Source organism: Kitasatospora sp. NPDC058478, assembly GCF_042720345.1.
Lineage (GTDB): Bacteria > Actinomycetota > Actinomycetes > Streptomycetales > Streptomycetaceae > Kitasatospora.
Genome location: NZ_JBHXML010000004.1, coordinates 115,344 through 170,312, shown reverse-complemented (window position 1 = coordinate 170,312; position 54,969 = coordinate 115,344). Strand labels below are relative to the sequence as shown.

The following is a 54,969-nucleotide window of genomic DNA, read 5'->3' as shown; positions in this document are numbered from 1 at the left end:
GAAGAAGCGTTTGATCTCGCCCACCACGGTGGGCATCGCGAAGGTGGGGAACTCCACCCCGCGCTCGGGGTCGAACCGGTCGATCGCCTTGATCAGGCCGATGGTGCCGACCTGGACGATGTCCTCCATCGGCTCGTTGCGGCTGCGGAAGCGCGCCGAGGCGTACCGGACCAGCGGCAGGTTGAGCTCGATCAGGGTGTCGCGGACGTACGTGTGCTCCGCGCTGCCCGGTTCCAGGGCGGCCAGCCGCAGGAACAGCGAGCGCGACAGCGTCCGGGTGTCCAGCCCGGAGCCGGGCGGCGCCTCGGGCCCGGGCGGCGCGGCGGCCGGGACCCGCTGGAGCGGGATCCGGTCCTCGGCGACAGCCGTACCGTTGGCCTGACCAGCGTGGATCTCCGCAGTGCCCAGCTCTCCGGACATGCGCCCACCCCCTTGTGACTGACAGTTGAACGGGGGCCGTCGCACGGAGGTTCCCGGCGGGGGCCCTCCCCCTCCATACCGGAACACGGTGCACGGCAAACCCGAACGTCGCAAGATGTCACGCGAGGGTAACGCGCTGCAATCTCAGTCTTCCCAGGAGTTGCCGGTCCGAAGCCTCGTCAGGATGCGGGAGAGCAGCCGCGAGACGTGCATCTGGGACATCCCCAGCTCGGTGCTGATCTGTGACTGGGTCAGGTTGGCGAAGAACCGCAGCATCACGATCCGCCGCTCCCGCTCGGGCAGCTGGACCAGCAGGTGGCGGACCATGTCCCGGTGCTCGACCTCGGCCAGCGCGGAGTCCTCGTAGCCGAGCCGGTCCAGCAGGGCGAGTCCGCCCTCGTGCTCCTGCGCCGCCTCCAGCGAGGCCGCGTTGTAGGCCCGCCCGGCGTCCAGGCAGGCCCGGACGTCCTCCTCGGGGATCCGCAGGCTGGCGGCGATCTCCGGCACCTTGGGGGCCCGGCCGTGCAGCACCGTCAGCTCCTCCATCGCGCCGCTGACCTGGACCCACAGCTCCTGGAGCCGGCGCGGGACGTGCATGGTGCGGACGTTGTCCCGGAAGTAGCGCTTGATCTCGCCGAGGATGGTGGGCAGTGCGTAGGTGGGGAACTGGACGCCGCGGGTGGGGTCGAACCGGTCGATCGCGTTGATCAGGCCGATGGTGCCGACCTGGACGACGTCCTCCATCGGCTCGCTGCGGCTGCGGAAGCGGGTGGCCGCGTAGCGGACCAGGGGGATGTTCACCTCGATCAGGGCGGCCCGGACCCGCTCCCGCTCGGGGGTGCCCGGGGGCAGCTCCGCGAGCCGTTCGAACAGCACCCGGGTCAGCGTCCGGACGTCCACCGCGGGGCGGCCGCCGGGGCCGCGCAGACCGTCCGGGCGGAGCTCGCCGGCCGGGCTGATGATCGACGCCAGTACCTCGTCGGACACGTCACCCCTCCCTCAGTCGATAACGAAGGGCCCTGCGGATCGGGTGTCGCGGCTGCTTCACCACCTCGCCATGTCCGGCAAAACCGGTCATAGCATCACAAGGCGGGCGCAGGTCGGGCAAGCACCCGGCGGAGGTGTGTTGGTGCGGCATCGGGGCTTCACCGGGCTTCCCGCCCAGGCGCCGCACGGATCGTTCCGGGGCGGAGCAAGGCGCCCCGTCCGGTGGCCGGACGGGGCGCGGCGGGCCGTCCGAGGGACGGACCCGGGTGCCTCGGGTGTCAGACCTCGATGTCGGCGATCACCCAGGTGGCGAATTCGCGCCACTGACCGGCCGCGGCCTGATGGGCCGGGTGGGTCAGGTACGCGTGCAGGGCGTCGCGGTCCTCGACCAGGCTGTTGATCGCGTAGTCGTGGGCGATGTCCCGCTCGGTGGTGTTCCAGCCGCACTCCCACTCGCGCAGCTCGGGGATCAGCGAACCCAGCTCGGCGAACGCCTTGGCGCCGGCGAGCGCGCGCTCGTCGTCCTTGCGGACGCCTTCGTTGAGCTTGAACAGGACCAGATGCCGGATCACGATTGCCGCTCCTCGCGGACGGGGACAGAGGGTCCCGCACACCGTAGCCGGTGCGCCGGGGCGGGACGACGGGCCCTACGCGAGCGGAGCGCTCACTTGATCAGTCCGGTCATGAAGGTGCCGACCGCCTTGGCCGCGTTCGAGATGCCCTCGAAGCCCAGTTGGACGAGCTGGGCGGAGCGGGCCGGCGAGCTGATGATCGAGTAGAGGACGAAGATGAGCAGGAGGGCCATGCCGATCTTCTTCGCCTGCGCCATCGGGTGTCGTCCTCTCCTGCTGTGGGCCGCCGCCATCCGGGTCCCCGAGCGGCCCTGCGGAAGCAGCTTATCCATCGGACGGGCTATCAAGTGTGCGACGCGTTCGCCCGGCGGGACGAAGGTCCCCGTGAGTGGGGCCTTTCTCCGGATGCCCGGAAGCGGCCCGGGCGGCAGGATGGGAGACGTGCCGAGGATCTGGCAGGAATCCCCGGTGCGTGGATCCGGAGCTCCCCGCTGTGGGACCGGGCGCCGCGGCTTCCCCCCGACGCGGCGCCGGTTGTGGGACTCCGCCGGGGGAGCGGTCGTCCCCCCGAGCCGCTCCCCCTTTCCAGGCTCCGTACTCTCCGGGCGTTGGTGGTCATCAGCCCGGAGTACGGAGCCCTTTTCGCGTTCGAGGGTGCGCGGAAACGCCGAAGGCCCGTCCGGATCGGACGGGCCTTCGGGCTTTCCAGCGGTAGCGGTGGGATTCGAACCCACGGTGAAGTTGCCCCCACACACGCTTTCGAGGCGTGCTCCTTTGGCCGCTCGGACACGCTACCGAGGGGAACTCTACCGGACGGGTGCGCGGTCACGAAATCCATAGGGACGGGCGGCCGGCGGGGGACCCGGCGGCGGAAGTCGACGCCGGACGTCAGCGGTGGGACTCGAAGAACTCGCGCAGCTGCTCGCCGCACTCGTCGGCGAGGACGCCCCAGACCACCTCGGGGCGGTGGTTGAGACGGCGGTCGCGCATCACGTCGAAGAGCGAGCCGGCCGCGCCGGCCTTCTCGTCGAGGGCGCCGTAGACCACCCGGTCGATCCGGGACAGCACGATGGCGCCGGCGCACATCGTGCAGGGCTCCAGGGTGACGACCAGGGTGCAGCCGCTGAGCCGCCACTCCCCGATCCGTTCGGCCGCCTGCCGGATCGCGACCACCTCGGCGTGCGCGGTCGGGTCGCCGACCGCCTCGCGCTCGTTGTGGCCGCGCCCGATCACCTCGCCGTCCGGGCCCAGGACGAGCGCCCCGACCGGGACGTCGCCGGTGGCCGGCGCCAGGGCGGCCTCGGCGATGGCGAGGCGCATCGGCGCCGCCCAGCGGTCGCGGACCGGGTCGGGGCGGACGGGGGCGGGCAGCGGGGCGATGCGGGGGACGGCCTGCGGGGCGGATGCGGACTGCATGGCATCCAGTGTCGGGTATCCGGCGGTGGGCACTGGCCTGGTCACCGGCCTGGTCACCGCCCGCTACCGGACCGCCTCCAGGACCTCGCCGCAGCCGAGGGCCTCGGCGATCTCCTCCAGGGCGTCGCCCGGGACGGCGCCCTCGCCGCTGAGGGCGAGCAGCTCCTCGGCGGCCAGGCCGAACTCGGTGAGCAGGTGGGCGTCGCCGAGCGGGCCGACCGGGACGCCGCTGCGGGCGTCCTCGTCCTGCTCCTGCGCCTCCTCGTCCTCCTCCAGCTCGACGACCAGGTGGTCCAGGTCGCCGAACTCGCTCTCACCGGCCTGGTCGACCAGCTCGTCGGTAAGGACGGAACCGTAGGAGCTGCGGGCGGCGGCGGCGCCGTCGGACACGAAGATCCGCGGGTCCTCCTCGCCGTCCACCCGGACGATGGCGAACCAGGCGTCCTCCTGTTCGATGAAGATCAGGACGCTGTCGTCGTCCTGCGTGGAGTCGCGGGCCAGTTCGGTCAGGTCGGCGAGGGTTTCGACGTCGTCGAGCTCCGTCTCGCTCACATCCCACCCGTCCTCGGTGCGAGCAAGCACTGCAGCGAAGTACGCCACCAGGGACACTCCCAAGATCTCGGTCTCGGCTGTCGGCGCGCTCGGGCAACGCGAAAATCTGGCCGCCCCCGCGCCAGAGGCGGTCCGCTCGTTCGGACCGTCCCATCGGAATCGTGACAGAAAGCCCGCCCTTGCGGGGGGTGTTCGGCAGCGCGTCTTTGCAGGTCGTGTCGGAAGGGCCGGCCGGCGGCCGGTGTGGCGCCGGCACCACCGCCCGGGGCCCGCCGGATCCGGACCGGCCGGTCGGCGGAGCCGCAGGGGGAGCTGCGGGGGGAGCCGCGCCGGAACCGCTTCGGATCCTCGTCAGATCCGGAAGGTTCGCATCCGCATGGCTTCGCGCATCCGCCGTTCCTTGGTCCGCCGGGGCTGGACCCGCTCCCGGAGTTCGCGGGCCTCGGTGAGCTCGCGCAGGAAGACGGCCCGCCGCCTGCGGCGGTCCGCCTCGGTCTCCGGGGGGTCCTGTGGCGGGCCGGGGCGATTGCCCGACCGGCCTGCGGGCTCGTCCGCCGAGCCGTCCCCGGCGTTCGGGTTGCTCGTCATAAGACGTGACATTCCCAGATCAGCCCGGTTGATACCACAGGAGGCGCTTCCGTCCGGACATTCGCGGGGCGTCACGGCGCGATACGGCCGGGTGCACCCCGGCGACGGGGCGGTCGGCACGCGGCGAGTCGTACAGGCGTGCAGACCCGGGCTAACCTCGATACATGCGTCTCCACGTCGTCGACCACCCCCTGGTGGCCCACAAGCTCTCCACCCTGCGCGACGAGCGCACCGACTCGCCGACTTTCCGTCGCCTGACCGACGAGCTGGTGACCCTCCTCGCCTACGAGGCCACCCGGGACGTCCGCACCGACGAGGTGGAGATCACCACCCCCGTGGCGGTCACGCTCGGCACCCGCCTCAGCTACCCCCGCCCGCTGGTCGTGCCGATCCTGCGCGCCGGTCTCGGCATGCTGGACGGGATGACCCGACTGCTGCCGACCGCCGAGGTCGGCTTCCTCGGCATGGTGCGCAACGAGGAGACCCTGGAGGCCTCCACCTACGCCACCCGGATGCCGGACGACCTCTCCGGCCGCCAGGTCTACGTGCTCGACCCGATGCTGGCCACCGGCGGCACCCTCGTCGTGGCGATCAAGATGCTGATCGAGCGCGGCGCCACCGACGTCACCGCCGTGGTGCTGCTGGCCGCGCCCGAGGGCGTCGAGGTGATGAAGCGCGAGCTGGCCGGCCTGCCGGTCACCGTGGTCACCGCCGCCCTGGACGAGCGGCTCAACGAGAACGGCTACATCGTGCCCGGCCTCGGCGATGCGGGCGACCGCCTGTACGGCACCGCCGGCTGAGCGGATCCCCCGAACGGACGAGAGCCCCCCGGCGCGTTGCCGGGGGGCTCTCCTGTTGCGCGGGACGACCGGCCTCAGCAGCTGCCGGTGGCGGTCGGGGTGGGGGACGGCTTGGTCGCGAGGGCGAGGGCGGCGGCCGCCTGGGTCTCGTCCAGCAGGGCGTTGTAGCTGTCGCCGACCACGAAGTCCACGGTGCCGTCGGTGCGGGCGTCGGCGGTGGTGGTGGCCCCGGCGATCTGCGAGCCGAGCAGGGTGGCGGCGCCGGCGCCGGCCGGGCCGGCGATCACCTGGGCGGTGCCGGGCACCTTCTTGTCCAGTTCGGCCGGGGCGTTGCCGACCTTGCCGATGGTGAAGCCGCGCTTCTTGAGCTCCTCGGCGGTCCGGCCGGCCAGGCCGCCCTTGGCGGTGGCGTTGTAGACGTTCACCGTGACGCCGGCCGGCTGCGGGATCGCGTGCGGGTCGCCCGGGGCGGCGGGCGCGCCGGAGGCGGTGGGCGCACCGGGCGTGGCGCCCGGGGAGGGGGCGGCCAGCGGCTTGCCCGACGGGGTCACGCAGGCCTGGGCGGAGGAGTTCTTGTTCTTCCCGCTGAAGATGTCGTAGAGCTGGACGCCACCGAGGCCGATCAGGGCCAGGGCGAGCAGGCTCGCGAGCCCGGAGATCACCTTGCGGCTCTTCCTCGGGGGCCGGCCGAGTCGTGGATAGGCGTTGCCGGTGACGCGGTACTGCTTCCCCTTGAGGCCTTGGGGAGTCAACATGCTCACGGTTTGTCTCCCCCTCGTGCCAGGGCGGGGTCGGGATGACGGATCGGCTGGTGCGAGTGGATCCCGTGGTGCGGGCGGATCCCCTGGTCGCGGCCGTAGTCAGCAGCGTAGTGCCGTCCGGCTGCGAAGGTACTAAATGATCATCATCTGGAGTACGCCGGTACCCGAAAGGGGGTACCCGGGTACGCGCGGACCGCCCTCCGCCGGGTGGCGAGGGGGCGGTCCAGGAGCCCGTGCAGAGGGTCCGTCATTCCATTTCGAGGACCCGGGCGTGCAGCACCTGGCGCTGCTGCAGTGCGGCCCGCACCGCCCGGTGCAGTCCGTCCTCCAGGTACAGGTCGCCGCGCCACTTCACCACGTGCGCGAAGAGGTCCCCGTAGAAGGTCGAGTCCTCGGCGAGCAGGGTTTCGAGGTCGAGTTGCCCCTTGGTGGTCACCAGCTGGTCGAGCCGCACCGGGCGTGGGGCGACGTCAGCCCACTGTCGGGTGCTCGTCCGGCCGTGATCCGGGTACGGCCGCCCATTGCCGATGCGCTTGAAGATCACACGGAAAGCCTACCGTTTGGGCGGCGGATGGCGCAGCCGCCGCGACGCCGCCACGCGCTCGGGTGTGAGCTGCGGGAGGGCGATTGCGGCTGTTTGATGGGAAATGTCGCGAACATCGCCGGGTTCCGATCGGGACACGGCCCGCCCGGGACCGGGTTCCGGGCCCGCCCCGCCTCCCCGCACCGCCCAGGAGAGTGCCCCGATGTCCTCCGCCCTCACCCCGCCGGCCGTCCGGGAGATCGCCGACGGGTACGCCTTCACCGGGCCCGCCCTCGACCTCGGCGCGGTGCTGCTGGACGGCACCGCCTACCCGGACGCCCAGGTGCGCATCCCGCTCGGGGTGCTCAACCGGCACGGGCTGGTCGCCGGCGCCACCGGCACCGGCAAGACCAAGACCCTCCAGCTGATCGCCGAACAGCTCTCCGCCCAGGGCGTGCCGGTGTTCCTCGCCGACGTCAAGGGGGACGTCTCCGGCGTCGCCGCGCCCGGCGCGCCGAGCGAGCGCACCGCCGCCCGCGCGGCCGAGGTCGGACAGCAGTGGACCCCACAGGGCTGCCCGGTCGAGTTCTACTCGCTCGGCGGCCAGGGCGCCGGGATCCCGATCCGCGCCACCGTCACCAGCTTCGGGCCGCTGCTGCTCGCCAAGGTGCTCGACCTGAACGAGACCCAGGAGTCCTCGCTCAGCCTGGTGTTCCACTACGCCGACACCAAGGGCCTGGAGCTGTACGACCTCAAGGACCTCACCGCCGTCATCGCCTTCCTCGCCTCGCCCGAGGGCAAGGAGGAGCTGAGGACCATCGGCGGCCTCTCGTCGGCCACCGCCGGGGTGATCCTGCGCGCGCTCACCCTGCTGGAGAACGAGGGCGCCGGGGCGTTCTTCGGCGAGCCCGAGTTCGACACCGCCGAACTGCTGCGGACCGCCCCGGACGGCCGGGGCGTCGTCTCGGTGCTGGAACTGCCCGCCGTCCAGGACCGGCCGCGGCTGTTCTCCACCTTCCTGATGTGGCTGCTCGCCGACCTCTACCAGGAACTGCCCGAGGTCGGCGACCTGGACAAGCCCAAGCTGGTGTTCTTCTTCGACGAGGCGCACCTGCTGTTCAAGGGCGCCTCCAAGGCCTTCCTGGAGGCCATCACCCAGACCGTCCGGCTGATCCGCTCGAAGGCCGTGGGCATCTTCTTCGTCACCCAATCCCCGCGTGACGTCCCCTCCGACGTGCTCGCGCAGCTGGGCAACCGGGTGCAGCACGCGCTGCGCGCCTTCACCCCGGACGACGCCAAGGCGCTCAAGGCCACCGTCTCGACCTTCCCGCGTTCCTCCTACGACCTCGGCGCGGTGCTCATCTCGCTCGGCACCGGCGAGGCCGTGGTGACGGTGCTCTCCGAGAAGGGCGCGCCGACGCCGGTCGCGGCCACCCGGCTGCGGGCGCCGCAGTCCCTGATGGGGCCGATCGAGGCGGGCGCGCTGCGGGCCGTCGTCGACGCCTCGCCGCTGACGGCGCGCTACCGGGACGCGATCGACCGGGAGTCGGCGTACGAGAAGCTGGCCGCGCGGGCAGCGCGGGCGCCCAGGCCGGAGGCCGCCGCACCGGCCAGGGTGCCGAAGGAGCGGGAGCCCGCCCCGCGGCGGGAGGAGCCGAAGGGGGCGGGCGGGCTGCTCGATTCGCTGCTCAGCAACCCGACGGTGAAGTCCCTGGCACGTTCGGCCGGGAAGCAGCTCGGGCAGGAGATCTCGCGCAGCCTGTTCGGGACGTCCAAGCGGCGGCGGTAGCGGCCGGGCCCCGCAGGACTGGAGCCTTACCCGGCCAGGGCGGCGCCGATCCGGTCGAGCGAGGACAGCCGCATCAGGCCGTAGTTGTAGAACTCGACCTCGGGGACGCCCAGTTCGCGCAGGGTCGCGATCTTGGCGGCGAGGTTCGCCGGGCCGTCGCAGTCCGAGGCCATCGGCCGCAGGATCACCGCCATGTCCTGCGGGCGGACGCCGTGCAGGGCGAACGCGGCGATCTTCTCCCGGACGGCCTCCGGGGTCTTCGCGTAGCCGAGCGTCTCGATCTGGTCGGCCGCCTTGGCGAGCGCGGGCAGGTCGATGCCGGACAGCCAGCCCTTGCCCGGGCCGGCGCCGTCCATGAAGCTCAGCCGCATGCCGTGGCGCCGGGCCTCCTCGGTCAGTTCGGCGGCCAGCGTGGTGACGGTGGTGGTGGCGGCGTCCAGGTAGGCGGCCAGGGCGCCGTCCGCGAGCGCGCTCAGGTCGGCGGGCTCGGCGGCGGCCGCCTCGTCGGCCAGCCGGCGGCGCAGCTCGGTGCGGACGGCCTCCGCGACCTCCTCCGCCGGGACGCCCGCGCGGGTGGCGGCGGCGCGGCAGTGCGGGCAGAAGCAGATGCCGAGCAGCGCCTCGGCGCCCGCGCCCAGTTCCTCGAAGTAGCGCTCGTGGTGGTAGCCGTGGCGCAGCCCGTGGAAGTGTAGGGACTCGGCCCGGATCGCGTCCACGCCGTACCGGGCCAGCTCGGTGACCAGGGTCCGCGCGTACTCCCGGACCTCCGGGTGGGCCGGGCAGAGCTCGGTGAGGTGGCGGTCGCCGAAGGCGTTGGCCGGGGCGCAGTCCGGGTGGGCGAAGCCGAGCCGGTCGTTGTGGCAGAACACCGTCCAGGCGTGCAGCTTCAGCCCCCGGCGGCGGGTCTCGGCGGCGGCTTCGGCGAAGGGGTCGCGGTCGCCGATCGCGGTGGACGGGGCGGGCGCGAGCCGGCGGCCCCGCCAGCGGGCCGGATCGGGGCGGAAGTACGCCGCGCCCGGCTCCAGGTAGCGGATCACCCGGCGGGGGTTGTGCGGGAAGACGTCCCGGGCCTCGTGGTAGACCGAGGCGAGGGTGACGCCGCCGACCCCGGCGCGGTCGGTGAGGTTGCCGAAGAAGGTGTCGGCGCCCTCGTCGAGCAGGTCGGTGGCGAAGGCGAGGACGGACGACTCCACGGTGCGGCTCCGGAGCTGGGGGCGGGTGCGCTGTCCACGCTAGCCGCAGGGGCCGGATTGGTCTATACCTGGCGATTTGAGCGGACCGGGCCCGAACGAGGGGCGACCGGATCGGGGCGGCCGGACCGGACGGGCACCCCACTACAGTGAGCCGTGTCCGACAGACCGTGTCCGACAGGCCGTGCCCGTCGGACCGTGTTCTTCAGCGTCCTTCAGCCCGAGGCCGTCCACGGCCCGTTGAGAGGTGACCACCCCATGAGCGTTCGCCCGCCGCTGCCGTACGACTTCCTGCCGCAGGTGCCGTCCTTCCCGCTGACCAGCCAGGACATCGCCGACGGCGGCACACTGGACGGGGAGTTCAGCCACGCCGGCGGCAACCGGTCGCCGCAACTGGCCTGGTCGGGGCTGCCCGAGGGCACCCGGAGCGTCGCCGTCACCTGCTACGACCCGGACGCGCCCACCGGCTCCGGCTGGTGGCACTGGCTCGCCCTCAACCTGCCCGCCGACACGCTCGAACTGCCGCGCGGCGCCGGCTCCTCGGACGACGACCTGCCCGGCGCGGCCTCCTTCCACGGCCGCAACGACTTCCCCGGCCACCAGTACGACGGCGCCGCCCCGCCGCCCGGCGCCCCGCACCGGTACGTCTTCGCGGTGCACGCCCTGGACGTCGAGAAGCTGGACGTCTCCGCCGACACTCCGGCGGCCCAGATCGGCTTCCACCTGACCTTCCACACGCTGGGGCGGGCGCTGCTCACCGCCGAGTACGGGGTCTGAGCGCGGTGGGCCACGATCCGGTCGAGGTCTGGCGGCTGCCCGAGGAGGACCGGTCGGCCGGTCGCAGGGCCGTGGCCTGGACGGTCGGGCCGGCCGGGGAACTGGCCCTCCTGGTGGTGCCGGAGCAGCACCTGGCGCCGGCCGGATCCTGGCCGCCGGTCCGGCTGCCGTTCGACGGCGAGGTGGTCGTGGCCGCGCCGCAGGGGGAGTGGCGGGTGCCGCTGTCCGGCGTCTCCTGCTCGCCCGACCACCTCGGGCTGCTGCCGGGCGGCCGGGTGCTGCTGGCCGGGTACCGGGCCGAGCAGGACGGGGAGGAATGGCTGCCCAACGCGGCCGTGTACGGCGCGGACGGGGCGCTCGAACGGGAGCTCGCGCTCGGTGACGACGTCCAGGTGCTGGTGACCGACCTGGACGGCCGGATCTGGATGGCCTACGGGGACGAGGGCATCTACGGCGACCACCCGATGGCGGCCGCCGGGTTGCGGGCCGCCGACACCCGGGGCCGGGTGGTGTGGAGCCCGGACAAGCTGCCGTCCTACCCGCTGGAGGGCCTGGCCGGCGCGACCGACGGCCGGAGCGCCTGGCTGGCCTGGTACCCGAGCTCGTCGGTCAGCCACCTCACCCGGATCGACGCGGTCGACCGGCCGTCGACCACCGTGCCGTGCCCGGTCCGGCTGCCGGTCGGCTTCGCGATCCGCGGCGGGCAGGGCGTCTTCCTTTCCAGCGGTGGAGAGTTGACCTGGTACCAGCTGATCGGCAAGGAGTGGAAGCAGACCCGGCGCCGGCAGCTGAGCGTGCCCGGCGCGCTCGACCGGGTGCGGGCGCACGGCCGGGACGGCGCGCTGTGGTTCCGCGCGGGGGACTGCTGGTACCGGATCGAGGCTTAGGGCCTGCCGGGCGGGCCCTAGCCGCCCGCGCGGGTGGCCCGGTCGGCGCGGGCGGCCAGGGTGCGCAGGTGGGTGATCAGCTCCGGCGGCTCGTGCACCTCGAACTCGCAGTCCAGCGTCAGCAGCCGCACCGCCGTCCACTCCAGGGAGTCCGTGCGGGAGCGCAGCCGGCAGCGGTGCTCGTCGATCGGCTCGATCTCGGAGTCCCCCCGGGCGAAGTGCCGTCGGACGTTCGCGGCCGGGGCGTGCACGGTGGCGACCACGGAGCGGGCCGGTGACTGGCGGCGCAGCTTGCCCGCCACGTACGCGGCGGCGTCCTCGGCCGGGAGCGGGCGCGGGGTGAAGTGGGCGCCGGTGGCGCGGGGTTCGCTGAGCCGGTCGACGCGGAAGAGCCGCCAGTCGTCCCGGTCCAGGTCGTAGCCGACCAGGTACCAGCGGCGGCCGGCCGAGACCAGCCGCTCGGGTTCGACGTTGCGCCTGGTCTCGGCGCCGTCGCCGGCCCGGTAGGCGAAGCGCAGCCGTTCCCGGTTGGTGACGGCGCCGGCGAGCACGGTGAGGTCGTCCGGGTCGACGGTCGGGCCGTCGCCGGTGAGCAGTGGCATGGTGGCGGTGTTGAGCGCGCCCACCCGGTGCCGCAGGCGGCCCGGCAGCACCTGGAGGAGCTTGGCGAGGGCGCGGACCGAGGCCTCCTCTATGCCGACCACCGCGTGCCCGGCGGCCGCCCGCAGTCCGACCGCGATGGCGACGGCCTCCTCGTCGTCCAGCAGCAGCGGCGGCATCGCCGTCCCCGCGACCAGCCGGTAGCCGCCGACCGCGCCCATGGTGGCCTGCACCGGGTAGCCGAGGTCGCGCAGCCGGTCGATGTCGCGCCGGATCGTCCGGGGGCTGACGCCGAGCCGTTCGGCGAGTTCGCTGCCGGGCCACTCGCGCGGGGTCTGCAGCAGGGACAGCAGGTTCAGCAGCCGTGCGGGGGTGTCCGTCATGCCGTCCAGGATGCCGGACAACTGGGACAGGATCTGACCTATATGCCCCGTACCCTCGTGGACGTGCCGACGAGCAGTGCGAGCAGCGCGAGCAGGACGAGCAGGACGAGCAGGACGAATGAGGAGTACCGAATGAAGACCGCGGACGCGGACCGACGGAGGTGGATCGCGCTGGCGATCGTGATGGTCGCCTCCTTCATGGACCTGGTGGACGTCACCATCGTCAACATCGCCATCCCCAGCATCCAGGAGGACACCGGCGCCTCCTTCAGCGCCATCCAGTGGGTCACCGGCGGCTACGCGCTGGCCTTCGCGATCGGGCTGATCACCGGTGGTCGGCTGGGCGACATCTACGGCCGCAAGCGGCTGTTCCTGATCGGCATCGGCGGGTTCACCGTGGCGTCCGCGCTGTGCGGCCTGGCCTCCGGCCCCGAGATGCTGGTCGGGATGCGGGTGCTCCAGGGCGGCACGGCGGCCATGATGGTGCCGCAGGTGCTGTCGATCATCCACGCGACCTTCCCGGCGGAGGAGCGCGGCAAGGTGTTCGGCATGTTCGGCGCGGTGGTCGGGCTGGGCGCCGTCTCCGGGCCGCTGATCGGCGCGCTGCTCACCGAGTGGGACCTGTTCGGCCTGGCCTGGCGCCCGATCTTCCTGATCAACCTGCCGGTCGGCATCGCCGGGCTGCTGCTCGGGCGCCGCTTCATCGACGAGTCGAAGGCCGAGCGGGCGCTCAAGCTGGACCTGGTCGGGGTGGCGCTGGCGAGCGTCGGCCTGCTGATGCTGATCTACCCGCTGACGCACGGGCGGGAGGCCGGCTGGCCGCTCTGGGGCTACCTGTCGATGGCCGGCAGCCTGGTGGTGTTCGCGCTGTTCGTGGCGTACGAGAAGGCCAAGACGCGGCGGGACGGCTCGCCGCTGGTCGAGCTGTCGCTGTTCCGGGTGAAGAGCTTCGCGGCCGGCATCGGCGTGCAGCTGGCCTTCGGCGTGGTCTGCGGGATCTTCTTCCTGGTCTGGACGCTGTACATGCAGCTGGGCCTCGGCTGGAGCCCGCTCAAGGCCGGCTCCACCGGCATCCCGTTCTCGCTCGCCGTCTCGGCCGCGGCCGGGCTGTCCGTGCAGAAGCTGGTGCCCCGGTTCGGACGCCGGGTGCTCCAGACCGGCGCGCTGGTGATGGCGGCGGGCGTGCTGACGTACATCTGGGAGGCGGACCGGTACGGGACGGCGATCGCGCCCTGGCAGATGGCGCTGCCGCTGGTGGTGATGGGCCTGGGGATGGGCCTGATCGTCGCGCCGATCACCGACGCGATCCTGGCGGAGGTGCCGCGCGCGCACGCCGGTTCGGCGTCGGGGCTGATCAACACCGTCCAGCAGATGGGGAACGCGCTGGGGCTCGCGCTGGTGTCGGTGGCCTTCTTCGGGGCGATGGACGACGTGGTCGCGCCGGAGGCGATGGGCACCGCGTTCGGCGGGGCGTTCGTCCACGCGATGTGGTGGGTCGCGGGGGCGCTGCTGGTGGTGTTCCTGCTGATGTTCGCGCTGCCGCGGCGCAAGGCGGTCGCGCCGGCCGGCGCGGATGCGGCGGGTGCGGTGGACGCGCCGGCGACGGCGGGTGCGGTGGATCCGACGGACGAGCGGGAGTCCGTCCTGGCCTGACAGGCACTGCTGAGGGCCCCGGTCGCGCGGCGCGACCGGGGCCCTCAGCGCATCCTGGGAGGCCGTGGACCGTACGGCGGTGGACTCCTCGGCGGCTCGGCAACGGTTCCCGGCGGGGCCGGCCGGGCGATCGGTTTTCAGCGCGCCCCGGCCGTGCTCACCGCCGTCGTCCGGGTCGTGGTCTTCGCCGCGGACTTGGCCTCCTTCGCGGCGCGCTTCATCTCCTGCTTGAACTCCCGTACCAGGTCGAGGGATTCGGGCCCGGTGATGTCGGCGACCGAGCGGTGCGCGCCCTCCTCGCCGTACACGCCGGCCGCCTCGCGCCAGCCCTCCGGCCGCACGCCGTACTGCTTGCCGAGTAGGGCCAGGAAGATCTGCGACTTCTGTTTGCCGAAACCGGGCAGGGCGTTGAGGCGGCTGAGCAGTTCCTTGCCGGTGCGGGTGTCCTTCCAGAGCGCGGCGGCGTCGGCGTCGTACTGCGCCACCAGGAACTGGCAGAGCTGCTGGACCCGTTTGGCCATCGCGGCCGGGTAGCGGTGCACGGCGGGCTTCGCGGACAGGAGGGCGACGAACTCCTCCGGGTTGTACACGGCGATCTCCCGGGCGTCCAGGTCGTTGCGTCCGAGCCGCTGGGCGATGGTCAGCGGACCGGTGAACGCCCATTCCATCGGCACCTGTTGGTCAAGCAACATGCCGACGAGCGCGGCCAGCGCACTCCGTCCGAGCAGTTCGTCGGCCTCGGGCTGCTGTGCGAGCCGGACGGTGACGTTCATGGGCTTGCCCTCCTCGGAGTTGACGTCGGGTCGGCGCCCAGTCTGGTGGACGGGGCGGGGGCGGAGGCGGTCAACACGCCCGTAGCAGGGGAAGTCTTGGTGTTCCAGGGCCTTGGCGTAGCTGGCTTGTTCGTTGGCGGAGCGACCGCCTGAGATACCAGCTCCGGCGGTCGGGAGAGCCGGCGGAGTACTTTTTGCCCGCGTCGGGCGGCGAAGAGGAGGGCAGCGTGGGCAGGTTGGAGGCGGCTGGTCATCTTGTATGACTGTTTCCGTTGCGCCGGTGCGGCGACCTGCCGGCGGGCCATTCTTGGTGCAATCGACGCGTCCAGAAAGGCTCGCCCGCCGTGACCCAGCCGTTCGAACTGCCGTCCTTCTACCTGCCGCACCCGGCACGCCTCAACCCCCATCTGGACGAGGCACGGGCCCATTCCTCCGTCTGGGCACGGGAGATGGGAATGCTGGAGGGCTCCGGCATCTGGGACCAGGCCGACCTGGACGCCCACGACTACGGCCTGCTCTGCGCCTACACCCACCCCGACGCCTCCGCCGAGGCGCTCTCGCTGGTCACCGACTGGTACGTGTGGGTCTTCTTCTTCGACGACCACTTCCTCGACATGTTCAAGCGCAGCAACGACCGCGAGGCCGGCAAGGCGCACCTCGACCGGCTGCCGCTGTTCATGCCGGCCGACCCGGCCACCCCGATGCCGGAGCCGGAGAACCCGGTCGAGGCGGGCCTGGCCGACCTGTGGCGGCGCACCGTGCCGGTGATGGGCGAGGACTGGCGGATCCGCTTCGCCGAGAGCACCCGCAACCTGCTCAACGAGTCGCTCTGGGAGCTCGCCAACATCAACGCCGGCCGGATCTCCAACCCGGTCGAGTACATCGAGATGCGCCGCAAGGTGGGCGGTGCGCCCTGGTCCGCCCAGCTGGTCGAGTACGCGGCCGGCGCCGAGGTCCCGAAGGAGGTCTCCGGCTCGCGCGCGCTGCGGGTGCTGATGGACGCCTTCTCGGACGGCGTGCACCTGCGCAACGACATCTTCTCCTACCAGCGGGAGGTGGAGGACGAGGGCGAGCTGAGCAACGGCATCCTGGTGCTGGAGAAGTTCCTGGAGTGCTCCACCCAGGAGGCCGCCGAGGCGGTCAACGACCTGCTCACCTCGCGGCTCCAGCAGTTCGAGAACACCGTGTTCACCGAACTGCCCGTGCTGTTCGCCGAGACCGGGCTCGCCCCCGAGGGCCGCGCCCGGGTGCTGGCGTACGTCAAGGGCCTCCAGGACTGGCAGTCAGGCGGCCACGAGTGGCACATGCGCTCCAGCCGGTACATGAACGGCGGTGGTGCGGCGGCCGGTTCGGGCGGCCGCGTCGCGGCGGGAACGGGCGGCGCGCTGCCCGGAACCGGCAACTGGTGGGACCCGTTCGCGATCGGCGGGGTGGGCACCTCGGCGCTGGACATCCTGCGCAGCACGGCGATGGGCGGCGGTGGACCTGCGGCCGGCCAGGCCGGCCCGGGCGGCGTCGGACCGGCCGTCCGGCGGGCCCGGTCGCACGCCCACGTGCCGTACCAGCCCGTCGGACCGTCCCGACTGCCCGAGTTCAAGCTGCCGTTCGAGGCCACCCTGAACCCGCACCTGGGCGGCGCGCGGGAGCGGGTGATCGAGTGGGCCGAGCGGATGGGCCTGCTGGCGGAGCAGCCCGGCATCCCCGGATCCGGCATCTGGGACGCCGCGTCCATGCGGGACTACGACCTCCCGCTCTGCGCGGCCGGCATCCACCCGAACGCCACCGCCGACCAACTCGACGTCTCCTCCGCCTGGTTGGCCTGGGGGACCTGGGCCGACGACTACTACCCGGCGGTCTTCGGACGCACCCGCGACCTGGCCGGCGCCAAGCTCGCCAACGAGCGGCTCCCGCTGTTCATGCCGGTGGACGGCAGCCCCGCGCCCGAGCCCGCCAACGCCCTGGAACGCGGCCTCGCCGACATCTGGGAGCGCACCGCCGGCCCGATGACGGCGGACGCCCGGCGGACGTTCCGCCAGACCGTCGAGGACATGACCGCGAGCTGGATCTGGGAGCTCAACAACCAGGTGCAGAACCGGATTCCGGACCCGGTGGACTACCTGGAGATGCGCCGCGCCACCTTCGGCTCCGACCTCACCATGAGCCTGTGCCGGCTCGCCCACGGGAAGGCCGTGCCGCCCGGGGTGCACGAGCACGGCTCGATGCGTTCGCTGGAGAACTCGGCCGCGGACTACGCGTGCATGATGAACGACCTGTTCTCGTACCAGAAGGAGGTCGAGTACGAGGGCGAGGTGCACAACGCCGTCCTGGTGGTGCAGAACTTCTTCAACTGCGACTACCCGTCGGCGGTCCGGATCGTCGACGACCTGATGCACTCCCGGCTGGACCAGTTCCAGCACGTCGCGGCGAAGGAACTCCCCGTCCTGTACGACGACTTCGCGCTGGAGCCGGAAGCGCGGGAGCTGCTGGACGGGTACGTGAAGGAGCTGGAGCACTGGCTCGCGGGCATCCTGGTCTGGCACCGGGACTGCCGCCGGTACCGCGAGGAGGACCTGCTGCGGCACTTCGGCGCGGAGCGGCAGCTCAGGGCGGGGGCGGCGGTCGAGGAACTGCCCGCGCCCGCCGCGGTGCCGCTCGGCCCGACCGGCCTGGGCACGGCCTCGCTGCGCCCGCCGCTGGCCGGCGCGGCTCCGGCCGCCGGGGTGGCGGCCCTGGGCTGACCGGAGGGTGCTGCGCACCACCGGCCGCCCGCACCACCGACTGCCCGCCCCGGCGGCCCGGTCGGTGGTGCGGGCGGCGAGGTCGGTTCGGGGCCGGGCTACGTCGGGGCCCGGGCGCTGAGCCGGAACTGACGTCCCGTCAACTGGCAGGCCGGGCCTGCCGAGTGGCCTCGATGCCGTCCAGGATCAGCCGGATGCCGTTGGTGAAGCCGCTGTCGCGGGAGCCGTCGGTCACCCCGTTGGCGTCGGTGGTGTAGAGGCGGTGCAGGCGCGGGAAGTCCCGGGTGGCCTCGATGATGGCGGGCAGGAGTTCGTCCATCCAGCCCTGCTCCTCCCGGCCGTGCCGGGCCAGTGCGCTCAGCCAGGAGGCCTCTACGCTGGCCGTCCCGATGACATAGCCGAGCAGGGCCCTCATCGCGTCGCTGGCCTCCATCGGGGTGAAGCCGGCTGCCTCCAGGAAGGTGAGCAGGGCCTCGGAGAGGCGCATCCAGTTCGGCCCGAAGTAGACGAGCCCCAGGTCGCCGATCACCGACACCATCCACGGGTGGCGCAGGATGACCTGGCGCACGCTGCCCGCGCACTCGGCGACGGTGGCGCGCCAGTCCGCCGGGTTCGTGTCGGTGACCGCCGGGATCCAGATCTTGCCGAACACCTCGTCGACGGCCAGGGCGAGCAGTTCGTCCTTGTTGGCGACGTGGGTGTACATCGAGGTGGCGCCGGCGTTGAGGCGGGCGCCGAGCTTGCGCATGCTCATGGCTTCGATGCCGTCGCTGTCCAGGATGGCGAGTGCCTCCGCGACGATCTGGGCCCGGCTGAGCGCCGGCTGCTCGCGCCGGGGGCGCTCGGGGCGGCTCCACGGTGTCCCGGGCGCGTCCTTCGACCTGGCCGGCATCCGGCCCTCCTCTCGGTCTTCGCCCGCCTGTGCTCGGCTCGGCTGCTCCGTTCAGCATAAGCCGCGCCGCACACTGTACGGCTTTGCGAACGCTGTGCGGTCTCCGTACAGTGTGTGGCGTCCGCACGGTGTGCGGATCGAGGTGCACCGCGGCCGTGGGGACGGACCGCGGTGCACCCGCGACGACTTCCGTCCGGCTACGGCCGGCGCGCTCACTTCGAAGGGGGACCGCGGTGGACCGACATCCGCGCCGCTGGCTCATCCTGGTCGTGCTCTGTCTCAGCAGCCTGGTGCTGGTGGTCGACAACATGGTGCTCACGGTGTCCATCCCGCAGATCGCGGCGGACCTCGGGGCCGGGGCCGAGGACATCCAGTGGATCATCGACTCGTACATCCTGGTCTTCGCCGGGCTGCTGCTCACCTCGGGCAGCCTCTCCGACCGGTTCGGCCGGCGGAAGATGATGATCATCGGGCTGGTGGTGTTCGGCGCCGCCTCCCTGGTCGCGGCCGTCGCCGACAGCCCCGGCCAGCTCATCGCCGGACGCGTGCTGATGGGCGTGGGCGGAGCCCTGGTCATGCCGAGCACGCTCTCCATCCTGATCACCGTCTTCGACGACGAGGAACGGCCCAAGGCGATCGCCGCGTGGAGCGCGGTGGCCATGATCGGCATGATCGGCGGGCCGGTGCTCGGCGGTGCGCTGATCGCGCACTTCTGGTGGGGCGCGGTCTTCCTGCTCAACGTGCCGGTCGCAGTGGTCGCCGTCATCGCGGCGGTCGTGCTGATGCCGGAGTCCAGGGGGCCGTGGCGCCGGCCCGACCTGCCCGGCATGGTGCTCTCGATGACCGGGATGACCGCGCTGGTCTGGTCGATCACCGTGCTGCCCCGGGACGGCATCACCAGCCCCGGCACGCTCGGCACGCTCGTCGTCGGGGTGCTCGCGCTGACCGGGTTCGCCGTCCGCCAGGTCCGGACCGACTCGCCGATGGTCCCGCTCAAGCTGTTCCGCAACCGGGTGTTCACCGGGGCCAGCTTCTCGCTCGTCCTGCTGACCTTCGCCACCGGCGGCCTGATGCTGGTCCTCACCCAGTACCTGCAGTTCGTGCTGAAGTTCTCGGCCACCGACACCGGCCTGGCGTTCCTCCCGCTGGCCGTCGCCTCGCTGGTGTTCAACGCCCTCGGCGCCGTGCTCAGCAAGAAGGTCGCCCCGCGGGTGACGACCTCGGCCGGCATGCTGATCATCGCGGCCGGGTTCGGGCTGCTGGCCACGCTCTCGGTCGGCGACGGCTTCGCCAAGGTCGCCCTGGCCATGCTGGTGCTGGGCGCCGGCTCCGGCCTCGCGATGCCGGCCGCGTCCAACGCGCTGATGGGCGCGATCCCCGGTGAGCACGCCGGTGTCGGCTCCGCGCTCAACGACACCATCCAGCAGTCCGGTTCCGCGCTGGGCGTGGCCATCCTCGGCGCCGTCCTGTCCAGCACCTTCACCGGCTCGATGCCCACCGACGCGCCCGCCGCCGGGAAGCACGCGATCACGGACGCGCTCGCCCTCGCCGCGAGCACCGGGGACGGCGGACTGGCCGCCGCCGCGCGCGACGCGTTCAACACCGCGGCCTCCGTCACCTTCACGGCGGGCGGGATCTCCGTCCTGGCGGCCGCGGGGCTGACCCTGGTGCTGATGCGGGACGGCCGGAAGACCGCTCCGGCGGCGGGCCCGGTCGAGGGCGTGGCGGAGGCGGAGGTCGTCCAGCGGGTGGGCTGAGCCTGCCCTGTCCTGCCCGGCCCTGTCCTGTTCGGCCCTTTCCTGTCCGTCTCGGCCCCGTCCGCCTCGCGCGGCCGGAGCCGTGGGCGTGCCGCCGGCGTGTCGCCGACCCCCGGCGGCGCCCGGCGGCGGCGCGTAGCCTGGGCCTCATGTCCCCCGAGTACGCGGAGCGGGCGTCGAGGCTGCCGGGAGCGGTCGTGTGGAGGCGCCGGGCCGTCGGGAGCACGGGCGGCGGCGCGGCCGGGCTCGTCCTGCCCGACGGCTGCATGGACCTGCTCTGGACCGAGGGCCGGGTCCTCGTCGCCGGGCCGGACACCCGCGCCTTCCAGCTCGGACCGGGGCTGCGCGGCCCGTGGGCGGGCGTCCGCCTCCCGCCCGGCGCCGCCCCCGCCCTGCTGGGCGTGCCCGCACACGAACTGCGCGACCGGCGGGTCGACCTGGCCGACCTCCGGCCCGGAGTCGAGGTGCGCCGCCGCACCGGGCGCATCGACGCGGCGCCCGACCCGGCCGTGGCCCTGGAGGAGTTGGCGCTGCGCCTGGCGGCCGACGCGCGGCCGGTGGACCCGCTCGTCCGGGCGGTCGCCGATGCCCTGGCGGCCGGCCGTTCGGTCGCGGCGACCGCCGAGGCGGTCGGCCTCGGCGCGCGGCAACTGCACCGCCGCTCACTGACCGCCTTCGGCTACGGTCCCAAGACCCTGGCCCGGATCCTCCGCTTGCAGCGCGCCCTCGCGCTGGCCCGCTCCGGCGTGCCCCTCGCCGAGACGGCGGCCCGGACGGGCTACGCCGACCAGGCCCATCTGGCGCGCGACGTACGGGAGTTGGCGGGAATGCCGGCGACCGCCCTGCTGCCCCGTTGACTCAGTCCGTGGCGCCCGGCAGCGGCGCGAACAGGTCGACGCCATTGCCGTCCGGGTCGTGCACCACGGCGTACCGCTGGCCCCAGAAGGCGTCCCACGGCTTCAACTCGCCGTGGTACCCGGCGCCGACCAGGTCCTCGTAGACCGCGTCCACCTGGGCGGGGTCGGCGCACCGGAACGCCAGTGCCGTCCGGCCGCCGCCCGCCGGCGGACGCCAGTCCGGGTGGAACGAGCGGATGGTGGACTCGGGGTCGAGGGCCAGGCGCAGCCCGCCCGGCAGCACGGCCTCGACGTGCGGCTCCTGCTCGGCCCCGTCGGGGAACGCGAGTCCGAGCCGCCGGTAGAAGGCGATCGAGGCGGCCAGGTCCGAGACGGCGAGGCCCACGACGGCGAACTGCGGTGCTGGTGTGCTGTTCATGCCCGTCACGGTAGGCGGCGCCCGGACGCCCCGTCTTGAACGAATCGGACGGTTTCCCGGCTGGTCTGCGCATTGGCCGAGTCGGGCGCGGCCGGGGTGATGATTCTGGTGACCGGATCGCGGCGCGCCACGCCCCGATCGTGGCCCGCACCACCATTACCGACCCCTGGGAGGGATGACTGATGCTGTACCGCAGCCTCGGAGTTGACGGACCGAAGGCCAGCGCGCTGTGCCTCGGCGCCATGACCTTCGGCACCACCGTGGACGAGCAGACCGCGACGGCGATCCTGGACCGGTTCACCGAGGCCGGCGGGACCTTCGTCGACACCTCGAACAACTACGCCTTCTGGGCCCCCGGCGGGACGGGGTACGAGAGCGAGGAACTGCTCGGCCGCTGGATCGCCCGCCGGCGCAACCGTGCCGAACTGGTCCTCGCCACCAAGGCGGGAGCCCGCCCGGTGTCCGAACTCCCCTTCCCCGAACACATGGAGGGGCTGTCCGCCGCTGCGCTGCACAACGCGGCCGAGGGCAGCCTGCGCCGGCTCGGCACCGACCGCGTGGACGTCTACTACGCCCACGTGACGGACCCGTCCACCCCGGTCGAGGAGACCCTCGGGGCCTTCGCCGAGCTGGTGGCCGACGGAAAGGTCGGCCGGCTCGGCTGCAGCAACCACAGCGCCGCGGACCTGGCTGCCGCCAACGAGCTTGCCGAGCAGCGGGGTTGGCCCGGCTACCGGTGCGTCCAGCAGCGCCACAGCTACCTCCGGCCACGGCCGGACGCGGACTTCGGCATCCAGAAGCACGCCGACGAGGAGCTGCTGTCGTACGTCGCGCAGCGGCCGGAGCTGCTGCTGCTGGCGTACTCCCCGCTGCTCGGCGGCGCGTACTGCCGGCCCGACCGGACGCTGTCCGAGAAGTACCAGTGGCCGGTGGTGCAGGCCCAGTTGGCCGCCCTGGCCGAGGTGGCGAAGGAGACCGGGGCCACCGTCAACCAGGTGGTGCTCGCCTGGCTGCTGGGCCACCCGGCGCCGACGATCCCGGTCGTGGGCGCCAGCTCCGTCGCCCAGCTGGACGAGAGTCTGGCCGCCCTGGACCTGGTGCTCGACGAGGACCAGCGCCGGCGGCTGGACACCGCGGCCTGACCGCGGCGTCCCGCACGGTCGGGCGGCCAGGCCGCAACCAACCCTCCTTGGCCGCCCGCGCCGCCCGCCTCGAACCGGCTGCGTGCCGTCAGCCCCAAGCGCCGTCAGCCCTGGGCGCGGACCGCCCGCCACCGGTTGGCGGTGGTCTCGCTCACCGTGTAGAAGAACTCCGACTTGAACTCGGCCCCGTCACTGAGCGCCTCCACCCAGCTCATCGGCCAGTTCCGCCGGCCGTAGTGCTTGTGCACGACCCGGGTGAACGCGGACAGCACGCCGCGCAGCCGCTTCCGGTCCACGTCGAGCAGCTCGACCAGGGACGTGTAACTCACCCGCTCGCCGGGCTGCTTCGCCAGGATGTCGAGCACCCCGGTCACCGCCTGCACCGAGTCCAGCGGATCGGCCGTCAGCCGGCGCAGATCCTGCACGGTCCACTCGACGAACGGCCACTCGCCGTCCTCCTGCGGCCCCCCCTCGGTCGCCGCCACCACCGCGGCCCCCGCAGCGGCCCCCGAGAGCTCCGCGAGGAACGCGTACACCTGCGTGACGTACTGAGCCGGCACCGGCACCGAGATGAACTGCTGGCTGTCCTGCGTCATGTTTCTTCCCCTCCGACGTGTCGCCCGTCTGGCGGCAGGACAGATACTTGCACGCCATGTGTCCGGGTGTCTATGTATTAACCCGGACTAATTCCGAGACTAAGGCTCGATTAGTCCACCTCGCGGCGCAGCTCGGGAGGGCGGAAGTCACTTCCGGTACCGGCCGGCCAGTCGGGGCCGTGGAGCCGACGAAGGCCCGGACCGCGTGAGGCGGTCCGGGCCTTCCGGCTGTCGCCGCCCGTTGTGGTCAGTGGAGGACGTTCAGGAAGTTGGCGGCGTCGTCGACGAAGTACACGGCGTCGTGGTCGAGGTCGACCGCGAGCCCGAACAGGGCGCCGGCGCCGGGCGGGGTGCCACTGCTGTCGAGCGTGCGGACGGCGACCTGGTCGCCGGCGGGGGTGGTCTCGACGAGGTTGCCGTCGCCGGAGTTCACCGTGAGGACGTCGCCGCCCGGGGCGACGGCCAGGCCGAGCGGCCCGTTGAGGTGGCCGCCGGTGCTGACGGTGGTGCCGGTGCCCGCGTCGGTGGTGCGGTGGACGGCGTCGGGGATCGCGGTGATCCGGTTGGCGAGGGTGTCCGCCACGTAGAGCGTGTCGTCGTGGCCCAGCCCGACGCCGGTCGGGCCGATCACCAGGGCGGCCTGGTCGGTCCGCTGGCCGAAGCCCGAGCCGATCCGGGTGGTCGCGACCCGCTGCGGCGGTGCGTCGCCCTGCCGGCACAGGGTGATCCGCAGGACGGTGCCCTGGTCGACCTCGGCCCCGCCGCCCGCGACCGTGCCGTTCAGCACATTGGTCACGAACAGTTCGTCGCGGTCGTCGAAGCTGACGGCCGTCATGTCCCACGGGCCGTTGATGCCGTCGCCGACGATCGTCTCGCGGACCGTCCCGTTGCTGTCCAGGACCAGCAGGCAGCCGGCCTGGACGGTGGCGGAGGTGCCGTCGGTGGTGGGGGTGCTGCCGACCACGACCCAGCCGCCCGGCAGAACGGTCAGCGCGGTCGAGAGCCCGACCCCGCCGGGGCAGGGCCCGGGCAGCTTCGCCGGGTCGATCCGGGCGAACTCGCCGACGGCGCCGTCCGGGCTGACCTGGACCAGGGTGGTACCGGTGCCCTGCAGGTTCTGCCCGTTGTTGAAGTTGCTGATGAGGACGTTGCCGCGGCGCAGCTTGCCCACGCTGTGCTGGACCACGAACGTGCCGTACGGGTTCTGGTCCCCGTTCGCGGGCACGGTCGAGGCGACCGGTGACACGGTGTTCAGCGGCCCGAGGAACGGCGCCCGGCCGACGGCGCCACCCGCCGCCGTGGCGCCGAACACCACCACGGCGGCGGCGACCACGCCGACCCGCCCCCAGAACCTCGTGCGCGAAGAGTGAAGTCTCATAACTCGAAGTTATGCCGCAGCCGAACCGCCCAGCGCGCGGAGTTCACCCAGCGGTGTCCCCGCGCCGCGAAACGACGAAGGCCCGGACCGTCGGAACGGTCCGGGCCTTCTGCCGGCGGAGGATACGAGATTCGAACTCGTGAGGGGTTGCCCCCAACACGCTTTCCAAGCGTGCGCCCTAGGCCTCTAGGCGAATCCTCCGTGGGAGAGCTTAGTACATGTTCGGGGGTGGTCGCGACCAGCAATCCCGTAGGCGGGAGGGTGGGGTTGCCTGTGGATCGTGGGGGCCCGGATCCGGTAGTGTGGGGGTCAGCCCCTCGTGTGGCGTTATCTCTCTGAACCCCCCCAGGGCCGGAAGGCAGCAAGGGTAAGAGGGCTCTGGCGGGTGCACGGGGGGTCTTTGCGTTCCCGGGCGGTCGCCGGGGGACGGTGGCGAGGCGAGGGGCGACGCGTTTGTCGGTGCGTCCCGATATCGTCGGGGGTGTGTCCCTAGCCCTGTACCGCCGCTACCGCCCCGAGACCTTCGCGGAGGTCATCGGGCAGGAGCACGTGACCGCTCCGCTCCAGCAGGCCCTGCGTAACAACAGGGTCAACCACGCGTACCTGTTCAGCGGGCCGCGCGGCTGCGGGAAGACGACGAGTGCGCGCATCCTGGCCCGCTGTCTGAACTGTGAGCAGGGGCCGACGCCGACGCCCTGCGGAGAGTGCCAGTCCTGTCGCGACCTCGCGACCGGCGGGCCCGGCTCGATCGACGTGATCGAGATCGACGCGGCCTCGCACGGTGGTGTGGACGACGCGCGCGAGCTGCGGGAGCGGGCGTTCTTCGCGCCGGTCCACAGCCGCTACAAGATCTTCATCCTGGACGAGGCGCACATGGTGACCTCGGCCGGGTTCAACGCGCTGCTCAAGGTGGTCGAGGAGCCTCCGGAGCACCTCAAGTTCATCTTCGCGACCACGGAGCCGGAGAAGGTGATCGGGACGATCCGGTCCCGGACGCACCACTACCCGTTCCGGCTGGTCCCGCCGGGCACGCTGCGCGACTACCTGGTGGAGGTCTGCGGCCGGGAGGGCATCCAGGTCGAGGACTCGGTGTTCCCGCTGGTGGTCCGGGCCGGGGCCGGATCGGTGCGTGACTCGATGTCGGTCATGGACCAGCTGCTGGCCGGCGCCGCCGAGGGCGGCGTGACGTACCAGATGGCGACCTCGTTGCTCGGGTACACCGACTCGGCGCTGCTCGACGAGGTGGTGGACGCCTTCGGCGCGCACGACGGGGCGACGGTGTTCCAGGTGATCGACCGGGTGGTCGAGGGCGGGCACGATCCGCGCCGCTTCGTCGCCGACCTGTTGGAGCGGCTGCGCGACCTGGTGATCCTGGCCACCGTGCCGGAGGCGGGGGAGAAGGGGCTGATCGACGCCCCGGCGGACCGGGTCGCGATCATGCAGGCGCAGGCGGACGCGTTCGGTTCGGCGGAGCTGAGCCGGGCGGCGGACATCGTCAACACCGGGCTGACCGAGATGCGCGGCAACGCGGCGCCGAGGCTGCAGCTGGAGCTGATCTGCGCCCGGGTGATGCTGCCGGGTGCCTACAGCGACGAGCTGTCGTTGCAGGCGCGGCTGGACAAGCTGGAGCGCCGGGCGGCGGCGGGCGGGTTCGCCGCGCCGATGGCGGTGGGGGTGCCGGTGGCGGCGACCATGGCCGCGCCCGTTCCGGCGACGGCGACGGCGCCGGTGCCCGTAGTGGAGACCGCCCCGGTGCAGGCCGCGCCGGTCGCGGCGGCCCCTGTGGTGGCCCCTGCACCGGCCGCACCGATCGCACCGGCAGCCCCCGCGGCGCCCGCCGGGCCCGCGCCGGGTGCCTGGCCGATCCCGCGCAGCTTCCCGCCGGCGGGCGGCGCCCCGGCCGCGGCCCCCGCGCCGCAGCCGCCGGCCCAGGCCGCCGAGGCCGTCGAGGCCACCCCGGCCCCGGTGTCCGCCCCCGCTCCCGCTCCTGCCCCCGCGGCGCCCGCGCCCGCCCCGGCCGGGCAGCCCGCCGGGCCGGCTTCGGCCGCCGCGCAGCAGGGCGCGGCGCAGGTCCGGCAGCTGTGGCCGCAGATTCTGGAGGCGGTGAAGAACCGCCGCCGCTTCACCTGGATCCTGCTCAGCCAGAACGGCCAGGTGGCCGGGTTCGACGGCAGCGTGCTCCAGGTGTCCTTCATCAACGCGGGCGCCCGGGACAGCTTCGTCGGCAGCAACAGCGACGACGTGCTGCGCCAGGCGCTGACGGACGCGCTGGGTGTGGACTGGCGGATCGAGTGCATCGTCGACCCGTCCGGGGGCGGTTCCCTCGGCGGCGGTACGGCCGTCGGCGGCGGTGGTCTGGGCGGTGCCGCCCCGAGCGGTGGCGGTTGGGGGGCCCCGGCCCGTCCGGCGGCCGCCGCGCCGCCGGCTCCGGTGCCCGCGCCGGTCCGGTCGCAGCCGTCCCCGCAGGTGCAGGCCGCCCCGGCGCCCGCGCCGGTCCAGGCCCCGCCGCCGGTGGCCGCGCCGCCGGCCCGTCCGGTGCGCGCGGTGGCGCCGGAGGACGACGTCCCGGAGGAGGACGACCCGGACCTCAACGAGGAGGCGTTCTCCGGTCAGGAGCTGATCATCCGGGAGCTGGGCGCGACGGTTCTGGAGGAGATCCACCACCGCGGCAACTGAGCGACGGCCCGCCCCGGCAGCACGTAGGCTCGGCCGTGACGACGCGAGCGGGACTGCAAGCGGACGTGACCGCAGGCAGGACGGCGACGCAGGACAGCAAGCACGAAGCGAGGAGTGAGCCGTGTTCCCCGGTGGTGGCCAGCCCAACATGCAGCAGCTGCTGAAGCAGGCGCAGAAGATGCAGCAGGATCTCGCGCAGGCGCAGCAGGAGCTGGCGGAGACGAAGGTGAGCGGTTCGGCGGGCGGTGGCCTGGTCGAGGCCACGGTGACCGGTGCGGGTGAGCTGGTGGCGCTGACCATCGCCCCGGCGGCCGTCGACCCGGAGGACACCGAGACCCTGGCCGACCTGGTCCTGGCGGCCGTGCGGGACGCCAACCAGTCGGCGCAGAAGATGCAGGCCGAGCGCATGGGCCCGCTGACCCAGGGCCTGGGCGGGGGCATCCCCGGTCTGCCGTTCTGACCTGGGGGAGCCCCTGGACAGGGGTTCCGACCAGGCAGGTCTGAGGTCCTGAAGTTCTGAAGTTCAGACAACGGACCCATGTGATTTATGTGGGAGTCGGGCGTCGGGCGGTGTGTCCGACGCCCGATTCGTTGGATGATGGCACCGGAGCACCACCGACCATCCGAGGGAAGGCGCGACGTTGTACGAGGGCGTGGTTCAGGACCTGATCGACGAACTGGGCAGGCTGCCCGGCGTCGGGCCCAAGAGCGCCCAGCGGATCGCCTTCCACATCCTGCAGTCCGACCCGACCGACGTGCGCCGTCTCGCGCACGCGCTGCTGGAGGTCAAGGACAAGGTCCGCTTCTGCGCGGTCTGCGGCAACGTCGCAGAGGCCGAGCAGTGCCGGGTCTGCCTGGACCCGCGCCGCGACCTCGGCGTCATCTGCGTGGTCGAGGAGTCCAAGGACGTCGTCGCCATCGAGCGCACCCGCGAGTTCCGCGGCCGCTACCACGTGCTGGGCGGCGCGATCAGCCCCATCGAGGGCGTCGGCCCGGACGACCTGCGGATCCGCGAGCTGCTGGCGCGCCTCGCGGACGGCACGGTCACCGAGCTGATCCTGGCCACCGACCCCAACCTGGAGGGGGAGGCGACCGCCACCTATCTGGCCCGGCTCTGCAAGCCGATGGGCCTGAGGGTGACCCGGCTGGCGAGCGGCCTGCCCGTCGGCGGGGATCTGGAGTACGCGGACGAGGTCACCCTCGGTCGTGCCTTCGAAGGGAGACGACTGCTCGATGTCTGACCGGACGCTCAACCAGCAGCCCCACACGCCCCACCAGCCGTCCCACGGGCAGGCCCACCAGCCGGCCCCCGGACAGCCGCACGGGGAGCCGCAGAGCCACCCCCCGCACATCCATGCGCACGGTTCGGAGCCGGACGACTTCGCCGTGCAGATCGCCGACTCGGTGGAGAGCTTCGTGCTCGCCGTCACCGAGGTCGCCAAGGGCGACGAGCCGGGCAGCGCGGTCTCGCTGCTGCTCCTGGAGGTCTCGCAGCTGCTGCTGGCCGGTGGCCGGCTGGGCGCCATCGAGGACGTCGTCCCGGAGGACCGCTTCGAGCCCGACGCCGGGCCGGAGCCGGACGGCGAGCAGCTGCGCGAGCGGCTGGCCGAGCTGCTCGCGCCGATCGACGTCTACCACGAGGTCTTCGACCCGTACGGTCCGCCGGAGAAGCCGAACGCCTTCCGGATCTCGGACGACCTGGCCGGCGTGGTCGGCGAGCTGCAGCACGGGCTGACCCACTACCGCGAGGGCCGGGTCAGCGAGGCGCTGTGGTGGTGGCAGTTCTCGTACCTCTCCAACTGGGGCACGACCTGCACGGCGGTGCTGCGGGCGCTGCAGTCGCTGATCGCGCACGTCCGGCTGGACAGTCCGATCGGCGCGGTGCCGGACGGCGCCGACACCGACGACGACGGGCTCACCGACGAGCAGCTGGAGCAGCAGGCCGGCGACCTGATGGCGGCCGAGCTGGGCCTCGGGCGGTAGCACCGCCCTCCGGTGCCCGTGCCCTTCCGGCACGTCCGTGCGATTCCGGCACGCCTGAACGTCGCCCCGGCGCGCGCCGGTTTTCGGTGCGCCCCCGGCGGTCATCGGCTGATTGTGACGAATGCCTCAGCATTCCGCGCGGAAAAGAAATCCCGACGGATCGCCGTCCGTTGATCCGCCGATTCTTCGGGGCGGTGGCGAATTGCCCGCAGACCTGCCGGTGGTGCCGCCCGTTTCGCCGACCACCTGCTGAAACGGGCGTCTCATCATATGGAAAGCGCCGGTTGTGGCACCCCTGCTCGGTAGACTGGCGCCGACCGCACAGCCCCTTTTCCCCGGGGGTGCGGGGGCCTGGTGCCCCCGGAAGACGACACAAGTCGAGGAGCGCACGTGGGCCTTGTCGTGCAGAAGTACGGCGGCTCATCCGTTGCGGATGCCGAAGGCATCAAGCGCGTTGCCCGCCGAATCGTTGACGCCAAGAAGGCCGGCCATGAGGTCGTCGTCGTGGTGTCCGCAATGGGCGACACGACGGACGAGCTCATCGAACTCGCGGAGCAGGTGTCACCGCTTCCTGCCGGCCGTGAGTTCGACATGCTGCTGACCGCTGGAGAGCGCATCTCCATGGCGCTGCTGGCCATGGCGATCAAATCGCTGGGGCACGAGGCGCAGTCCTTCACGGGCAGCCAGGCCGGCGTCATCACCGACTCCGTCCACAACAAGGCGCGCATCATCGACGTGACGCCTGGTCGCATCCGCACCGCCCTGGACGAGGGCAACATCGCGATCGTGGCCGGCTTCCAGGGCGTGTCGCAGACCAGCAAGGACATCACCACGCTGGGCCGCGGCGGCTCGGACACCACCGCCGTCGCCCTCGCCGCCGCGCTCAAGGCCGAGGTCTGCGAGATCTACACCGACGTGGACGGCGTGTTCACCGCCGACCCGCGCGTGGTGGCGAAGGCCCGCAAGATCGACTGGATCGCGTACGAGGACATGCTGGAGCTGGCGTCGTCCGGCTCCAAGGTGCTGCTCGACCGCTGCGTGGAGTACGCCCGGCGCTACAACATCCCGATTCACGTACGCTCGTCCTTCTCGGGTCTTCCCGGGACGATCGTCAGCAACGAGAACCCGCACAAGCCCGAAGGGGGCGAGATGGAGCAGGCCATCATCTCCGGAGTCGCCCACGACACGTCCGAGGCCAAGGTCACGGTCGTCGGCGTGCCCGACAAGCCGGGCGAGGCGGCCCGCATCTTCCGCGCCATCGCGGATGCCGAGGTCAACATCGACATGGTGGTGCAGAACGTCTCCGCCGCGTCGACCGGGCTGACCGACATCTCCTTCACCCTGCCCAAGGCGGAGGGCCAGAAGGCCATCGACGCGCTCGGCCGGGTCAAGGAGGGCATCGGCTACGAGTCGCTGCGCTACGACGACGCGATCGGCAAGATCTCCCTGGTCGGCGCGGGCATGCGCTCCAACCCGGGCGTCACCGCCGCCTTCTTCGAGGCGCTGTCCGCCGCGGGCGTCAACATCGAGCTGATCTCCACCTCGGAGATCCGCATCTCGGTCGTCACCCGCGCCGAGGACGTGCCGGAGGCCGTCCGCGCCGTGCACAGCGCCTTCGGACTGGACAGCGAGACGGACGAGGCCGTCGTCTACGGAGGCACCGGGCGATGACCCGGCGGCCGAACCTCGCCGTCGTCGGCGCCACCGGCGCGGTCGGCGAGGTGCTGCTCGGCCTGCTCTCCCTGCGCCAGGACGTCTGGGGCGAGATCCGACTCGTCGCCTCCCCGCGTTCGGCCGGCCGCAAGCCGGTCGTGCGCGGGGTGCCGGTCGAGGTCGTCCCGCTGGCCGAGGAGGCCTTCGAGGGGATCGATGTCGCCGTGTTCGCCGTCCCCGACGAGGTCTCCGCCCAGTGGGCGCCGATCGCGGCCGCCAAGGGCGTCGTGGTGGTCGACGACTCCGCCGCCTTCCGTACCGCCGAGGACGTGCCGCTGGTCGTCCCCGAGGTCAACGCGGCCGCGCTGCGGCTGCGCGCCCGCGGCATCGTCGCCAGCCCCGCCAGCACCACCCTCGCGATGATCGCGGCCCTCGGCGCCCTGCACGCCGAGTACGGGCTCGTTCAACTCGTCGTCGCCTCCTACCAGGCCGCCTCCGGCGAAGGCCGGATCGGCGAGGCGGCGCTGCGCGAGCAGACCGCCCTGGTGGCCGGCACCGAGGTCGGCCGACAGGCCGGCGACCTGCGCGCGGTGATCGCCGACCACGGGCCGTTCGCCGCCCCGCTCGCGCTCAACGCGGTGCCCTGGACCGGCTCCCTGGTGGACGGCGGCTGGTCCTCCGAGGAGGTCGGCATCCGCGCCGAGGCCCGCAAGATCCTCGGCCTGCCCGGCCTCAAGGTCTCCGCGACCTGCGTCCGCATCCCGGTCGTCCGCACCCACGCGCTGGCCGTGCACGCGCTCTTCGAACGCGAGGTCACCCAGGAGCACGCGCAGCAGATCCTCCGCGACGCCCCCGGAGTCGTGCTGTACGACGACCCGGCGGCCGGCGAGTTCCCCACGCCGAACGACGTGGTCGGGACGGACCCGGTCTGGGTCGGGCGGGTGCGCCGGGCCCTCGACGAGCCGGCCGCGCTCGACCTCTTCCTCTGCGGCGACAACCTGCGCAAGGGCGCGGCGCTCAACCTGCTGCAGATCGCGGAACTGGTGGCCGGTGAGCTGACGGTGACACAGGAAGGCGCGCCGGAAGACGCGTAGGAGGAAGCACAGGGGAGGCCCGGGAAGAGGCCTGGCGGGGAGGCCCGGGAGAGACCCTGGAAGGCCTGGAGCCGCCCGCTCCCGGGCCCGTCCGGCCCCCGATCCGGGGAGGGCGTGTCCGCTCCTCGACACAATCTGTCCGGAATCCCGATGGAATCCCCTGGAGGCCTCTTCCGCCGATGCGGAAGAATGGCCCCCGGGCTGGGCAACCATGACAGGGGATCGAGTGTCCAACGGGCGTGGCGAACGTGATGGTGGGAGCAGGGGCGGGCATCCCGGCGAGATCCGTGGTGGCCTTCCCCTCGCGCGCCCCGTGGCCGGCGAGTAGGCCGGAAGACGACCAGATGACCGCGGTCGCACCCGGTGCGGCGGGCTCCGGTGCCGGTACCGACGCGGGTACCAGCGAGGACCTGCTCACCGAGACCTACCAGGCCCACTACGGCTCCCTGCTGCGGCTCGCCGCGCTGCTCCTGGACGACCTCTCGACCTGCGAGGACGTCGTCCAGGAGGCGTTCATCCGGGTGCACGCCGCCCGGCGCCGGGTCCGCGAGCCCGAGAAGACCCTGGCCTATCTGCGGCAGACCGTCGTCAACCTGTCCCGCTCGACCCTGCGCCGACGGATCCTCGGCCTGCGCCTGCTGCCCAAGCCCATGCCTGACATGGCCAGTGCAGAAGAAGGCGCTTACGATGCGCTGGAGCGCGACCAGTTGAAGGCCGCGCTGCGTGGTCTGCAACGCCGTCAGCGGGAGGTTCTGGTGCTGCGTTACTTCGTGGACATGACGGAGGCGCAGGTCGCCGAGACCCTCGGCATCTCGCTCGGATCGGTGAAGGCCTACGGTTCGCGCGGACTCGCCGCCCTGCGCACCCAGATGGAGGCCGGACATGGCTGACGGCGCCGGGCGGCGGCCCTCGGGCGGTGAGGGCGACGGGCTCTCCGCCGAGGAACGCAGCGTCCGCGACCTGATGCGCAGCGCCGTCGCCGGCATCCAGCCCGAACCCGGCGGCCTGCCGCGGATCCGGTACGCCGTACCCCGCCGCCGGGCCGCCCGGCGCGGAGCCTGGACCGGCGCCGCCGCCCTCGCCGTCGCCGTCGCCGTCGCCCTGCCCGCCCTGCACGACGGGGAGCACCTCGGACTGTCCGGCGGCCCCGGCTCGGCCGACGCCAGCAGCCCGGCCGCCGCCGCCCCGACCGGCACCAGGACCGGCAGCGCCCCCGGCACCGGCACACCTTCGCGGCCCGGCCCCAGCGGCACCGGCGACACCGCGTCGCCCTCCGGCACCCCCACCGCCTCACCCAGCCCCGGCGCCAGCACCACCCGCGCCGACGGCACCACCGCCCCGCCCGCCCCCGCCGCCAGCACCGGCGACAGCCCGATCACCCCGCTCTGCACCCGGGCCGACCTCGGCCAGGGCGGCGCACAGGTCGGCCCGGCCGACGCCGACGGGCGGATCCACGGCTCGTTCACCGTGTACAACGTCTCCGGCCGCAGCTGCCGGCTCGGCGGCCCCGGCGCCGTCGCCGTCACGGCGGTGAGCGGCACCGACCGCAGCCGCGTGCGCACCGCCGACCACGCCGCCGGCGACCCGGCCGGCGACCTGCCCGCGATGGACGCGGAGCCCCCCGTCCTCGCCCCGCAGGCCGGCTACCGGGTGCCGTTCGCCTGGGTCCCCGACCGGACCTGCCCCACCCCCGGCGCCAGCACCGCCAGCACCGGGCCCACCAGCCAGGGCGGTGCCAACCCGGCCGTCGGCGCCTCCCAGGCCCCCGCCGCCGCCACCGGTGCCGCCCCGGCGGCCTCGGACGCCTCGGCGGCCCCCAGCACCAACCCCCAGGCCAGCTCGTCCCCCAGCGCCGGGCCCACCAACGCCCCCAGCTCCACCCCCACCCCGACCGGCAGCCCCACCACCGCGCCGGCCACCGCCACCATCGCCCACACCCCCGCCCCCGGCAGCCCTGCCGTTGCCACCGCCACCTTCGCCGTGGCCTGCGGCGGCACCCTCTACCGCGGTGGCGTCCAGGCGGTGGGCGCACCGGCGCCGCAGCCGTCGGACGCGCCCCCGGCGGGCTGACGGGCTTCGCGCTCCGGCGGCGGGCGCTCCGGCGGTGGACGGTCGGGGTCGGGTGGCCGGGGTCGGACAGGCGGGGTCGGTCGGGCGGGGTCGGACGGGCGACCAGCCGGGCCGTCGTGGCCGATGGCGGACCCCTATGGCGGACCCCTGCGGCCGGGACGGGTGTGAGGAGTGGTTACCGTGGGGGTGTGTACCGGTTCCTCCTGACTCCGCGCTGGCTCGGCGGCACCGCGCTGGCCGTCGCGGCCGTGGCGGTGTGCGTCTGGCTGGGCTCCTGGCAGCTCGGCCGGTTCGAGGACCGGTTCTCGTCGCACCAGGAGACCAAGCAGACCGTCACCGCTTCGAGTGATGTGCGGCCGATCGACGACCTGCTCAACCAGGCCACCCCGCAGGTGACCACCGAGACCGTCGGCAAGCCCGTCACCGTGACCGGCAGCTACGACGCGGAGCACCAGCTCCTCGTCCCGAACCGGGTGGTCGACGGCAAACAGGGCTACTACGTGCTCACCCCGCTGCGCACCGCCGACGGCCGGTTCGCCGCCGTGGTTCGCGGCTGGGCGCCCGGCGCGCCCGCCGAGGGCGCGTCCGTGGCCGCGCCGCCGCCTCCCGGCCAGGTGACCGTCACCGGGCGGTTGCAGGCCGGTGAGTCCAGTGGCAGCAACGGCGCCGTGGCGGGCGGTCTGCCGGCCGGTCAGCTCGGCACGGTCAACCGGGCGGCGCTGCTCAACACGCTCGCGTACGACGGCTGGTACGACGGCTGGGTGGCCGCCGACGCGGTGTCGGCCGGGCTGACCCCGGTGCCGACGGTCCAGCCGCAGGGCGGCGACGGGCTCACCCTGCGGGCGTTCCAGAACCTCGGCTACACCCTGGAGTGGTTCGTCTTCGGGGGCTTCGTCATCTTCATGTGGTTCCGCCTGGTGCGCCGCGAGGGGGAGGCGGAGCAGGACCGGGCCCTCGGACTGGACCCGGTCCTGGACTGACCTCCGCGGTTCGGCGCCCCTGCTCGGCCTGCCCCCGCTCGGTCGGCCCGCCTCAGCGGGTTGGCTTGCCGGGGGCGGACGGGGCGGACGGCAGGGCCGGGACGACCGGTGCGGTCGTCGGCTTCCCGGGCGCCGTCGGGGAGGACGGCACCGGTGTCGGCGACCCGGTGAACGCCGGCTCGTCGTGGCAGCGGCCGTGGCCGCCGCTCACGTCGTCGTTCGAGTCGTAGTGGTCGATGTGGTGGTGCACGGTGCGCCCGGTCTTCGTCCCCTTGGAGCCGGAGCCCTTCGAGCCGGACGAGCCCTTCGACCCGCTGGATCCCTTGGCGAGCTGGACCGCGTCCTCGCCCGCCGCAGGCGCGTACGCCGCTCGGGCGACGGCGGCCCCCGGCCCAGCCGCGCTCGGCCCCGCCGCGCTCGCGCGGGTCGCGGTGGCGGCCGGTGCGGTTGGTGCGGCTGCTGGGGTCGGCGCGGCCGTGGTCGGCGTGGGGCTGGGCACCGCGGGGCCGGCCGGGGGCGGGCAGGCGGCCTCGGCGCCGTGCCCGCCCGAGCAGCCGGTGAGCACCAGGGCCCCGGCCACCGCCACTCCCGCGAGCGTCAGCAGACGCCTCACACCGTCTCCCCGTCGCCGGCCCTGTCGTCAGCCCCGGTCCCGGTCCCGGTTCCGGCCTCGGTTCCGGTCCCGGCCTCCGACGCCGCGGCGAGGTGCCGTCGGACGAAGTCGATCTCCAGCCGCAGCTGCTTGATCCGCTCCTCCACCACCAGCGACCCGTGCCCGGCGTCGTACCGGTAGACCTCGTGCGGCTTGCCCGACTGCTCCAGCCGCTCGACGTAGTTCTCGATCTGCCGGATCGGGCAGCGCGGGTCGTTGACCCCGGCGCTGATGTAGACCGGCACCCGCACCTGCTCGACGTAGCTGAGCGGCGAGGAGGCGGTGAAGCGCTCCGGGACCTCCTCCGGGGTGCCGCCGAAGAGGGTGCGGTCCAGCGACTTGAGCGCCTCCATCTCGTCGGCGTACGCGGTGTGGTAGTCCGCGACGGGCACGGCGGCGACGCCCAGCGTCCAGCTGTCCGGCTGGACGCCGATGCCCAGCAGGGTCAGGTAGCCGCCCCAGCTGCCGCCGGTGAGCACCAGCCGGCGCGGGTCGGCGAGGCCGCCGGCGACCGCCCACTCCCGGACGGCCGCGATGTCCTCCAGCTCGATCAGGCCGACCCGCTCGTGCAGGGCGTCGGTCCAGGCCTGGCCGTAGCCGGTGGAGCCGCGGTAGTTGACCCGGACCACCGCGAAGCCGTGGTCCAGCCAGGCGGCCGGGCCGGCGGCGAAGGAGTCGCTGTCGTGGTGGGTGGGGCCGCCGTGGATCTCGAACACGGTCGGGAAGGGGCCCTCGCCCGCCCCGGTCGGACGCTGCACCAGGGCGTGCACCCGCCCGCCGGGCCCGTCCACCCAGACGTCCTCGACCGGGACGGAGCCGGGCGGCACCGCACCGGGCGCCCGCAGCACTACCGTCCCGGCGGTGGAGCGGACGGCGGAGGGCTCGGCGGCGGAGGACCACAGGTACTCGACGGTGCCGTCCGGACGGGCGGTGGCGCCGCCGACGGTGCCGCGCGGGGTGTCCAGCCGGGTCAGCCGACCGTCGGCGAGCGTGTACGAGAACAGTTCGCTGCGCGCCTCGTACTCGTGCTCGACGAGCAGCGTCTCGGCGCCGGGGCACCACTGCGCGGAGACGTCGCCGGGCAGCTCGCGCCCCTGCTCGTCGCGCAGCGGCAGCGCGGTCTCGGCGCCGGTGACGACGTCCCAGATCATCGGCTCCCAGCGGCCGGTGCGCTGGTGGGCCACCAGCAGCCGGGTGTCGCCGTCGACCGGGGCGAAGCCGAGGCAGGCGACGCCGCGCGGCTCGTCCCGGCCGGTCACCTCGTCGAGTTCGGCGACGGTTTCGACGGTTTCGACGGTTTCGGCGGGCTCTACGGGCGCTACGGGCGTGCTCGTCGTGCCGCTCGTGCCGTCGGAGAGGCGGACGATCCGGATCGCGGAGTGCATCGCGTCGCCGTGCTCGGTGTGGTCGATGGCGAGCAGCGTGCCGTCGTAGCTGAGGTCGCCGACGCCGCCGTACTCCGCGTGCCGGTAGATCTCGACGGCCTCGGCCGCGCCGGGGCGGCGCAGGTGCAGGGTGGTGCCGTCCTCGTCGGTGGAACGTCCGACGACCACCGTGCCGTCGCGGCCGAGCGCCAGGCCGGCCGAGTAGGAGGGGGCGAGGCCGGGCACGGCCTCCTCGTCGGGGGTGCCGGCGCTGCGGTCCGCGGGCCCGCCGGCGAAGGGCTGGCGGCGCCAGACGCCGAACTCGTCGCCGTCGTGGTCGTCGAACCACCACACCCAGGAGCCGTCGGGGGACAGCTCGGCGTCGGTGGTGCCGTTCGGCCGGTCGGTGACCTGCCGGTGGGTGCCGGTGGCCCGGTCCCAGGCGTAGACCTCGTAGGTGCCGGTCGCGTTGGACACGTACAGCGCCCGGTCGGGGGCGTCCTCGGCCCAGTCGGGGAGTGACACCCGTGCTGCCCTGAACCGCTGCTCCCACGCCGGTACGGCGCTCTTCTCCTCGCTCATCCGACCATCCAACCCGATCGGGGGGACAGAACGGAACGGGCGGGGGACGGAACGGGGCGGGCGGGTGGCCGCAGCTCACCCGCCCGCCCCACTCGCCCCGTCCCTCCCGCCCGTTCCCGGGAGCCCGTCCGCTCCTGTGAGCCCGCCTGCTCCTGCGCGCCCGCTCGGTCCCGCTAGCCCTTCCGCGGCAGCAGCCGGACCAGGCCCACCAGCACCAGCTCCAGCACCGCCAGCGCCGTCACGCTGCGGCCGAACGCGGCCGCCGGGTCGCCCCCGCCGTAGTAGAGCAGGCCGATCAGCGCGATGCCCAGCGCCCCGCCGACCTGCTGCACGGTGGCCAGCACCCCGGCGGCCGAGCCGACCAGCTGGGGCTCGACCCCGGCCAGCACCACGGAGGTCACCGGGGCGATCACCAGGCCCATCCCCAGGCCGTCCACGAACAGCCCCGGCGTCAGCCACCACACGCTCCCGCCCGGCGCGCCGTACACCGCGAGGGCGAGCAGGCCCAGCCCGACGGTCATCAGCAGCCCGCCGACGCCGATCGTCCGGGCCCCGCCGAGCCGGGCGGCGACGCGGTGGGTGGCGTTGGAGGTGAGCAGGTAGCCGAGGCCGATCGCCGTGAACACCAGCCCGGCGCCGAGCGCGTCCAGGCCGCGGCCCAGCTGGAGGTACAGGGCGAGCACCAGGAAGAAGGACGCCTGGCCGAGCCAGAAGGCGAGCTGGGCGAGCAGACCGGCGCCGAAGGCCCTGGTCCGGAACAGCCGGGTGTCGACCAGCGGGGCGGCGGAGTCGCTGCCGGAGCCGGTGGCGGTGGCGGTGGCGCGGGTCCGGGTGCGGTGCTGATGCACCACGAAGCCGGCCAGCAGGGCGACCGCGCCGCCCAGGCAGAGCCAGGTCCACAACGGCCAGCCCTGTGCGGGGCCCTGGATCAGCGGCAGCACCAGGGCGGTCAGCGCGGTGGTGACCAGCAGCACGCCCACCGGGTCCAGGCCCGGCCGTTGCGGGGCGCGCGACTCCGGCAGGCAGCGGCGGACCAGGGCCAGGGCGGCCAGACCGATCGGCAGGTTGATCAGGAAGCAACTGCGCCAGCCGAGGCCGAAGAGGTCCGCCCGGATCAGCAGCCCGCCGATCAACTGGCCGAACACCGCGCCGACGCCCATGGTCAGCCCGTACCGGGCGAAGGCCCGCGCCTGCGCCGCGCCGCTGAACGCCGTCCGCAGGATCGCCAGCACCTGCGGGCCCATCAGCGCCGCCGCCAGGCCCTGCACCACCCGGGCGCCGACCAGTGCGGCGGCGGTGGGGGCGAGGCCGCAGCCCGCGGAGGCGAGGGTGAACAGGGCCAGGCCGAGCCCGAACACCCGGCGCCGACCGTACCGGTCGCCGAGCCGGCCGGCGGTGACCAGGCCGGCGGCGAGGGCCAGGCTGAACCCGGCGATCACCCACTGGACGGCGGCCGGTCCGGCGCCCAGGTCGGCCTGGACGGACGGGACGGCGACGTTGACGACGAAGAAGTCGAGGGCGGTCATGAAGGTGGCGGTCAGGACGACCGCCAGCAGGCCGCGCGGGGCGCCGGCCGCCGCCTCGGCCTCCGGCGCGGTGGTGCTCGCAGCGCTGCTCGCGGTGGTGCTCGCGGCGCCGGGCGCATTGTCGGTTGCGTTGCCGGTCGCGGTCGCGGTCGCGGTCGCGGTCGAGGGGCGGGCGGTCAGGGCGGAGCTCATCTCGGCTTCTCCTCAGTGGGGTTGGAGGGAGTGGGTCGGGGGCGGTGGGGGTCGCCCCCGACCCGTCCGGCCTGCCGTCAGGCGCCCGGGACGCGGTCCAGGAATCCGTACACCGAGCCGATCCGCCCGTCCGGCGAGGCCACCAGGACGTCGAAGCCGATCACCACCGGCTCGGCGCCGGCCGGCCCGAGGTTCCAGGTGAACCGGGCGATGTCGTGGTGCGCGTCCACCGGTCCGAGGGTGAACTCCAGCCCGGGGAACTGGGCCTGGGCCGCGCCGATCAGCGCGTCGATCGCGTCCCGGCCGGCGACGGCGGCCAGCGGGTCGGTGTACCGGCCGTCCACGGCCCACACCTCGTCGATCAGCTTGCGGCGGGCGGCCGGGTCGGTCTCGTTCCAGACCGCGAGGTAGCGCTCGGCGAGCTGCTGGAGGGCGGTGGCGGTGATCTCGGTCATGGTCTTCTCCCGTGTCCCGGTGGGTGGTTGAGCGGCTCGTTCCCGCTGCTCACCAAGGTAGGGACGGGCCGGCGCGGGCGAATCAGTCACGTATCGGCATGGGGGTACGTAGCGTCCGGCGGTGGGTACGTAGGTGTGCTCGGCGGGCCCGCCCGTACCTGCGGCCGGGAGGGCCTCGGTAGGGTCGGGGGCATGCTGTACGGGAGGGAACACGAACAGTCCGTCGTGGCGGGACTGTTGGACGCGGCACGTGAAGGCCGCAGCGGGGTGCTGCTGCTCCGGGGCGAGCCCGGGATCGGCAAGACCGCGCTGCTGGACCACGCCGTCGGGCGGGCGGGCGAGGCGTTCCGGGTGGTCCGGGCGGCAGGCGTCGAGTACGAGGCGGAACTGCCCTTCGCCGGGCTGAGCCTGCTGCTCGCACCCGGCCTCGACCGGCTGCACGCCCTGCCCGGGCCGCAACGGCGCGCCCTGGAGGCGGCGTTCGGGCTCGCCGAGGAACGCGCCCCGGCCGACCGGCTGCTGGTCGGGCTCGCCACCCTCGGACTGCTCGCCGAACTCGCCGCCGAACAGCCCCTGTTGTGCGTCGTCGACGACGCACAGTGGCTGGACGACGCTTCCCTCGACGCCCTGCTGCTGGCCGCCCGCCGGCTCCAGGCCGAAGGGGTCGCCCTGCTGCTCGCCGCCCGTACTGGCGGCGCCGCACCGGAACTCCCGACCACGGGCTTCCCCGAGCTCCGACTGACCGGCCTGCCCGAGCCCGACGCCGCCCGGCTCCTGGACCACCGGGCCGGCCCCGACCTGCCCGCCGCCGTCCGCGAGCGGCTGCTCGTCGAGGCGGCCGGCAACCCGCTCGCCCTCACCGAACTCCCCATCGCCACCGGGGCACAGGCGAACACCCCCGGCTCGCCGGCGCCCGCGCCCGGCGGCCTGCCGCTCACCAGCCGGCTGCTGATCGCCTTCCACGGCCAGGTCACCGGCCTGCCCCCGGCCACCCAGACCCTCCTGCTGGTCGCCGCCGCCGAGGAGACCGGCGAACTCGACGTCGTCCTGCCCGCCGCGGCCGCCCTCGGCGTCCCCGCCGAACACCTCGGCCCCGCCGAGGAATCGGGCCTGGCGAGCGTCACCCCCGACCGCCGGATCGCCTTCCGCCACCCGCTCCTGCGCACCGCCATCCTGCAACGTGCCCCGCACCACCAGCGACTGACGATCCATCAGGCCATCGCCGGAGCGCTGCCGGACGGCGACCGCCGGACCTGGCACCAGGCCCACGCCGCCACCGCCCCCGACGCCGCCCTCGCCGATGCGCTGGAACGCACCGCCGTCCGCGCCGAGGCCCGCGGCGCCCACGGCGGCGCCGCCGCCGCGTACGAGCGGGCCGCCCGGCTCACCCCGGACCGCGACGCTGCCACCCGCCGCCTCGTCCTGGCCGCCGAAGCCGCCACCGAAGAAGGGAAGTTGGCGCAGGCCGAGACGCTCGCCGACGAAGCCGGGGCCCGCACCGACAACCCCCTGGCACACGCCCTGCTCGACCAGGTCCGGGCCACCGCGCACTTCTGGCGCGGCTCCTACCCGACCGCCTACCGGCTGCTGCTCGACGCCGCCGGCACCGCCATCGAGGCGCCGCACGCCGCCCGGATGCTGTTCCAGGCCTTCCACACCGCCTGGTACGCGGGCGAGGAACCGGTGATCGCCGTCCTCGACCGGCTGGCCGCGCTACCGCTCGCCGACGACAACCCGCTCACCCCGCTCGCCCGCCACCTGCCCGCCGCCGTACTCCCCGCCCTCGGCCGGCCCGCACCGCAGCCCCCCGCCGCCCGCGACACCGCCGCGGCAGCCCGCAAGGCCGGCGCCGAAACCCCCGTCGACCTCGTCCAACTCTGCGGCGCCACCCTCATCCTCGGCCGCGACGACGAGACCGCCGAACTCGGCGGCGAACTCGTCGCCGAAGCCCGCGCCAAGGGCACCATCGGCGTGATGCCCACCCTCCAGTTCTTCCTCGCCGAGGCCGAACTCTTCCACGGCCGCCACCGCGACGCCGAAGTCACCGCCACCGAAGCCCTCGCCCTCGCCCGCGACACCGGCCAGCACCAGTGGACCAGCCAACTCACCGCACTCCTCGCCTACCTGGCCGCCCTCGACGGTGACACCGACCGCTGCACCCGGCTCACCGCCGAATCCCTCGCCACCACCGGCCCGCAGACCGCCGCCCCCGCCGCCGGCCGCCCCTGGGCCCACTGGGCACTGGCCCTGCTCGACCTCGGCCACGGCCGCGCCGGCGACGCCGCCGACCGGCTGCACACCCTCACCACAGGCCCCCACCGGCACCACGTCAGCGCCACCCGGGCCGTCCCCGACCTGGTCGAAGCCGCCGTCCGGTTCGGCACCCCCGAACGCTCCGCCGAACCCTACGAACGCTTCGCCCGCTGGAGCGCCGCCGCCGACCGCCCCTGGACCGAAGCGCTCCGGCTCCGCTGCCAGGCCCTGCTCGGCCCCGACGAACTCGCCGAACCGGCCTACCGCGCCGCCCTCGACCTCCACGAAGGCACCCACCGCCCCTTCGAGCAGGCCCGCACCGCCCTCCTCTACGGCGAATGGCTGCGCCGCTCCCGCCGCCGCACCGACGCCCGCCCCCACCTGCGCGCCGCCCTCGAAACCTTCGAACGCCTCGCCGCCCACCCCTGGGCCGCCCGCGCCCGCACCGAACTCACCGCCACCGGCACCCCGGCCCCCACCACCAGCCCCACCGGCACCCCCGACTCCCCCCTCACCCCCCAGGAACTCCAGATCACCCGCCTGGCCGCCCAAGGCCTCACCAACCGCGAGATCGCCGCCCAACTCTTCCTCAGCCCCCGCACCATCGCCCACCACCTCTACAAGGCGTACCCCAAACTCCACATCACCTCCCGCACCGACCTCCCCACCACCCTCTGACACCCCCACCCACACCAAAGGGCCCTCCCGAAACACCTCCGGCAGGGCCCTGATCTCCACTCGCGGGGGCTGCCCCCACCTTCGCCGTCGGCCCAGATCCCGGGAAACTCCGCACGGGCTGCGGCACAGGCGGGCGCTCCACACTGAGGCTCGGTCACTCAGTCGGTCACGTACAACGTCGGTCGCGCACAACGCCAGAGGGCCCACCGGATTTCTCCGATGGGCCCTCTGTACTGGGTCGGGGTGGCGGGATTTGAACCCACGGCCTCTTCGTCCCGAACGAAGCGCGCTACCAAGCTGCGCCACACCCCGGTCCTGCGGTTTGTTGCTCCGTCTCCTTCGCAACGAGTAGAACTCTACCGGACGCTCGCCGAGACACGAAATCCGGTTCTTGGCGGGCGTCCGGTGCAGGTCAGCGGGGGGCCGGGGTGAGGGTGAGGAGGGTGGCCTCGGGGGGGCAGGCGAAGCGGACGGGGGTGTAGCGGTTGGTGCCGCAGCCGGCGGAGACGTGGAGGTAGGAGCGGCGGCCGCCGGCCTGGTGGGTGGAGAGGCCCTTGACCCGTCGGGCATCGAGGTCGCAGTTGGTGACCAGGGCGCCGTAGAAGGGGATGCAGAGCTGGCCGCCGTGGGTGTGGCCGGCCAGGATCAGCGGGTAGCGGTCGGCGGTGAAGGCGTCGAGGACGCGCAGGTAGGGGGCGTGGACGACGGCGAGGGAGAGGTCGGCGTCGGGGGAGGGGCCGCCGGCGACCTCGCTGTAGCGGTCGCGGCGGATGTGCGGGTCGTCGAGGCCGGTGAATTCGAGGTCGAGGCCGTCGATGGTGAGCCGGCCGCGGGTGTTGGTGAGGTCGAGCCAGCCGGCCGCGTCGAAGCCGTCGCGGAGCTTCTCCCACGGGTTGTGGACGGCGTCGGTGATGCCGCGGCGGCCGGTGCCGTCGGCGTTGTTGAGGCCGTGGGCGCCGCTGCGCATCGCCTGGAGGTAGCGGGCCGGGTTCTTGCGGGCCGGGCCGTAGTAGTCGTTGGAGCCGAAGACGTAGACGCCGGGGAAGTCCATGAGGGGCCCGAGCGCGTCCAGGGCGGCGGGGACGCCGAGGGGGTCGGAGAGGTTGTCGCCGGTGTTGACGACGAGGTCGGGGCGCAGGCCGGCGAGGCTCTGCAGCCAGCGCTGCTTCTTGCCCTGCCCGCTCACCATGTGGATGTCGGAGACCTGCAGTACCCGGATGGGCCGGGCGCCGTGGGGCAGGACGGGGACCTCGACCCGGCGGAGCCGGAAGGAACGGACCTCGTACCCGACGGAGTAGGCGAGGCAGGCGGCGCCGGCGGCGGCGAAGCCGAGGGGAACGGAGTACAGCGGTCGCATCGCTCCATGCTCTCAGACGGTGGATCAGCCGGTGAACGTCCGGTGGCCGTGCGCGGATGCGGGGCCACCGGCGGGTCCGCTGCGTGCCGGTGGCCCCGGTGTCTGCCGACGGGCCGGTTAATGGCAAGCGACCGAACGCCGCAGGTGGGAGACTCGGGGCCATGACGACGCTCAAGGCGAAGCTGCACGAGGACCTCACGGCCGCGATCAGGGACCGGGACGAGCTGCGCTCGTCCACCATCCGGCTCACGCTGGCCGCCGTCACCAGCGAGGAGGTGGCGGGTAAGGCGAAGCGCGAGCTGTCCGATGACGAGGTGCTGAAGGTGATCGGCCGCGAGGCGAAGAAGCGCCGGGAGGCGGCGGAGGCGTTCGACACCGCGGGCCGGGTGGAGCAGGCGGCCCGGGAGCGTTTGGAGGGCGAGGTGCTGGCGGGGTACCTGCCCAAGCAGCTCTCCGACGAGGAGCTGACCGCGATCGTGGCGGCCGCCGTCGCCGAGAGCGGGGCGGCCGGTCCGCAGGCGATGGGCGCCGTGATGAAGCTGGTGAAGCCGAAGGTGGACGGCCTGGCGGAGGGCGGCCGGGTGGCCGCCGCGGTGAAGGCGGCGCTGACGGGCTGAGCCCCGCCGCCAGACCCGAAGGCCAGAAGGGTGCCGGTGGCCAGGGCCCGAAGGTCCAGGGCCCGGATGGCACCGTCGGCCAAGCCCGAAGGGGCGCCCTCCGAGAGTGATCTCGGAGGGCGCCCCTTCGTCGTGTCGTGCCCGGGCCGGGGGCCGGTCAGCCGTTGTTGCCGCCGTGCTTGCCGCCGTTGCCGTTTCCACCGTTGCCGCCGTTGTTCCCGCCGATGACGCCCGGCGGGAAGGTGAACCCGCCGCCGATCATCCCGCCGGCGTTGTTGCTGCCGCCGCCCGGGTTGCCGCCGCCGGGGTTCCCACCCGGGTTCCCGCCCGGGTTGCCACCGGGGCTCCCCGCGGGGTTCCCGCCCTGGGGCGGCGGGTTGCCGCCGGGCTGCTGCTGGGCGTTGGGGTCGGCCGGCGGCGTGGCCCCGCCGCTCTGGTTGGCGTTGGGGTCGGTCTTGGGCGCCGGGTCCGGGATGTTGATGGTCTGGATCTGCTCCGGCGACGAGCCCTTGAGGGCCTGGTTCATCGCCAGCTGCCAGATCGGACCGGGGCCGTCGGCGCCGAACACCTCGTCGAAGTGCTTGCCGCCGATGTTGATGTTCTTCATCTTGACGCCGCCGGCCGGGCCGCCGAGCCAGACGGAGGTGGCCAGCGACGGGGTGTAGCCGCTGAACCAGGCGGCCTTCTTCTCGTCGGTGGTACCGGTCTTGCCGGCGATCTGCCGGCCGTCGTCGAGCTTGAGCGCGGCCGCGGTGCCCTTCTCGGTCACGTTGAGCAGGACGGTGTTGAGGGCGTCCGCGGTCTGCTCGGAGAAGGCCTGGCTGCAGGTGGTCTGCGGGACCTTGACCTCCTTGCCGTCGACCGTGCTGATCTTGTTGATCGCGACCGGGGTGCAGTACTTGCCGCGGGCCGCGAAGGTCGCGTAGACGTTCGACATGGTCAGCGGGCTGAGCTCCAGGGTGCCGAGGACCATCGAGGGGACCTCCTGGAAGGCGTCGCCCTTGGCGGACTGGGTGATGCCCAGCTTGTTGGCCATCTGCTTCATCGCGCAGAGGCCGACCTGCTGCTCCATCTGCACGAAGTAGGTGTTGACCGAGAGGGCCATGGCCTGCTTGAGCTCGTACGGGCCGACCTCGCCGGTCGACTCGTTCTTCACCGTGGCCTTGGGCTTGTCGGTGTTCCTCCAGGTACCCGTGCAGGTGGTCATCTGCGGGTAGTCGATCTTGTTCTCGGAGGGGAACGGCTGGGTGGGCGACAGGCCCGACTCCAGGGCTGCCGCGGCGAGGATCGGCTTGAACGTCGAGCCGGTCTGGAAGCCGTTGCCGCCGCCCATCGCGGAGTCGACGTTGAGGTTGACGACGGTCTGGTTCTTGTTCGGGTCCAGGCCGTACGGGCGGGTCTGGGCCATGGCCAGGATCTTGCCGGTGCCGGGCTCCATCATGGTCGCGGCGGCCGAGACCGTGTCCGTCACGTTGACCTTCTTGGTGACGGCGTTCTGGGCGGCGGCCTGCTTGTCCGGGTCCAGCGTGGTGTAGATGTTCAGGCCGCCGGTGTCCCACAGCTTCTTGCGGTCGGCGACGCTCTTGCCGAACGCCGGGTCCTGCTTGACCACGTGGCGCACGTAGTCGCAGAAGAAGCCCATGCCGGCCTGGGCGGTGATGCAGCCGTTCTGCGGGTCCTTGAACTTCAGGCCCAGCGGGGCGGCCTTGGCCTCCTTGGCCTGGTCCGCGGTGATGTGCTTGTTCTCGAGCATCTTGTCGATCACGACGTTGCGGCGCTTGACCGTGTTGTCGGGGTAGCGCACCGGGTCGTAGGACGACGGGTTCTGCACCATGCCGGCCAGGGTGGCGGCCTCGGCGACGGTCAGGTCCTTGTTGCTCTTGCTGAAGTAGCGCTGGGAGGCGGCTTCGATGCCGTAGGCCTGGTGGCCGTAGAAGGTGATGTTGAGGTAGTTGGTGAGGATCTGGTCCTTCGACAGGTCCTCTTCCAGCTTGATCGCGACCTTGAGTTCCTGGATCTTGCGACCCAGGGTCTTGCGCTGCGCTTCCAGCACCGCGGCCTGGTCGTCGCCGGCCTTCTCGACGTTGACGTTCTTCACGTACTGCTGGGTCAGCGTCGAGGCGCCCTGCGAGGTGGTGCCGCTCTCGGCGTTCTTGCCGATGGCGCGGAGCACGCCCTTGAGGTCGACGGCGCCGTGCTCGTAGAAGCGGGCGTCCTCGATGTCGACCTGGGCGTGCCGCATGAACGGTGACATCTGGTCGGCGGTGAGGACGGTGCGGTCGCGCTCGTACACCTTGGCGATCAGGCCGCCCTTGGCGTCGAAGATCTGCGTCGCCTGGGTGAGCGGCGGGGTCTTGAAGTCATCGGAGATGTTGGAGAAGCTCTCCGCCGTGTCCTTGGCGGTCAGCCCGATGGCGCCGACGGCGGGCAGGGCGAGGCCTGCCAGCAGGACTCCGGAGAGCACGCTGACGCCCAGGAACTTCACTCCGTGTCCCGCGATGTCGAGCGGCGACTCGCGGCGCTTATCGCGCGGAGCTCCGGTGTTGCCTGGGGGCTGGGATGCCTGGGGGCGCTTCGGTGCCATGAGGAGAACCCTACGTCCCGGAATCCCGCCCATAGGGGCAGGTGTTCCCCTACGCTTGTCACAAGCTTGCGACAGCTTCGGTGCGTCAACACCATTCACTCTTGTGAGTGCAGAGACTTGCCCGAATTGCCCGATATTAGAGGGTTTTTGAGGCGGCTGGGGCCTGCTGTATCCGTGTGAACGGTAGCGCTCCGTGATGACGCGCGTGGCGAGAGTTGCCGCGCCGCGATTGACAAGGCTTGCGACCTGCGATCACTCCAACGAGTGAGCTGACCGGTACCCATAGTCCAATCGGGTCATGCGAGATTGAGCCCGGAGGGGCTGTTGCTCGCTGTCGTTCTTCCGTAACGTCCTCAACTGGCAACGGTGAATATGCCGTTGCCGCCGTGGGGGAGCCTCGATACGGGAGAGGACGGCGCCGGGATGGGCTGGGTTGACGACTGGAGTGCGCAGGCCGCCTGCCGCACGAGTGATCCGGACGAGTTGTTCGTCCAGGGGGCGGCGCAGAATCGCGCCAAGGCGGTGTGCAGCGGTTGCCCCGTCCGCACGGAGTGCCTGGCGGACGCACTGGACAACCGGGTCGAGTTCGGAGTCTGGGGCGGGATGACGGAACGCGAGCGCCGGGCGCTGCTGCGCCGCCGCCCGACGGTCATCTCGTGGCGGAGGCTGCTGGAGACGGCCCGCACCGAGTACGAGGAGTCCCTCGCGACCGGCGTGATACTGACGGACTACGCCCAGGCGGGCTGAGCACACCGGCGCGGTGCGGACCCGCGCCGTGGCAGACCGGTGCCGGGGGGCCATCGGGCTGAGGACATCGGTGCCTGGCGCACCCGTGTCCGGCGCACCCGCGCCGAGGACGTTCACGCTGAGGACATCCGCATCGAGGACATCCGCATCGAGGGCGTTCGCGCCGGGCGCTCCGGTGCCGGGCGCCCGGGCCGGGCCGGTGCCTACGCGGTGCCGCTGAGCCGGTCCCCGATGGCGCGCAGCCCGTCCAGGTCGTGCACGTCGCCCGGCAGCGCGGCGACCTCCACGATCGGCACGTCCGGGTACACGGAGACGAAGCGGTCGCGGGTGCGGCGCTCCCGCCCCATGATCTGCATCCGTTCGGCGTGCAGCCTCAGCAGCCCGGCCGCGAGCAGTTCGGCCTCGGGCGAGGCGTGCTCCGAGCCGTTCTCCTCCAGTGCCTCGGCGGCCGCCAGCGCCCGTTCCGCGGTGAGCTGCGGCGCGCCCGAGCCGTGCACCCGGTTGAGCACCAGACCGGCCAGCGGCATCCGGTCCGCGGCGAGCCGGTCGACGAAGTACGCCGCCTCGCGCAGCGCGTCCCGCTCCGGCGCGGCCACCACCAGGAACGCCGTGCCCGGCGCCTTGAGCAGCTGGTACGTGCGGTCGGCGCGCTCGCGGAAGCCGCCGAACATGGAGTCCATCGCGCTGACGAAGGTCTGCACGTCGGTGAGCAGCTGGGCGCCGAAGATCTTGCCCAGGGTGCCGGTGATCAGGCCCATGCCGGCGTTGAGGAACCTCATCGCGCTGCGGCCGCCGACCTTGGCCGGGGCGGTCAGGATCCGGATCACCCGGCCGTCGAGGAAGGAGCCGAGCCGGTTGGGCGCGTCCAGGAAGTCCAGCGCGGAGCGGGACGGCGGGGTGTCGACGACGATCAGGTCCCATTCCTCGGCGTCGCGCAGCTGCCCGAGCTTCTCCATCGCCATGTACTCCTGCGTGCCCGCGAAGCCGGCCGACAGGGACTGGTAGAACGGGTTCTCCATGATCGCCTTGGCCCGTTCGGGCTCGGCGTGGGCGAGCACGACCTCGTCGAAGGTCCGCTTCATGTCGAGCATCATGGCCTGCAGCTCACCGTCGCCGGTGACCCCCTTGACGACCCGGGGGGTGTTGTCCAGCTCGGTGAGGCCCATCGACTGGGCGAGCCGGCGGGCCGGGTCGATGGTCAGAACGACGACCTTGCGGCCGCGTTCGGCGGCCCGCAGGCCGATCGCCGCGGCGGTGGTGGTCTTGCCGACGCCGCCGGAGCCGCAGCAGACGATGATCCTGGTCCTCGGGTCGTCGATCAGCCTGTCGACGGCGAGCCGGCTGCCGGCGGCCCGGACACCGCTGCCGCCGTTGCCGACCCCGCCGCTGCTACCGCCGCCGTGGGCCCGGCCGGCCCCGCCGTTCCCGCCGGCTCCGCTGGTTCCGTTGGTGGTCACGCCGCCCCCTGCCGCTTCAGTTCGCCCGCCAGCCGGTACAGCCCGCCGAGGTCCACGCCCTCGCCCAGCAGTGGCAGTTCGTACGTGGGGAGCCGCAGTTGCTGGAGGTCGGCGCGCTGCTCGCGCTCCAGCTCGACCCGCTCGGCGTGCTCCCTGGCCTGTTCCAGCAGCGGGTCGAGCAGCGGCTCCACCGCCGCCCGGACCGTCTCCGGCTTGCGCGAGCGTCCGCCGAGCCCGGCCTCGCCGAGGGCCAGGGCGACCTCCTCGCGGTGGTTCCCGTCCACCGCGGCCACCGCCGCGGCGTCCAGCACCGGCGGCCGGACCATGTTGACCATCACCCCGCCCACCGGGAGCCTGGCCTCGCGCAGCTCGGCGAAGCCGTCGACCGTCTCCTGCACCGGCATCTCCTCCAGCAGGGTGACCAGGTGCACCGCGGTCTCCGGCGATTTCAGCACCCGCATCACGGCCTGCGCCTGGGTGTGTATCGGCCCGATCCGGGCCAGCCCGGCGACCTCGGCGTTCACGTTCAGGAACCGGGTGAGCCGCCCGGTCGGCGGCGCGTCCATCACGACCGCGTCGTAGCGGCGGCGGCCGTCGGGGCCCTTGCGCCGGGCCGCCTCGCAGGCCTTGCCGGTGAGCAGGACGTCCCGTACGCCGGGCGCGATGGTGGTCGCGAAGTCGACGAAGCCGACCTTCTGCAGCGCCTTGCCGGCCCGGCCGAGCTTGTAGAACATCTCCAGGTACTCGAGCAGCGCCTGCTCGGGGTCGATGGCCAGCGCGAACACCTCGCCGCCGCCCCCGCCGCCCCCGTCGTCGGGGGGCAGGCCCAGCTGGGCGCGGGAGACCGCGGCGATCCGGCGCTCCTCGTACGGGAGGGCGGCGATGCCGAACAGTTCGGCGATGCCCTGGCGCCCCTCGACCTCGATCAGCAGCACCCGGCCGCCGTCGGCGGCGAGCGCCAGCGCCAGCGCGGCGGCCAGCGTGGTCTTCCCGGTGCCGCCCTTGCCGCTGACCACGTGCAGCCGGACGCCCTCCCAGTCGGGGTCGCGCCGGGCCGCCTGGCCGGGGGTGCGTGCCACGCTCCGTCTCCGTCCGTCTCGTGGGCCGGGGCCGCTCCGTCGGCCGGCCCGAACTACCGGTGCCCTCTCGCGAGGGTAACCAGGGAGCGCGCCGGATGCCCGGAGCACCAGGGGGGCCGGGCCTGAATCATGCCCCCTTTGTGGGCCACCTCACACGCCGGTCCGTGGGCGGCGCCGATCGCGGTGGCCGCTCGTCTAGAGTCTGGCCATGACCAAGTGGGAATACATGACGGCGCCTCTGCTCGTGCACGCCACCAAGCAGATCCTGGACAACTTCGGCTCGGACGGCTGGGAGCTCGTCCAGGTCGTGCCGGGCCCGAACCCGGAGCAGCTGGTGGCCTACTTCAAGCGGGAGAAGAACGCATGAGCAAGGTCGAGGCCAAGCTCGCCGACCTGGGGCTGACCCTGCCGCCGGTGGCCACTCCGGTCGCCGCGTACGTGCCGGCCCTGCGCTCGGGCGAGTTCGTGTTCACCTCCGGCCAGCTGCCGGTCGTCGGCGGCAAGCTGCCGAGCACCGGCAAGGTCGGCGCCGAGGTCTCCCCGGAGGAGGCCAAGGAGCTCGCGCAGACCTGCGCGCTGAACGCGCTGGCCGCGATCAAGTCGGTGATCGGCGACCTGGACCAGATCGAGCGGGTCGTGAAGGTGGTCGGCTTCGTCGCCTCCGCCCCCGACTTCACCGGTCAGCCGGGCGTGATCAACGGTGCCAGCGAGCTGCTCGGCAAGGTGCTGGGCGAGGCCGGGGTGCACGCCCGCAGTGCGGTCGGCGTCGCGGTGCTGCCGCTGGACGCCCCGGTCGAGGTCGAGCTCCAGGTGCGCGTCAAGAGCAGCTGAGTGTGATCGCGAAAGGCGGGGTTGGGCCTGTCCAACCCCGCCTTCGTACGCTTAGCATCCGGGCATGGACCATCGAGCGACGACGCTCCCGATGCCGCCCGGTTGGCCCGCCCGGATCCGGGCGGTCGACTCCGGCGTGCTGACCCCGCCGGTGCCCAGGCTCGCCGCGACGGTCGTGCTGCTGCGCGACGCGGCCGCCGGGCCGCAGGCGTACCTGCTGCGCCGGCGCACCTCGATGGCCTTCGCGGCCGGCATGTACGCCTACCCGGGCGGCGGGGTGGATCCGCGCGACGCCGAAGTGGAGACGGGCTGGGCCGGACCGGCGCCCGAGGAGTGGGCGCGGCGGCTCGGGGTGGACGCCCGGACGGCGCGGGCGGTGGTCTGCGCGGCCGTCCGCGAGACCTTCGAGGAAGCCGGCGTCCTGCTGGCCGGCCCGGACGCGGACAGCGTCGCCGCGCCGCGCGACTGGAGCGCCGAGCGGGCGGCGCTGGAGGCGCACGAGCTGTCCTTCGCCGAGTTCCTCCGCGACCACGCCCTGGTGCTGCGCAGCGACCTGCTGGGCGGCTGGGCCCGCTGGGTCACCCCGGAGTTCGAGGAGCGCCGCTACGACACCTGGTTCTTCGTCGCGGCGCTGCCGGCCGGGCAGAGCGCGGCCCTGGAGGTCGGCGAGGCCGACCGGGTGGCCTGGCTGACGCCCGCCGAGGCCGTTCTCGGCTACCGGGAGGGCCGGTTCGGGATGCTGCCGCCGACCGTGACGGTGCTGCGCGAGCTGGCGCCGGTGCGCACCGCCGCGGAGGCGCTGGACGCGGCCGCCGGGCGGTCGCTGGAGCCGGTGCTGGGCCGGGCCGAGGTCCGGGGCGACCGGATGACGGTCCGCTGGCCCGGGTACGACGAACTGACCATCGACGGGGACTTCCCCGAGGACGCCTGACCGCACCGGCCCCGCCCTCGTCGGCGCTGTCGCCGACGACGCCGCCGAACAGACTCGAAACAGAGAACAGAGAGGACCGACGCCCGATGACCCACAACGCCGTGGCTCGCCGGACGGCACCCGAGCTGCCCGCCCGCCGCCTGATCCCCCGTACCCCGGCCTGCGAGAGTCCGGTCCCGTTCGTCGAGACGGCCCAGCGGCCGCTCGTCCGGGTCCTGCCGCTCAGGGCCCTGCACCGGCCCCGCGGGGACAACCGGTGAGCGGGCTCCTGCCGGGCGACCCGGCCGCCACCATCGACGGCGAGGCCACGCCCCGGGCGCTGTGCGTGCTGGCGCCGAACCCGTCGCCGATGACGCTGGACGGCACCAACACCTGGCTGCTCTCCGAGCCCGGCTCGGACCTCGCCGTGGTGGTCGACCCCGGCCCGCTGCACGAGGGCCACCTGCGCCGGGTGGTCGACCTCGCGGAACAGCAGGGCAAACGCGTCGCGCTGACCCTGCTCACCCACGGCCACGCCGACCACTCCGAGGGCGCGGCCCGCTTCGCCGAACTCACCGGCACCGAGGTGCGCGCCCTGGACCCGGCGCACCGGCTGGGTTCCGAGGGCCTGGTCAACGGCCAGCGGCTGGACGTCGGCGGCCTCGACCTGCGGGTGGTCGCCACCCCGGGCCACACCTCGGACTCGCTGACCTTCCACCTGCCCGCCGACGGCGCGATCCTCACCGGCGACACCGTCCTCGGCCGCGGCACCACGATGGTCGCCCACCCCGACGGCCGGCTCGGCGACTACCTGGACTCGCTGCGCCACCTGCACACGATGGCCTCCGCGCACGGCGTGCGGACGGTGCTGCCCGGCCACGGTCCGGCGCTCGCGGACGCGCTCGGCGCCGTCGACTACTACCTCGCCCACCGGGCCAACCGGCTCGCCCAGGTGGAGACCGCGGTCGAGGCCGGCTGCCGGACCGCGGACGAGGTGGTGGCCCGGGTCTACGCCGACGTCGACCGGGCGCTCTGGCCGGCCGCCGAGCTCTCGGTCCGGGCGCAGCTGGAGTACCTGGAGGAGCACGGGCTGATCCCGGGCCTCGACTGATCCCGTCGCGCGCGGGGCGGGCAACGGAACGCCGAAGGGGAACGCCGAAGGGCCCGTCCGCGCGGACGGGCCCTTCGGCGGTTACGGCGTGAAGACGTAAAGGCGTGAAGACGTGAGCGCGCCGAGGTCAGCGCGAGCGGCGCGACAGCCGCTCGACGTCCATCAGCACCACCGCGCGCGCCTCCAGCTTCAGCCAGCCGCGGCCGGCGAAGTCGGCGAGCGCCTTGTTGACCGTCTCGCGGGAGGCGCCGACCAGCTGGGCCAGCTCCTCCTGGGTGAGGTCGTGGGCGACGTGGATGCCCTCCTCGGACTGCACGCCGAAGCGGCGGGAGAGGTCCAGCAGGGCCTTGGCGACGCGGCCGGGCACGTCGGAGAAGACCAGGTCGGACATCACGTCGTTGGTCCGGCGCAGGCGGCGGGCGATGGCCCGCAGCAGCGCGATGGAGACCTCGGGTCGGGCGTGCAGCCAGGGCTGCAGGTCGCCGTGGCCCAGGCCGAGCAGCTTGACCTCGGTCAGCGCGCTGGCGGTCGCGGTGCGCGGGCCCGGGTCGAACAGCGACAGCTCGCCGATCATCTCGCTGGGGCCGAGGACGGCGAGCATGTTCTCGCGTCCGTCCGGCGAGGCGCGGTGCAGCTTGACCTTGCCCTCGGCGACGACGTACAGCCGGTCGCCCGGGTCGCCCTCGTGGAACAGCGACTCACCACGGGCGAGGGTCACCTCGGTCATGGAAGCGCGCAGCTCGCCGGCCTGTTCGTCGTCGAGTGCCGCGAAGAGTGCGGCGCGCCGCAGAACGTCGTCCACGTGCTTCCTCCTTCTCGGCCGTTCGGCGGGTGGGCCGTCCGGCGCAAGTTCCGTACCGTGCTCTGCATCACCAAGCATGGCGCATGTCGCTCCGATCATATGAGGAGGGGGTGTGCCGAGGTGTGCCGTGCGGGGCCATTCGTACCGGCGGGTCACCGGGTGGGGCGTCGCGGGGGCGGCGCCGGGTCGAACGCCTGCTCGGGCGGTTCGAACAATGAATCGCCCACCGCCGTACGGGCGTAGAGGACGCCGTGGCCGGCCCGGTGGGCGCTGGTCGGACCCGCCGCGCGCAGGGCGGTCAGGTGCTGCGATACGCCGGCGGCGGACAAACCGGTGCGGCGGGTCGGCCAGGGCCGAGGCCTCGCCGGGGCGGCCGCTCGGCCCCGTTCAGCCGGACCGGGCCGGGTTCAGCCGGTGAAGCCCAGCTCGCCGAGGGTCTTCTCGATCCGGGTGCGGTGCGCCGCCTCCCAGTCGTCCAGCGTCTCGGCGGCCTCCTTGGCCAGCTTGGCGCGGGCCGCCGCCAGGGCCTCGGCGCGCCGGTCGGCGGGCACCACCACGACCCCCTCCTCGTCGGCCACCACGACGTCACCGGCCGCCACCGGCACGCCGCCGCAGCGCACCCGGGCGCCGTGTGTGCCGAGCTCCCGCTTGGCCCCCGGGATCGGGATCACGCCGCGGGCGAAGACCGGGAAGCCCAGCTCCCGCACCTCGCCCAGATCCCGGATCAGGCCGTCGGCGACGAACGCCGCGACGCCCCGGCGCTGCGCGACGGCGCACACGTTGCCGCCGGCCAGCGCGTAGTCCAGGTCGCCCGACTCGACGACGATCACGGCGCCCGGCTCGGCCCGGTAGATCGCCGCGTGCAGC

52 protein-coding genes, 3 tRNA genes, 1 other RNA gene and 1 pseudogene (2 of these 57 running past the window's edge) are annotated in these 54,969 nt (G+C 73.3%); 27 read left to right on the top strand and 30 right to left on the bottom strand.

Annotated elements, in window-relative coordinates; genetic code table 11:
- From ACFWPT_RS03785 to ACFWPT_RS03750, 8 genes are all read right to left on the bottom strand, one after another.
- Positions 1 to 420, bottom strand: partial view of an RNA polymerase sigma factor SigF gene (locus tag ACFWPT_RS03785; protein WP_063348628.1) — the start only. 474 nt of this gene lie to the left of the window's left edge; 420 of the gene's 894 nt are visible here — the first part of the coding sequence; the start codon lies at positions 418 to 420; its stop codon lies beyond the left edge, outside the window.
- 144 nt (positions 421 to 564) lie between these two features.
- Positions 565 to 1,347, bottom strand: a complete 783-nt coding sequence (locus ACFWPT_RS03780; protein WP_244293642.1) for an RNA polymerase sigma factor SigF — start codon at positions 1,345 to 1,347, stop codon at positions 565 to 567.
- A gap of 338 nt (positions 1,348 to 1,685) precedes the next feature.
- Entirely contained in the window at positions 1,686 to 1,979 is a 294-nt protein-coding gene (locus ACFWPT_RS03775) for a Dabb family protein (protein ID WP_063348630.1), read from the bottom strand.
- Positions 1,980 to 2,071: 92 nt separating this feature from the next.
- Positions 2,072 to 2,236: a hypothetical protein gene (locus ACFWPT_RS03770; protein WP_167745863.1), complete on the bottom strand. Its 165-nt coding sequence runs from the start codon at positions 2,234 to 2,236 to the stop codon at positions 2,072 to 2,074.
- A 452-nt stretch (positions 2,237 to 2,688) separates the two neighbouring features.
- Positions 2,689 to 2,775 (bottom strand) — tRNA-Ser (locus ACFWPT_RS03765).
- 92 nt (positions 2,776 to 2,867) lie between these two features.
- The gene (tadA, locus tag ACFWPT_RS03760; RefSeq protein WP_063348631.1) at positions 2,868 to 3,395 is read right to left on the bottom strand and encodes a tRNA adenosine(34) deaminase TadA; all 528 of its coding nucleotides are present in this window, start codon (positions 3,393 to 3,395) and stop codon (positions 2,868 to 2,870) included.
- A 63-nt stretch (positions 3,396 to 3,458) separates the two neighbouring features.
- Entirely contained in the window at positions 3,459 to 3,995 is a 537-nt protein-coding gene (locus ACFWPT_RS03755; protein ID WP_063351275.1) for a tRNA adenosine deaminase-associated protein, read from the bottom strand.
- Between the two features lie 303 nt (positions 3,996 to 4,298).
- A complete protein-coding gene (locus ACFWPT_RS03750; RefSeq protein WP_063348632.1) occupies positions 4,299 to 4,535 on the bottom strand; it encodes a hypothetical protein in 237 nt (78 codons plus the stop codon).
- A gap of 164 nt (positions 4,536 to 4,699) precedes the next feature.
- Here ACFWPT_RS03750 and upp point away from each other — a divergent pair, with 164 nt between their 5' ends.
- Positions 4,700 to 5,335: a uracil phosphoribosyltransferase gene (upp, locus tag ACFWPT_RS03745; RefSeq protein ID WP_063348633.1), complete on the top strand. Its 636-nt coding sequence runs from the start codon at positions 4,700 to 4,702 to the stop codon at positions 5,333 to 5,335.
- Positions 5,336 to 5,409: 74 nt separating this feature from the next.
- Here upp and ACFWPT_RS03740 read toward each other — a convergent pair whose 3' ends face one another.
- Together ACFWPT_RS03740 and ACFWPT_RS03735 are read right to left on the bottom strand one after the other, a co-directional pair.
- Positions 5,410 to 6,090 carry a LytR C-terminal domain-containing protein gene (locus tag ACFWPT_RS03740; RefSeq protein ID WP_380479338.1) on the bottom strand — a complete coding sequence of 227 codons (681 nt, stop codon included), beginning with the start codon at positions 6,088 to 6,090 and terminating at the stop codon, positions 5,410 to 5,412.
- 253 nt (positions 6,091 to 6,343) lie between these two features.
- Positions 6,344 to 6,640: a type II toxin-antitoxin system VapB family antitoxin gene (locus ACFWPT_RS03735; RefSeq protein WP_063348635.1), complete on the bottom strand. Its 297-nt coding sequence runs from the start codon at positions 6,638 to 6,640 to the stop codon at positions 6,344 to 6,346.
- Between the two features lie 202 nt (positions 6,641 to 6,842).
- Between ACFWPT_RS03735 and ACFWPT_RS03730 the strand changes: the two genes are divergently transcribed.
- A complete protein-coding gene (locus ACFWPT_RS03730) occupies positions 6,843 to 8,408 on the top strand; it encodes a helicase HerA-like domain-containing protein (RefSeq protein WP_380479316.1) in 1,566 nt (521 codons plus the stop codon).
- Positions 8,409 to 8,434: 26 nt separating this feature from the next.
- On the opposite strand, the gene ACFWPT_RS03725 is transcribed toward ACFWPT_RS03730, so the two are convergent.
- Entirely contained in the window at positions 8,435 to 9,601 is a 1,167-nt protein-coding gene (locus ACFWPT_RS03725) for a hypothetical protein (RefSeq protein ID WP_380479314.1), read from the bottom strand.
- A gap of 255 nt (positions 9,602 to 9,856) precedes the next feature.
- On the opposite strand from ACFWPT_RS03725, the gene ACFWPT_RS03720 reads away from it, so the two are divergent.
- Both ACFWPT_RS03720 and ACFWPT_RS03715 read left to right on the top strand, forming a co-directional pair.
- Positions 9,857 to 10,375, top strand: a complete 519-nt coding sequence (locus ACFWPT_RS03720) for a YbhB/YbcL family Raf kinase inhibitor-like protein (protein ID WP_380479312.1) — start codon at positions 9,857 to 9,859, stop codon at positions 10,373 to 10,375.
- A 5-nt stretch (positions 10,376 to 10,380) separates the two neighbouring features.
- Positions 10,381 to 11,262 (top strand): hypothetical protein, encoded by an 882-nt coding sequence (locus ACFWPT_RS03715; RefSeq protein WP_380426428.1) that lies wholly within the window; start codon positions 10,381 to 10,383, stop codon positions 11,260 to 11,262.
- 17 nt (positions 11,263 to 11,279) lie between these two features.
- On the opposite strand, the gene ACFWPT_RS03710 is transcribed toward ACFWPT_RS03715, so the two are convergent.
- On the bottom strand, positions 11,280 to 12,245 hold the full coding sequence (locus tag ACFWPT_RS03710) for a helix-turn-helix transcriptional regulator (protein ID WP_380479309.1): 966 nt from the start codon (positions 12,243 to 12,245) through the stop codon (positions 11,280 to 11,282).
- A 132-nt stretch (positions 12,246 to 12,377) separates the two neighbouring features.
- On the opposite strand from ACFWPT_RS03710, the gene ACFWPT_RS03705 reads away from it, so the two are divergent.
- Positions 12,378 to 13,898: an MFS transporter gene (locus ACFWPT_RS03705; RefSeq protein WP_380479306.1), complete on the top strand. Its 1,521-nt coding sequence runs from the start codon at positions 12,378 to 12,380 to the stop codon at positions 13,896 to 13,898.
- Positions 13,899 to 14,035: 137 nt separating this feature from the next.
- Here the strand turns inward: ACFWPT_RS03705 and ACFWPT_RS03700 are convergent, their stop codons facing one another.
- Positions 14,036 to 14,671 (bottom strand): HhH-GPD-type base excision DNA repair protein, encoded by a 636-nt coding sequence (locus tag ACFWPT_RS03700; RefSeq protein ID WP_371518035.1) that lies wholly within the window; start codon positions 14,669 to 14,671, stop codon positions 14,036 to 14,038.
- Positions 14,672 to 15,015: 344 nt separating this feature from the next.
- Between ACFWPT_RS03700 and ACFWPT_RS03695 the strand changes: the two genes are divergently transcribed.
- Positions 15,016 to 17,409: a germacradienol/geosmin synthase gene (locus ACFWPT_RS03695; protein ID WP_380374521.1), complete on the top strand. Its 2,394-nt coding sequence runs from the start codon at positions 15,016 to 15,018 to the stop codon at positions 17,407 to 17,409.
- Positions 17,410 to 17,548: 139 nt separating this feature from the next.
- Here ACFWPT_RS03695 and ACFWPT_RS03690 read toward each other — a convergent pair whose 3' ends face one another.
- Entirely contained in the window at positions 17,549 to 18,301 is a 753-nt protein-coding gene (locus ACFWPT_RS03690) for a TetR/AcrR family transcriptional regulator C-terminal domain-containing protein (RefSeq protein WP_380479304.1), read from the bottom strand.
- Positions 18,302 to 18,534: 233 nt separating this feature from the next.
- Between ACFWPT_RS03690 and ACFWPT_RS03685 the strand changes: the two genes are divergently transcribed.
- Together ACFWPT_RS03685 and ACFWPT_RS03680 are read left to right on the top strand one after the other, a co-directional pair.
- Positions 18,535 to 20,058, top strand: a complete 1,524-nt coding sequence (locus ACFWPT_RS03685) for an MFS transporter (protein ID WP_380479301.1) — start codon at positions 18,535 to 18,537, stop codon at positions 20,056 to 20,058.
- 149 nt (positions 20,059 to 20,207) lie between these two features.
- A complete protein-coding gene (locus ACFWPT_RS03680) occupies positions 20,208 to 20,915 on the top strand; it encodes a helix-turn-helix domain-containing protein (RefSeq protein WP_380479299.1) in 708 nt (235 codons plus the stop codon).
- Between the two features lies 1 nt (position 20,916).
- Here the strand turns inward: ACFWPT_RS03680 and ACFWPT_RS03675 are convergent, their stop codons facing one another.
- Positions 20,917 to 21,333: a VOC family protein gene (locus ACFWPT_RS03675; RefSeq protein WP_380479297.1), complete on the bottom strand. Its 417-nt coding sequence runs from the start codon at positions 21,331 to 21,333 to the stop codon at positions 20,917 to 20,919.
- A 182-nt stretch (positions 21,334 to 21,515) separates the two neighbouring features.
- Between ACFWPT_RS03675 and ACFWPT_RS03670 the strand changes: the two genes are divergently transcribed.
- Positions 21,516 to 22,475, top strand: a complete 960-nt coding sequence (locus ACFWPT_RS03670) for an aldo/keto reductase (RefSeq protein ID WP_380479294.1) — start codon at positions 21,516 to 21,518, stop codon at positions 22,473 to 22,475.
- Positions 22,476 to 22,579: 104 nt separating this feature from the next.
- On the opposite strand, the gene ACFWPT_RS03665 is transcribed toward ACFWPT_RS03670, so the two are convergent.
- The 3 genes from ACFWPT_RS03665 to ACFWPT_RS03655 form a co-directional block, all read right to left on the bottom strand.
- On the bottom strand, positions 22,580 to 23,071 hold the full coding sequence (locus ACFWPT_RS03665; protein WP_380479291.1) for a hypothetical protein: 492 nt from the start codon (positions 23,069 to 23,071) through the stop codon (positions 22,580 to 22,582).
- Positions 23,072 to 23,318: 247 nt separating this feature from the next.
- A complete protein-coding gene (locus ACFWPT_RS03660) occupies positions 23,319 to 24,449 on the bottom strand; it encodes a hypothetical protein (protein WP_380479288.1) in 1,131 nt (376 codons plus the stop codon).
- 116 nt (positions 24,450 to 24,565) lie between these two features.
- A tRNA-Ser gene (locus ACFWPT_RS03655) sits at positions 24,566 to 24,650 on the bottom strand.
- Positions 24,651 to 24,760: 110 nt separating this feature from the next.
- Here ACFWPT_RS03655 and ffs point away from each other — a divergent pair.
- The 10 genes from ffs (at position 24,761) to ACFWPT_RS03605 (ending at position 34,905) form a co-directional block, all read left to right on the top strand.
- Positions 24,761 to 24,851, top strand: an RNA gene (gene ffs, locus ACFWPT_RS03650) — signal recognition particle sRNA small type.
- 81 nt (positions 24,852 to 24,932) lie between these two features.
- Positions 24,933 to 27,125: a DNA polymerase III subunit gamma and tau gene (locus tag ACFWPT_RS03645; protein ID WP_380479286.1), complete on the top strand. Its 2,193-nt coding sequence runs from the start codon at positions 24,933 to 24,935 to the stop codon at positions 27,123 to 27,125.
- Positions 27,126 to 27,246: 121 nt separating this feature from the next.
- The gene (locus ACFWPT_RS03640; protein ID WP_063348649.1) at positions 27,247 to 27,585 is read left to right on the top strand and encodes a YbaB/EbfC family nucleoid-associated protein; all 339 of its coding nucleotides are present in this window, start codon (positions 27,247 to 27,249) and stop codon (positions 27,583 to 27,585) included.
- A gap of 181 nt (positions 27,586 to 27,766) precedes the next feature.
- Positions 27,767 to 28,366, top strand: coding sequence for a recombination mediator RecR (gene recR / locus ACFWPT_RS03635; protein ID WP_063348650.1), 600 nt, complete (start codon positions 27,767 to 27,769; stop codon positions 28,364 to 28,366).
- Complete coding sequence (locus ACFWPT_RS03630) at positions 28,359 to 29,108, top strand: DUF5063 domain-containing protein (protein WP_244293422.1); 750 nt, start codon at positions 28,359 to 28,361, stop codon at positions 29,106 to 29,108. Before recR ends, ACFWPT_RS03630 begins: the two co-directional genes overlap by 8 nt.
- 390 nt (positions 29,109 to 29,498) lie before the next feature.
- On the top strand, positions 29,499 to 30,779 hold the full coding sequence (locus ACFWPT_RS03625) for an aspartate kinase (protein ID WP_063348651.1): 1,281 nt from the start codon (positions 29,499 to 29,501) through the stop codon (positions 30,777 to 30,779).
- The gene (locus tag ACFWPT_RS03620; protein ID WP_380479282.1) at positions 30,776 to 31,855 is read left to right on the top strand and encodes an aspartate-semialdehyde dehydrogenase; all 1,080 of its coding nucleotides are present in this window, start codon (positions 30,776 to 30,778) and stop codon (positions 31,853 to 31,855) included. The genes ACFWPT_RS03625 and ACFWPT_RS03620 overlap by 4 nt, the downstream gene beginning before the upstream one ends.
- Positions 31,856 to 32,199: 344 nt before the next feature.
- Positions 32,200 to 32,745, top strand: coding sequence for a SigE family RNA polymerase sigma factor (locus ACFWPT_RS03615; protein ID WP_063348653.1), 546 nt, complete (start codon positions 32,200 to 32,202; stop codon positions 32,743 to 32,745).
- Complete coding sequence (locus ACFWPT_RS03610; RefSeq protein WP_380479280.1) at positions 32,738 to 33,925, top strand: hypothetical protein; 1,188 nt, start codon at positions 32,738 to 32,740, stop codon at positions 33,923 to 33,925. The genes ACFWPT_RS03615 and ACFWPT_RS03610 overlap by 8 nt, the downstream gene beginning before the upstream one ends.
- 188 nt (positions 33,926 to 34,113) lie before the next feature.
- Complete coding sequence (locus ACFWPT_RS03605) at positions 34,114 to 34,905, top strand: SURF1 family protein (protein ID WP_380377262.1); 792 nt, start codon at positions 34,114 to 34,116, stop codon at positions 34,903 to 34,905.
- A 52-nt stretch (positions 34,906 to 34,957) separates the two neighbouring features.
- Here ACFWPT_RS03605 and ACFWPT_RS03600 read toward each other — a convergent pair whose 3' ends face one another.
- The 4 genes from ACFWPT_RS03600 to ACFWPT_RS03585 all read right to left on the bottom strand — a co-directional run bounded on the left by ACFWPT_RS03600 (position 34,958) and on the right by ACFWPT_RS03585 (position 39,676).
- Positions 34,958 to 35,518 carry a hypothetical protein gene (locus tag ACFWPT_RS03600; protein WP_380479277.1) on the bottom strand — a complete coding sequence of 187 codons (561 nt, stop codon included), beginning with the start codon at positions 35,516 to 35,518 and terminating at the stop codon, positions 34,958 to 34,960.
- On the bottom strand, positions 35,515 to 37,503 hold the full coding sequence (locus ACFWPT_RS03595; RefSeq protein WP_380479276.1) for a S9 family peptidase: 1,989 nt from the start codon (positions 37,501 to 37,503) through the stop codon (positions 35,515 to 35,517). Before ACFWPT_RS03595 ends, ACFWPT_RS03600 begins: the two co-directional genes overlap by 4 nt.
- Positions 37,504 to 37,676: 173 nt before the next feature.
- Positions 37,677 to 39,221, bottom strand: coding sequence for an MFS transporter (locus ACFWPT_RS03590; protein WP_380479275.1), 1,545 nt, complete (start codon positions 39,219 to 39,221; stop codon positions 37,677 to 37,679).
- 77 nt (positions 39,222 to 39,298) lie between these two features.
- Positions 39,299 to 39,676, bottom strand: coding sequence for a nuclear transport factor 2 family protein (locus tag ACFWPT_RS03585; RefSeq protein WP_350881950.1), 378 nt, complete (start codon positions 39,674 to 39,676; stop codon positions 39,299 to 39,301).
- Between the two features lie 192 nt (positions 39,677 to 39,868).
- Here ACFWPT_RS03585 and ACFWPT_RS03580 point away from each other — a divergent pair, with 192 nt between their 5' ends.
- A complete protein-coding gene (locus ACFWPT_RS03580; RefSeq protein ID WP_380479273.1) occupies positions 39,869 to 42,607 on the top strand; it encodes an AAA family ATPase in 2,739 nt (912 codons plus the stop codon).
- A 238-nt stretch (positions 42,608 to 42,845) separates the two neighbouring features.
- Here the strand turns inward: ACFWPT_RS03580 and ACFWPT_RS03575 are convergent.
- Both ACFWPT_RS03575 and ACFWPT_RS03570 read right to left on the bottom strand, forming a co-directional pair.
- A tRNA-Pro gene (locus tag ACFWPT_RS03575) sits at positions 42,846 to 42,919 on the bottom strand.
- A gap of 100 nt (positions 42,920 to 43,019) precedes the next feature.
- A complete protein-coding gene (locus ACFWPT_RS03570) occupies positions 43,020 to 43,964 on the bottom strand; it encodes a metallophosphoesterase (protein WP_063348659.1) in 945 nt (314 codons plus the stop codon).
- Between the two features lie 161 nt (positions 43,965 to 44,125).
- Here ACFWPT_RS03570 and ACFWPT_RS03565 point away from each other — a divergent pair, with 161 nt between their 5' ends.
- Positions 44,126 to 44,581 carry a GatB/YqeY domain-containing protein gene (locus tag ACFWPT_RS03565; protein ID WP_363370512.1) on the top strand — a complete coding sequence of 152 codons (456 nt, stop codon included), beginning with the start codon at positions 44,126 to 44,128 and terminating at the stop codon, positions 44,579 to 44,581.
- 157 nt (positions 44,582 to 44,738) lie between these two features.
- Here ACFWPT_RS03565 and ACFWPT_RS03560 read toward each other — a convergent pair whose 3' ends face one another.
- Positions 44,739 to 47,165 carry a transglycosylase domain-containing protein gene (locus ACFWPT_RS03560; protein ID WP_079135766.1) on the bottom strand — a complete coding sequence of 809 codons (2,427 nt, stop codon included), beginning with the start codon at positions 47,163 to 47,165 and terminating at the stop codon, positions 44,739 to 44,741.
- 423 nt (positions 47,166 to 47,588) lie between these two features.
- Here ACFWPT_RS03560 and ACFWPT_RS03555 point away from each other — a divergent pair, with 423 nt between their 5' ends.
- Complete coding sequence (locus tag ACFWPT_RS03555; RefSeq protein WP_030240986.1) at positions 47,589 to 47,912, top strand: WhiB family transcriptional regulator; 324 nt, start codon at positions 47,589 to 47,591, stop codon at positions 47,910 to 47,912.
- A gap of 203 nt (positions 47,913 to 48,115) precedes the next feature.
- Here the strand turns inward: ACFWPT_RS03555 and ACFWPT_RS03550 are convergent, their stop codons facing one another.
- Together ACFWPT_RS03550 and ACFWPT_RS03545 are read right to left on the bottom strand one after the other, a co-directional pair.
- Positions 48,116 to 49,234, bottom strand: a complete 1,119-nt coding sequence (locus ACFWPT_RS03550) for an ArsA family ATPase (protein WP_063351282.1) — start codon at positions 49,232 to 49,234, stop codon at positions 48,116 to 48,118.
- Positions 49,235 to 49,365: 131 nt separating this feature from the next.
- Complete coding sequence (locus tag ACFWPT_RS03545) at positions 49,366 to 50,448, bottom strand: ArsA-related P-loop ATPase (protein WP_063348661.1); 1,083 nt, start codon at positions 50,446 to 50,448, stop codon at positions 49,366 to 49,368.
- Positions 50,449 to 50,656: 208 nt separating this feature from the next.
- Between ACFWPT_RS03545 and ACFWPT_RS03540 the strand changes: the two genes are divergently transcribed.
- The 5 genes from ACFWPT_RS03540 (at position 50,657) to ACFWPT_RS03520 (ending at position 53,300) form a co-directional block, all read left to right on the top strand.
- Positions 50,657 to 50,815, top strand: coding sequence for a DUF4177 domain-containing protein (locus ACFWPT_RS03540; protein WP_167745864.1), 159 nt, complete (start codon positions 50,657 to 50,659; stop codon positions 50,813 to 50,815).
- The gene (locus ACFWPT_RS03535; protein ID WP_380479272.1) at positions 50,812 to 51,279 is read left to right on the top strand and encodes a RidA family protein; all 468 of its coding nucleotides are present in this window, start codon (positions 50,812 to 50,814) and stop codon (positions 51,277 to 51,279) included. Before ACFWPT_RS03540 ends, ACFWPT_RS03535 begins: the two co-directional genes overlap by 4 nt.
- A gap of 64 nt (positions 51,280 to 51,343) precedes the next feature.
- Entirely contained in the window at positions 51,344 to 52,210 is an 867-nt protein-coding gene (locus ACFWPT_RS03530) for an NUDIX hydrolase (protein ID WP_380479269.1), read from the top strand.
- 86 nt (positions 52,211 to 52,296) lie between these two features.
- Complete coding sequence (locus ACFWPT_RS03525) at positions 52,297 to 52,470, top strand: hypothetical protein (RefSeq protein WP_363370507.1); 174 nt, start codon at positions 52,297 to 52,299, stop codon at positions 52,468 to 52,470.
- Positions 52,467 to 53,300 (top strand): MBL fold metallo-hydrolase, encoded by an 834-nt coding sequence (locus ACFWPT_RS03520; RefSeq protein WP_380479266.1) that lies wholly within the window; start codon positions 52,467 to 52,469, stop codon positions 53,298 to 53,300. Before ACFWPT_RS03525 ends, ACFWPT_RS03520 begins: the two co-directional genes overlap by 4 nt.
- Positions 53,301 to 53,427: 127 nt before the next feature.
- On the opposite strand, the gene ACFWPT_RS03515 is transcribed toward ACFWPT_RS03520, so the two are convergent.
- The 3 genes and pseudogenes from ACFWPT_RS03515 to ACFWPT_RS03505 all read right to left on the bottom strand — a co-directional run.
- Positions 53,428 to 54,102: a Crp/Fnr family transcriptional regulator gene (locus ACFWPT_RS03515; protein ID WP_030240972.1), complete on the bottom strand. Its 675-nt coding sequence runs from the start codon at positions 54,100 to 54,102 to the stop codon at positions 53,428 to 53,430.
- A 152-nt stretch (positions 54,103 to 54,254) separates the two neighbouring features.
- Positions 54,255 to 54,443 (bottom strand): annotated as a pseudogene (locus ACFWPT_RS03510) (transcriptional regulator); the annotation flags it as partial.
- A 66-nt stretch (positions 54,444 to 54,509) separates the two neighbouring features.
- Positions 54,510 to 54,969, bottom strand: the 3' portion of a protein-coding gene (locus ACFWPT_RS03505; RefSeq protein ID WP_380479263.1) for an RraA family protein. The gene runs 158 nt beyond the window's last position; only the last 460 of its 618 coding nucleotides appear in the window; its start codon lies beyond the right edge, outside the window — the gene reads right to left on this strand; it ends in the stop codon at positions 54,510 to 54,512.

Excerpts from the sequence above, each read along its gene's own strand:
- ACFWPT_RS03770 (WP_167745863.1), bottom strand. The coding sequence starts at position 2,236 with ATGGCGCAGGCGAAGAAGATCGGCATGGCCCTCCTGCTCATCTTCGTC.
- tadA (WP_063348631.1), bottom strand. The coding sequence starts at position 3,395 with ATGCAGTCCGCATCCGCCCCGCAGGCCGTCCCCCGCATCGCCCCGCTG.
- ACFWPT_RS03750 (WP_063348632.1), bottom strand. The coding sequence starts at position 4,535 with ATGACGAGCAACCCGAACGCCGGGGACGGCTCGGCGGACGAGCCCGCA.
- upp (WP_063348633.1), top strand. The coding sequence starts at position 4,700 with ATGCGTCTCCACGTCGTCGACCACCCCCTGGTGGCCCACAAGCTCTCC.
- ACFWPT_RS03740 (WP_380479338.1), bottom strand. The coding sequence starts at position 6,090 with ATGTTGACTCCCCAAGGCCTCAAGGGGAAGCAGTACCGCGTCACCGGC.
- ACFWPT_RS03730 (WP_380479316.1), top strand. The coding sequence starts at position 6,843 with ATGTCCTCCGCCCTCACCCCGCCGGCCGTCCGGGAGATCGCCGACGGG.
- ACFWPT_RS03720 (WP_380479312.1), top strand. The coding sequence starts at position 9,857 with ATGAGCGTTCGCCCGCCGCTGCCGTACGACTTCCTGCCGCAGGTGCCG.
- ACFWPT_RS03710 (WP_380479309.1), bottom strand. The coding sequence starts at position 12,245 with ATGACGGACACCCCCGCACGGCTGCTGAACCTGCTGTCCCTGCTGCAG.
- ACFWPT_RS03705 (WP_380479306.1), top strand. The coding sequence starts at position 12,378 with ATGAAGACCGCGGACGCGGACCGACGGAGGTGGATCGCGCTGGCGATC.
- ACFWPT_RS03700 (WP_371518035.1), bottom strand. The coding sequence starts at position 14,671 with ATGAACGTCACCGTCCGGCTCGCACAGCAGCCCGAGGCCGACGAACTG.
- ACFWPT_RS03690 (WP_380479304.1), bottom strand. The coding sequence starts at position 18,301 with ATGCCGGCCAGGTCGAAGGACGCGCCCGGGACACCGTGGAGCCGCCCC.
- ACFWPT_RS03680 (WP_380479299.1), top strand. The coding sequence starts at position 20,208 with ATGTCCCCCGAGTACGCGGAGCGGGCGTCGAGGCTGCCGGGAGCGGTC.
- ACFWPT_RS03675 (WP_380479297.1), bottom strand. The coding sequence starts at position 21,333 with ATGAACAGCACACCAGCACCGCAGTTCGCCGTCGTGGGCCTCGCCGTC.
- ACFWPT_RS03670 (WP_380479294.1), top strand. The coding sequence starts at position 21,516 with ATGCTGTACCGCAGCCTCGGAGTTGACGGACCGAAGGCCAGCGCGCTG.
- ACFWPT_RS03665 (WP_380479291.1), bottom strand. The coding sequence starts at position 23,071 with ATGACGCAGGACAGCCAGCAGTTCATCTCGGTGCCGGTGCCGGCTCAG.
- ACFWPT_RS03660 (WP_380479288.1), bottom strand. The coding sequence starts at position 24,449 with ATGAGACTTCACTCTTCGCGCACGAGGTTCTGGGGGCGGGTCGGCGTG.
- ACFWPT_RS03630 (WP_244293422.1), top strand. The coding sequence starts at position 28,359 with ATGTCTGACCGGACGCTCAACCAGCAGCCCCACACGCCCCACCAGCCG.
- ACFWPT_RS03620 (WP_380479282.1), top strand. The coding sequence starts at position 30,776 with ATGACCCGGCGGCCGAACCTCGCCGTCGTCGGCGCCACCGGCGCGGTC.
- ACFWPT_RS03615 (WP_063348653.1), top strand. The coding sequence starts at position 32,200 with ATGACCGCGGTCGCACCCGGTGCGGCGGGCTCCGGTGCCGGTACCGAC.
- ACFWPT_RS03610 (WP_380479280.1), top strand. The coding sequence starts at position 32,738 with ATGGCTGACGGCGCCGGGCGGCGGCCCTCGGGCGGTGAGGGCGACGGG.
- ACFWPT_RS03595 (WP_380479276.1), bottom strand. The coding sequence starts at position 37,503 with ATGAGCGAGGAGAAGAGCGCCGTACCGGCGTGGGAGCAGCGGTTCAGG.
- ACFWPT_RS03590 (WP_380479275.1), bottom strand. The coding sequence starts at position 39,221 with ATGAGCTCCGCCCTGACCGCCCGCCCCTCGACCGCGACCGCGACCGCG.
- ACFWPT_RS03585 (WP_350881950.1), bottom strand. The coding sequence starts at position 39,676 with ATGACCGAGATCACCGCCACCGCCCTCCAGCAGCTCGCCGAGCGCTAC.
- ACFWPT_RS03580 (WP_380479273.1), top strand. The coding sequence starts at position 39,869 with ATGCTGTACGGGAGGGAACACGAACAGTCCGTCGTGGCGGGACTGTTG.
- ACFWPT_RS03570 (WP_063348659.1), bottom strand. The coding sequence starts at position 43,964 with ATGCGACCGCTGTACTCCGTTCCCCTCGGCTTCGCCGCCGCCGGCGCC.
- ACFWPT_RS03565 (WP_363370512.1), top strand. The coding sequence starts at position 44,126 with ATGACGACGCTCAAGGCGAAGCTGCACGAGGACCTCACGGCCGCGATC.
- ACFWPT_RS03560 (WP_079135766.1), bottom strand. The coding sequence starts at position 47,165 with ATGGCACCGAAGCGCCCCCAGGCATCCCAGCCCCCAGGCAACACCGGA.
- ACFWPT_RS03555 (WP_030240986.1), top strand. The coding sequence starts at position 47,589 with ATGGGCTGGGTTGACGACTGGAGTGCGCAGGCCGCCTGCCGCACGAGT.
- ACFWPT_RS03540 (WP_167745864.1), top strand. The coding sequence starts at position 50,657 with ATGACCAAGTGGGAATACATGACGGCGCCTCTGCTCGTGCACGCCACC.
- ACFWPT_RS03535 (WP_380479272.1), top strand. The coding sequence starts at position 50,812 with ATGAGCAAGGTCGAGGCCAAGCTCGCCGACCTGGGGCTGACCCTGCCG.
- ACFWPT_RS03530 (WP_380479269.1), top strand. The coding sequence starts at position 51,344 with ATGGACCATCGAGCGACGACGCTCCCGATGCCGCCCGGTTGGCCCGCC.
- ACFWPT_RS03525 (WP_363370507.1), top strand. The coding sequence starts at position 52,297 with ATGACCCACAACGCCGTGGCTCGCCGGACGGCACCCGAGCTGCCCGCC.